Annotated in this window: 66 protein-coding genes (1 of these 66 cut by a window edge); 9 read left to right on the forward strand and 57 right to left on the reverse strand. The window is 55.7% G+C overall.

The window, feature by feature from the left end:
- Nucleotides 1-90: 90 nt before the first annotated feature.
- The 9 genes from NTD86_RS05085 to nrdR all read right to left on the reverse strand — a co-directional run bounded on the left by NTD86_RS05085 (nt 91) and on the right by nrdR (nt 7071).
- Nucleotides 91-882: a cobalamin-binding protein gene (locus NTD86_RS05085; RefSeq protein WP_262201086.1), complete on the reverse strand. Its 792-nt coding sequence runs from the start codon at nt 880-882 to the stop codon at nt 91-93.
- Nucleotides 882-1499 (reverse strand): GTP cyclohydrolase II, encoded by a 618-nt coding sequence (gene ribA / locus NTD86_RS05090; protein WP_262201087.1) that lies wholly within the window; start codon nt 1497-1499, stop codon nt 882-884. The genes NTD86_RS05085 and ribA overlap by 1 nt, the downstream gene beginning before the upstream one ends.
- Nucleotides 1500-1615: 116 nt before the next feature.
- Nucleotides 1616-2578 carry a thiamine-phosphate kinase gene (gene thiL / locus NTD86_RS05095; RefSeq protein WP_262201088.1) on the reverse strand — a complete coding sequence of 321 codons (963 nt, stop codon included), beginning with the start codon at nt 2576-2578 and terminating at the stop codon, nt 1616-1618.
- 15 nt (nt 2579-2593) lie between these two features.
- On the reverse strand, nt 2594-3094 hold the full coding sequence (gene nusB / locus NTD86_RS05100; RefSeq protein ID WP_262201089.1) for a transcription antitermination factor NusB: 501 nt from the start codon (nt 3092-3094) through the stop codon (nt 2594-2596).
- Nucleotides 3091-3567: a 6,7-dimethyl-8-ribityllumazine synthase gene (ribE, locus tag NTD86_RS05105; RefSeq protein WP_262201091.1), complete on the reverse strand. Its 477-nt coding sequence runs from the start codon at nt 3565-3567 to the stop codon at nt 3091-3093. The genes nusB and ribE overlap by 4 nt, the downstream gene beginning before the upstream one ends.
- 92 nt (nt 3568-3659) lie before the next feature.
- The gene (gene ribBA / locus NTD86_RS05110) at nt 3660-4751 is read right to left on the reverse strand and encodes a bifunctional 3,4-dihydroxy-2-butanone-4-phosphate synthase/GTP cyclohydrolase II (RefSeq protein WP_262201092.1); all 1092 of its coding nucleotides are present in this window, start codon (nt 4749-4751) and stop codon (nt 3660-3662) included.
- A gap of 16 nt (nt 4752-4767) precedes the next feature.
- Nucleotides 4768-5430, reverse strand: coding sequence for a riboflavin synthase (locus tag NTD86_RS05115; RefSeq protein WP_048367769.1), 663 nt, complete (start codon nt 5428-5430; stop codon nt 4768-4770).
- 46 nt (nt 5431-5476) lie between these two features.
- Nucleotides 5477-6610, reverse strand: a complete 1134-nt coding sequence (gene ribD, locus NTD86_RS05120) for a bifunctional diaminohydroxyphosphoribosylaminopyrimidine deaminase/5-amino-6-(5-phosphoribosylamino)uracil reductase RibD (protein WP_262201093.1) — start codon at nt 6608-6610, stop codon at nt 5477-5479.
- On the reverse strand, nt 6607-7071 hold the full coding sequence (gene nrdR / locus NTD86_RS05125; RefSeq protein WP_262201125.1) for a transcriptional regulator NrdR: 465 nt from the start codon (nt 7069-7071) through the stop codon (nt 6607-6609). Before nrdR ends, ribD begins: the two co-directional genes overlap by 4 nt.
- A gap of 139 nt (nt 7072-7210) precedes the next feature.
- Between nrdR and NTD86_RS05130 the strand changes: the two genes are divergently transcribed.
- The 3 genes from NTD86_RS05130 to NTD86_RS05140 are packed head-to-tail and all read left to right on the forward strand — an operon-like array spanning nt 7211 to nt 9253.
- Nucleotides 7211-7660, forward strand: coding sequence for a YbaY family lipoprotein (locus tag NTD86_RS05130; RefSeq protein ID WP_262201094.1), 450 nt, complete (start codon nt 7211-7213; stop codon nt 7658-7660).
- Nucleotides 7657-8346: a class I SAM-dependent methyltransferase gene (locus tag NTD86_RS05135; RefSeq protein WP_262201095.1), complete on the forward strand. Its 690-nt coding sequence runs from the start codon at nt 7657-7659 to the stop codon at nt 8344-8346. Before NTD86_RS05130 ends, NTD86_RS05135 begins: the two co-directional genes overlap by 4 nt.
- 31 nt (nt 8347-8377) lie before the next feature.
- The gene (locus NTD86_RS05140; RefSeq protein WP_262201096.1) at nt 8378-9253 is read left to right on the forward strand and encodes a thioredoxin family protein; all 876 of its coding nucleotides are present in this window, start codon (nt 8378-8380) and stop codon (nt 9251-9253) included.
- A gap of 39 nt (nt 9254-9292) precedes the next feature.
- Here NTD86_RS05140 and NTD86_RS05145 read toward each other — a convergent pair whose 3' ends face one another.
- Nucleotides 9293-9634 (reverse strand): hypothetical protein, encoded by a 342-nt coding sequence (locus NTD86_RS05145; RefSeq protein WP_262201097.1) that lies wholly within the window; start codon nt 9632-9634, stop codon nt 9293-9295.
- 132 nt (nt 9635-9766) lie between these two features.
- Here NTD86_RS05145 and NTD86_RS05150 point away from each other — a divergent pair, with 132 nt between their 5' ends.
- The 5 genes from NTD86_RS05150 (at nt 9767) to NTD86_RS05170 (ending at nt 13769) form a co-directional block, all read left to right on the forward strand.
- Nucleotides 9767-10327 carry a DUF2796 domain-containing protein gene (locus NTD86_RS05150; protein ID WP_262201098.1) on the forward strand — a complete coding sequence of 187 codons (561 nt, stop codon included), beginning with the start codon at nt 9767-9769 and terminating at the stop codon, nt 10325-10327.
- Nucleotides 10328-10436: 109 nt separating this feature from the next.
- Nucleotides 10437-11147 (forward strand): ABC transporter ATP-binding protein, encoded by a 711-nt coding sequence (locus NTD86_RS05155; RefSeq protein WP_262201099.1) that lies wholly within the window; start codon nt 10437-10439, stop codon nt 11145-11147.
- 1 nt (nt 11148) lies between these two features.
- Entirely contained in the window at nt 11149-12414 is a 1266-nt protein-coding gene (locus NTD86_RS05160) for an ABC transporter permease (protein WP_262201100.1), read from the forward strand.
- 10 nt (nt 12415-12424) lie between these two features.
- Nucleotides 12425-12949: a DUF3299 domain-containing protein gene (locus NTD86_RS05165; protein WP_262201101.1), complete on the forward strand. Its 525-nt coding sequence runs from the start codon at nt 12425-12427 to the stop codon at nt 12947-12949.
- 121 nt (nt 12950-13070) lie between these two features.
- Nucleotides 13071-13769 (forward strand): OmpW/AlkL family protein, encoded by a 699-nt coding sequence (locus NTD86_RS05170; protein WP_262201102.1) that lies wholly within the window; start codon nt 13071-13073, stop codon nt 13767-13769.
- Nucleotides 13770-13860: 91 nt separating this feature from the next.
- Here the strand turns inward: NTD86_RS05170 and NTD86_RS05175 are convergent, their stop codons facing one another.
- The 5 genes from NTD86_RS05175 to NTD86_RS05195 form a co-directional block, all read right to left on the reverse strand.
- Nucleotides 13861-14790 (reverse strand): NAD-dependent epimerase/dehydratase family protein, encoded by a 930-nt coding sequence (locus NTD86_RS05175; protein ID WP_262201103.1) that lies wholly within the window; start codon nt 14788-14790, stop codon nt 13861-13863.
- Nucleotides 14783-15667, reverse strand: a complete 885-nt coding sequence (locus tag NTD86_RS05180; RefSeq protein WP_262201104.1) for an NAD(P)-dependent oxidoreductase — start codon at nt 15665-15667, stop codon at nt 14783-14785. The genes NTD86_RS05175 and NTD86_RS05180 overlap by 8 nt, the downstream gene beginning before the upstream one ends.
- A 145-nt stretch (nt 15668-15812) precedes the next feature.
- Complete coding sequence (locus tag NTD86_RS05185) at nt 15813-17927, reverse strand: mechanosensitive ion channel family protein (protein WP_262201105.1); 2115 nt, start codon at nt 17925-17927, stop codon at nt 15813-15815.
- Nucleotides 17928-18200: 273 nt separating this feature from the next.
- The gene (locus NTD86_RS05190; RefSeq protein ID WP_262201106.1) at nt 18201-18716 is read right to left on the reverse strand and encodes a single-stranded DNA-binding protein; all 516 of its coding nucleotides are present in this window, start codon (nt 18714-18716) and stop codon (nt 18201-18203) included.
- A 9-nt stretch (nt 18717-18725) separates the two neighbouring features.
- On the reverse strand, nt 18726-20117 hold the full coding sequence (locus NTD86_RS05195; RefSeq protein WP_262201107.1) for an MFS transporter: 1392 nt from the start codon (nt 20115-20117) through the stop codon (nt 18726-18728).
- Between the two features lie 226 nt (nt 20118-20343).
- On the opposite strand from NTD86_RS05195, the gene uvrA reads away from it, so the two are divergent.
- A complete protein-coding gene (gene uvrA / locus NTD86_RS05200) occupies nt 20344-23178 on the forward strand; it encodes an excinuclease ABC subunit UvrA (RefSeq protein WP_262201108.1) in 2835 nt (944 codons plus the stop codon).
- Between the two features lie 130 nt (nt 23179-23308).
- Here the strand turns inward: uvrA and bfr are convergent, their stop codons facing one another.
- The 42 genes from bfr to secE all read right to left on the reverse strand — a co-directional run.
- The gene (gene bfr / locus NTD86_RS05205; protein WP_048373825.1) at nt 23309-23773 is read right to left on the reverse strand and encodes a bacterioferritin; all 465 of its coding nucleotides are present in this window, start codon (nt 23771-23773) and stop codon (nt 23309-23311) included.
- 155 nt (nt 23774-23928) lie between these two features.
- Entirely contained in the window at nt 23929-25377 is a 1449-nt protein-coding gene (locus NTD86_RS05210; protein ID WP_262201109.1) for a catalase, read from the reverse strand.
- Nucleotides 25378-25550: 173 nt separating this feature from the next.
- Nucleotides 25551-25937: a 50S ribosomal protein L17 gene (rplQ, locus tag NTD86_RS05215; RefSeq protein WP_047277870.1), complete on the reverse strand. Its 387-nt coding sequence runs from the start codon at nt 25935-25937 to the stop codon at nt 25551-25553.
- Nucleotides 25938-25979: 42 nt separating this feature from the next.
- Nucleotides 25980-26981 (reverse strand): DNA-directed RNA polymerase subunit alpha, encoded by a 1002-nt coding sequence (locus NTD86_RS05220; RefSeq protein ID WP_003176403.1) that lies wholly within the window; start codon nt 26979-26981, stop codon nt 25980-25982.
- Nucleotides 26982-27003: 22 nt separating this feature from the next.
- Nucleotides 27004-27624 (reverse strand): 30S ribosomal protein S4, encoded by a 621-nt coding sequence (gene rpsD, locus NTD86_RS05225; RefSeq protein ID WP_003444359.1) that lies wholly within the window; start codon nt 27622-27624, stop codon nt 27004-27006.
- An 18-nt stretch (nt 27625-27642) separates the two neighbouring features.
- On the reverse strand, nt 27643-28032 hold the full coding sequence (rpsK, locus tag NTD86_RS05230; protein ID WP_002555466.1) for a 30S ribosomal protein S11: 390 nt from the start codon (nt 28030-28032) through the stop codon (nt 27643-27645).
- Nucleotides 28033-28062: 30 nt separating this feature from the next.
- Nucleotides 28063-28419 carry a 30S ribosomal protein S13 gene (gene rpsM, locus NTD86_RS05235; RefSeq protein WP_019409909.1) on the reverse strand — a complete coding sequence of 119 codons (357 nt, stop codon included), beginning with the start codon at nt 28417-28419 and terminating at the stop codon, nt 28063-28065.
- Between the two features lie 129 nt (nt 28420-28548).
- Nucleotides 28549-28665, reverse strand: coding sequence for a 50S ribosomal protein L36 (gene rpmJ / locus NTD86_RS05240; RefSeq protein WP_002555468.1), 117 nt, complete (start codon nt 28663-28665; stop codon nt 28549-28551).
- A gap of 28 nt (nt 28666-28693) precedes the next feature.
- Nucleotides 28694-30022, reverse strand: a complete 1329-nt coding sequence (gene secY, locus NTD86_RS05245) for a preprotein translocase subunit SecY (protein ID WP_003444361.1) — start codon at nt 30020-30022, stop codon at nt 28694-28696.
- Nucleotides 30023-30460: a 50S ribosomal protein L15 gene (rplO, locus tag NTD86_RS05250; RefSeq protein ID WP_003176407.1), complete on the reverse strand. Its 438-nt coding sequence runs from the start codon at nt 30458-30460 to the stop codon at nt 30023-30025.
- Between the two features lie 3 nt (nt 30461-30463).
- The gene (gene rpmD, locus NTD86_RS05255; protein WP_003176408.1) at nt 30464-30640 is read right to left on the reverse strand and encodes a 50S ribosomal protein L30; all 177 of its coding nucleotides are present in this window, start codon (nt 30638-30640) and stop codon (nt 30464-30466) included.
- Nucleotides 30641-30642: 2 nt separating this feature from the next.
- Entirely contained in the window at nt 30643-31143 is a 501-nt protein-coding gene (gene rpsE, locus NTD86_RS05260; protein WP_262201110.1) for a 30S ribosomal protein S5, read from the reverse strand.
- Between the two features lie 3 nt (nt 31144-31146).
- Nucleotides 31147-31497, reverse strand: coding sequence for a 50S ribosomal protein L18 (gene rplR / locus NTD86_RS05265; protein WP_003444364.1), 351 nt, complete (start codon nt 31495-31497; stop codon nt 31147-31149).
- Nucleotides 31498-31507: 10 nt separating this feature from the next.
- Nucleotides 31508-32041 (reverse strand): 50S ribosomal protein L6, encoded by a 534-nt coding sequence (rplF, locus tag NTD86_RS05270; protein ID WP_262201111.1) that lies wholly within the window; start codon nt 32039-32041, stop codon nt 31508-31510.
- 13 nt (nt 32042-32054) lie between these two features.
- Complete coding sequence (gene rpsH / locus NTD86_RS05275; protein ID WP_262201112.1) at nt 32055-32447, reverse strand: 30S ribosomal protein S8; 393 nt, start codon at nt 32445-32447, stop codon at nt 32055-32057.
- Between the two features lie 213 nt (nt 32448-32660).
- Complete coding sequence (rpsN, locus tag NTD86_RS05280) at nt 32661-32966, reverse strand: 30S ribosomal protein S14 (RefSeq protein ID WP_262201113.1); 306 nt, start codon at nt 32964-32966, stop codon at nt 32661-32663.
- 13 nt (nt 32967-32979) lie between these two features.
- Nucleotides 32980-33519, reverse strand: a complete 540-nt coding sequence (rplE, locus tag NTD86_RS05285; RefSeq protein ID WP_003186044.1) for a 50S ribosomal protein L5 — start codon at nt 33517-33519, stop codon at nt 32980-32982.
- Between the two features lie 22 nt (nt 33520-33541).
- Complete coding sequence (gene rplX, locus NTD86_RS05290) at nt 33542-33856, reverse strand: 50S ribosomal protein L24 (protein ID WP_262201114.1); 315 nt, start codon at nt 33854-33856, stop codon at nt 33542-33544.
- 11 nt (nt 33857-33867) lie between these two features.
- The gene (gene rplN / locus NTD86_RS05295) at nt 33868-34236 is read right to left on the reverse strand and encodes a 50S ribosomal protein L14 (RefSeq protein WP_008089810.1); all 369 of its coding nucleotides are present in this window, start codon (nt 34234-34236) and stop codon (nt 33868-33870) included.
- A 23-nt stretch (nt 34237-34259) separates the two neighbouring features.
- On the reverse strand, nt 34260-34526 hold the full coding sequence (gene rpsQ / locus NTD86_RS05300) for a 30S ribosomal protein S17 (protein WP_003176419.1): 267 nt from the start codon (nt 34524-34526) through the stop codon (nt 34260-34262).
- A 2-nt stretch (nt 34527-34528) separates the two neighbouring features.
- On the reverse strand, nt 34529-34720 hold the full coding sequence (gene rpmC / locus NTD86_RS05305; protein ID WP_003444371.1) for a 50S ribosomal protein L29: 192 nt from the start codon (nt 34718-34720) through the stop codon (nt 34529-34531).
- Nucleotides 34720-35133, reverse strand: a complete 414-nt coding sequence (rplP, locus tag NTD86_RS05310; RefSeq protein ID WP_019409905.1) for a 50S ribosomal protein L16 — start codon at nt 35131-35133, stop codon at nt 34720-34722. Before rplP ends, rpmC begins: the two co-directional genes overlap by 1 nt.
- Before the next feature lie 12 nt (nt 35134-35145).
- A complete protein-coding gene (rpsC, locus tag NTD86_RS05315; protein ID WP_003176422.1) occupies nt 35146-35832 on the reverse strand; it encodes a 30S ribosomal protein S3 in 687 nt (228 codons plus the stop codon).
- 13 nt (nt 35833-35845) lie between these two features.
- Nucleotides 35846-36178 carry a 50S ribosomal protein L22 gene (gene rplV / locus NTD86_RS05320; RefSeq protein WP_003444373.1) on the reverse strand — a complete coding sequence of 111 codons (333 nt, stop codon included), beginning with the start codon at nt 36176-36178 and terminating at the stop codon, nt 35846-35848.
- 13 nt (nt 36179-36191) lie between these two features.
- Nucleotides 36192-36467 (reverse strand): 30S ribosomal protein S19, encoded by a 276-nt coding sequence (gene rpsS, locus NTD86_RS05325; RefSeq protein ID WP_003232420.1) that lies wholly within the window; start codon nt 36465-36467, stop codon nt 36192-36194.
- A gap of 16 nt (nt 36468-36483) precedes the next feature.
- Nucleotides 36484-37308 carry a 50S ribosomal protein L2 gene (rplB, locus tag NTD86_RS05330; RefSeq protein WP_262201115.1) on the reverse strand — a complete coding sequence of 275 codons (825 nt, stop codon included), beginning with the start codon at nt 37306-37308 and terminating at the stop codon, nt 36484-36486.
- Between the two features lie 14 nt (nt 37309-37322).
- Entirely contained in the window at nt 37323-37622 is a 300-nt protein-coding gene (rplW, locus tag NTD86_RS05335; RefSeq protein WP_002555488.1) for a 50S ribosomal protein L23, read from the reverse strand.
- Entirely contained in the window at nt 37619-38221 is a 603-nt protein-coding gene (rplD, locus tag NTD86_RS05340) for a 50S ribosomal protein L4 (protein WP_048373846.1), read from the reverse strand. Before rplD ends, rplW begins: the two co-directional genes overlap by 4 nt.
- A gap of 12 nt (nt 38222-38233) precedes the next feature.
- Nucleotides 38234-38869, reverse strand: coding sequence for a 50S ribosomal protein L3 (gene rplC / locus NTD86_RS05345; RefSeq protein WP_025262053.1), 636 nt, complete (start codon nt 38867-38869; stop codon nt 38234-38236).
- A gap of 81 nt (nt 38870-38950) precedes the next feature.
- Nucleotides 38951-39262 carry a 30S ribosomal protein S10 gene (rpsJ, locus tag NTD86_RS05350; protein ID WP_003186070.1) on the reverse strand — a complete coding sequence of 104 codons (312 nt, stop codon included), beginning with the start codon at nt 39260-39262 and terminating at the stop codon, nt 38951-38953.
- Nucleotides 39263-39405: 143 nt separating this feature from the next.
- Entirely contained in the window at nt 39406-40599 is a 1194-nt protein-coding gene (tuf, locus tag NTD86_RS05355) for an elongation factor Tu (protein ID WP_262201116.1), read from the reverse strand.
- A 35-nt stretch (nt 40600-40634) separates the two neighbouring features.
- A complete protein-coding gene (fusA, locus tag NTD86_RS05360; protein ID WP_262201117.1) occupies nt 40635-42737 on the reverse strand; it encodes an elongation factor G in 2103 nt (700 codons plus the stop codon).
- Between the two features lie 30 nt (nt 42738-42767).
- The gene (gene rpsG, locus NTD86_RS05365) at nt 42768-43238 is read right to left on the reverse strand and encodes a 30S ribosomal protein S7 (protein ID WP_019409900.1); all 471 of its coding nucleotides are present in this window, start codon (nt 43236-43238) and stop codon (nt 42768-42770) included.
- Nucleotides 43239-43361: 123 nt separating this feature from the next.
- Nucleotides 43362-43733: a 30S ribosomal protein S12 gene (rpsL, locus tag NTD86_RS05370; RefSeq protein WP_002555494.1), complete on the reverse strand. Its 372-nt coding sequence runs from the start codon at nt 43731-43733 to the stop codon at nt 43362-43364.
- A 216-nt stretch (nt 43734-43949) separates the two neighbouring features.
- Nucleotides 43950-48149, reverse strand: coding sequence for a DNA-directed RNA polymerase subunit beta' (gene rpoC, locus NTD86_RS05375; protein WP_262201118.1), 4200 nt, complete (start codon nt 48147-48149; stop codon nt 43950-43952).
- Between the two features lie 64 nt (nt 48150-48213).
- Nucleotides 48214-52287 carry a DNA-directed RNA polymerase subunit beta gene (gene rpoB, locus NTD86_RS05380; protein WP_262201119.1) on the reverse strand — a complete coding sequence of 1358 codons (4074 nt, stop codon included), beginning with the start codon at nt 52285-52287 and terminating at the stop codon, nt 48214-48216.
- Nucleotides 52288-52505: 218 nt separating this feature from the next.
- Nucleotides 52506-52871: a 50S ribosomal protein L7/L12 gene (rplL, locus tag NTD86_RS05385; RefSeq protein WP_262201120.1), complete on the reverse strand. Its 366-nt coding sequence runs from the start codon at nt 52869-52871 to the stop codon at nt 52506-52508.
- 80 nt (nt 52872-52951) lie between these two features.
- Complete coding sequence (rplJ, locus tag NTD86_RS05390; RefSeq protein ID WP_003444392.1) at nt 52952-53452, reverse strand: 50S ribosomal protein L10; 501 nt, start codon at nt 53450-53452, stop codon at nt 52952-52954.
- Nucleotides 53453-53647: 195 nt separating this feature from the next.
- On the reverse strand, nt 53648-54343 hold the full coding sequence (gene rplA / locus NTD86_RS05395) for a 50S ribosomal protein L1 (protein ID WP_262201121.1): 696 nt from the start codon (nt 54341-54343) through the stop codon (nt 53648-53650).
- A complete protein-coding gene (gene rplK / locus NTD86_RS05400) occupies nt 54343-54774 on the reverse strand; it encodes a 50S ribosomal protein L11 (protein ID WP_008008888.1) in 432 nt (143 codons plus the stop codon). The genes rplA and rplK overlap by 1 nt, the downstream gene beginning before the upstream one ends.
- 120 nt (nt 54775-54894) lie before the next feature.
- Nucleotides 54895-55428, reverse strand: a complete 534-nt coding sequence (nusG, locus tag NTD86_RS05405; protein WP_026014126.1) for a transcription termination/antitermination protein NusG — start codon at nt 55426-55428, stop codon at nt 54895-54897.
- Between the two features lie 9 nt (nt 55429-55437).
- Nucleotides 55438-55573 carry the end of a preprotein translocase subunit SecE gene (gene secE, locus NTD86_RS05410; RefSeq protein WP_016779165.1) on the reverse strand. The gene runs 233 nt beyond the window's last position, so 136 of the gene's 369 nt are visible here — the last part of the coding sequence; its start codon lies off the right edge, out of view; the stop codon is at nt 55438-55440.

The raw sequence follows: 55573 nt of genomic DNA on the forward strand, positions 1-55573 counted from the left end.
ACCCCCCCCGGGTTGGGTTTGGGGGGGGGGGGGGTTTTTTTTTTTTTTAAAAAAAAAAACCCCCCCCCCCCCCCCCCGCTCCTACAGGGATCAGGGGGCGATCTGCTCGCACAGTTTGGCTGTCGCTTCCAACATCTGCCCGCTCGGGCGTTCCAGACCTTTATCACTCAACAGCACTAAACACCCGTGTTTGACTGCATCCAGTTGCGGCCAGGCTTTCCAGGCGTCAAGTTGCGCCTGGGTGCTGGCGATGATCACTTGTGGATTTCGCTGCAACACTGACTCTATGCTGACCTGCGGGGCCGGGAGTTTGAGGTCGGCAAACACGTTGCTCGCCCCACACACCGCCAATGCGTCATTGATGATTTGCCCTGCGCCCAAGGTGTATAACGGCTGATCCCACACTTGGTAAAACACCCGCAACGGCTGGTCCCGATGATAGCGAGTGCGCATTTCGGACAGACGCGCGCGCAATTGACCGGTCAATTCCTGCCCACGCACCGCACGCCCCAAGACGACAGCAAGGGCCTGGATCTGGTCAAACAGTTGATCGAGTGTTTGGGGCTCTGCGGTGTAGGTCGGGATGTTGAAGCGGCGCAGTTGCTCGCTTTGAGCAACGCCCACGCTGCCAGGCCAGAGCAGGATCAGGTCGGGTTGCAGACTGAGTAAACGTTCAATGTTTAATTGGCCATAGCCGCCGATGGAGGGCACAGCGGCCAGCTCGGGCAGTGGCTCGCCGCCGTCCAGACGACCGACCAACAGGTCGGTGGCCCCCAGCTCTACCATGATTTCGGACAGCGAAGGCGCCAGGCTGATCACTCGGCTGGCGCCCAGGCAGGGTAAACCCACGGCCAGCAATGCAATTGCCAGCCAGAAACGCATCACGCCGGGTCTGTCTCGCCTTGGTGCTGATTGCCCATCATGTGCCCGAGTTTATTGGCCTTGGTCGCCAGGTACAGCTTGTTGTGCGGATTGTGCCCGGTGTGCAACGGCACGCGCTCAGCCACAGTGATGCCCATGTCGGTCAAGGCTTTGACCTTGCGCGGGTTGTTGGTCATCAGGCGCAGCGCATTAACGCCCAAGTGCTCCAGCATCGGCAGGCAGATGGCGTAATCGCGCTGATCCGCTGCAAAGCCCAGACGCTCGTTGGCTTCGACGGTGTCGGCGCCGCCATCTTGCAGTTCGTAGGCACGCACTTTGTTCAGCAGGCCGATCCCACGCCCTTCCTGGCGCAGGTACAACAGCACGCCTCGCCCTTCACGGGCAATGGCCTGCAGAGCAGCTTCAAGTTGCGAGCCACAGTCACAGCGCTGGCTGAACAGGGCATCGCCGGTCAGGCATTCCGAGTGCACCCGGCCCAATACCGGAGCGCCATCCGCCACGTCGCCCAGACTGAGCACAACGTGTTCACGACCCGTGGCCTGCTCCAGAAAGCCATGCATGGTGAATTCGGCAAAAGGGGTTGGGAGCTTGCAAGCAGCAACGAAAACGACGGGCACCGTGTGCTCCTGATCAGTTTGAGGACTGGAAATTCGCAGAGGCGGCATTGTAACAGGAGGTTCCTACAGACGCTTAGGCTGAATTATCGGAGATAAAGATCAAAAAGTTAGATAGCTCAGCTCGCGTGAAAGTGCTGATAGCCACGCTGGCTGGGAGTGATGTCCCGGCCTTGCTCATCGACCAGGCAAACGCCTTGCCCTTCGACGACGCGCCCGATGACATGCACCGGCCAGCCATCGGCGAGCAAGGTCGGCAACTCAACGGCTGGCAGGGTAAAAGCCAACACGTAATCATCGCCACCGCTTAATGCCGCTTGTTGCGCTCCCGCTTCTCCCAGGAACTCTTGCAAGGCCAACGACATCGGCAGGCGATCATTTTCTATCTGCAAGCCTACGTTGGACGCCAGCGCAATGTGCCCGCAGTCCGCAAGCAGGCCGTCTGAAATGTCCAATGCCGAGGTCGCTTTGCCGCGCAGGGCCTGGCCCAACGCCAGTTGTGGTTGGGGTGACCAGTAATGCGCCAGCAATGGCTCGGCTATAGCCGGTGCGGCGCTGCGTTGGCCGAGGACCAAGGGCAAGGCGCCCGCGGCATTGCCTAACTCGCCACCGACACACAGCAAGTCCCCAGGACGCGCCCCGCTGCGGCTCAAAGCCTGCCCATTGGGCACGCGCCCAAATACGGTCAGGGTCAAGCACAGAGGCCCGCGTGTGGTGTCGCCCCCGATCAGCCGCAAATCACAGCCCTGGGCCATAAGGTTCAAGCCGCGTGCAAACGCAGCCAGCCAGTCGGCTTCAACCGTGGGCAATGTGAGGGCCAGGGTAAACGCGAGGGGGGTAGCGCCCATGGCTGCCAGATCGCTGGTGGCCACTGCCAGTGCACGCTGGCCGAGCAAGAAAGGGTCGCAGGGATCTGCGAAATGCACCCCGGTGACCAGGGTGTCAGTGGAAATCGCCAGCTGTTCCCCGTAGGGAACATCCAGCAAGGCGCAGTCGTCGCCAATGCCTAAAGCAACACCCACGCCGCCTTGCGCACACGGCGCGGCAGCGAAGAAGTTGCGGATCAGCTCAAACTCGCCCATGGCCAACAGCGCTGATTAGCGCTTGAACGCCTTGACTTCAGCTTCACGCAGGCGTGGTGCCAGTTTGTCCAGAACGCCATTGACGAACTTGTGGCCGTCAGTGGAGCCGTAGACTTTTGCCAGTTCGATACCTTCGTTGATCACAACGCGGTAAGGCACATCGACACGCTTGATCAGTTCCCAGGTAGACAGGCGCAGAACCGCCAGTTCAACCGGGTCCAGCTCATCAATGGTGATGTCCAGGCATGGCGCCAGGGCAGCATCGATCTCGGTACGATTGGCCGGTACGCCGTGCAGGATTTCGCGGAAGTAAGCGCCGTCAACGTCAGTGAAGTCGTTGTCCACGCGAAACTGGGCTTCGATCTCGTTCAGCGGCTGCTTGGCCATGTGCCACTGATACAGCGCTTGCGTCGCGAGTTGACGCGCGTCACGACGTTTGGCGCTCTTGGAGGGCTTGCCAGCATCCGCAGGTTTAGGATCGCGCGGGTTGAAACGATCGCTTTCGTCGGAAATCACTTGGCCTCCAACGCTGCCAGCAGGCTGACCATTTCCAGGGCGGACAGGGCTGCTTCAGCGCCTTTGTTGCCGGCCTTGGTGCCGGAACGCTCAATGGCCTGCTCGATCGAGTCAACGGTCAGCACACCGAATGCAACCGGTACGCCGAACTGCATGGACACTTGAGCCAGACCTTTGGTGCACTCGCCAGCCACGTATTCGAAGTGCGGAGTACCACCACGAATGACTGCGCCCAGGGCGATGATGGCGGCGAATTCGTTGCGCTGGGCAACTTTTTGCGCAACCAGCGGGATTTCGAACGCACCCGGTGCACGGATGATGGTGATGTCGCTTTCGCTCACACCGTGGCGAACCAGGGCATCAACAGCACCACTCACCAGGCTTTCGACGACGAAGCTGTTGAAACGGCCAACGACGAGTGCGTAGCGACCTTTGGGGGCGATGAAGGTACCTTCGATGGTCTTCAGGGTCATTCGGTATGTCTCGTATTAAAGAGCCAGAACGCACTTGCGTGCGTTCTTTGAGGATATTGGGCCACGAATGGTCGACTGGAAATGTCCGGTCATTATTCGGAGGGCACGTATTCTACAACTTCCAGATCGAAACCGGATATGGCATTGAACTTCATTGGTGAACTCATGAGGCGCATTTTGCGCACGCCGAGGTCACGCAGGATTTGCGAACCGGCACCGACGATGCTGTAGGTGGTCGGCTTTTTCACTGGCGCGGCATCGGCGGTTTCACGAATATGCGCCAGCAAAACATCGCCGTCCAACGGGTGACCCAACAGCAGCACCACGCCGCTACCGGCCTCTGCTACCGCGCTCATGGCCGCGCGCAAGCTCCAGCGGCCGGGCTGCTTGACCAGCAACAGGTCACGCAGCGGGTCCATGTTATGCACCCGTACCAGCGTCGGCTCTTCTGCGCAGATCTTGCCCAGGGTCAGTGCCATGTGCACGTCGCCTTCGACAGAATCACGATAGGTCACCAGGTTGAATTGGCCCAGCTCGCTGTCCAGTGGCTGCTCGGCAATCCGCTGAACGGTACGTTCGTGGATCATCCGATAGTGGATCAGGTCAGCGATGGTGCCGATCTTGATGTTGTGTTCAGCCGCAAACGCTTCCAGCTCAGGGCGACGCGCCATGGTGCCGTCGTCGTTCATCACTTCGCAGATCACGCCGCTTGGTTCGAAACCGGCCATGCGCGCCAGGTCGCACGCCGCTTCGGTGTGGCCAGCACGGGCCAGCGTACCGCCCGCCTGGGCCATCAGCGGGAAAATGTGGCCAGGGCTGACGATGTCTTCGGCCTTGGCGTCTTTGGCCGCGGCGGCTTGTACCGTACGGGCACGGTCGGCGGCCGAGATGCCGGTGGTCACGCCGGTGGCGGCTTCAATCGACACGGTGAACTTGGTGCCAAAGCCGGAGCCATTGCGCGGCGCCATCAATGGCAACTTGAGCGTTTCGCAGCGCTCACGGCTCATCGGCATGCAGATAAGGCCACGGGCGAAACGCGCCATGAAGTTGATGTGCTCAGCCTGGCAGCACTCGGCGGCCATGATCAGGTCGCCTTCGTTTTCGCGGTCTTCGTCATCCATGAGGATGACCATCTTGCCTTGGCGGATGTCTTCAACCAGTTCTTCGATGCTGTTGAGCGCCACGCGGCACCCCCTTAATTCAGGATTTTAGGTAGCCGTTGGCGGCCAGAAAACTTTCGCTGATGCCACCCGAGGTCGGCTCGGCAGCTTTTTCACCCAGCAGCAGACGCTCGAGGTAGCGCGCCAGCAAGTCGACTTCAAGGTTGACCCGGCGGCCCGGACGATAGTCGTCCATGATGGTTTCGCTCAGGGTGTGCGGAATGATGGTCAGGGAGAACTCGGCGCCATTGACCGAGTTGACCGTCAGGCTGGTGCCGTCGACGGTGATCGAGCCCTTGTGGGCGATGTACTTGGCCAGTTCTTTGGGAGCACGGATGCGAAATTCGATAGCGCGGGCGTTTTCCTCGCGGGAAATCACTTCACCCACACCGTCGACGTGACCGCTGACCAAGTGGCCGCCAAGACGCGTGGTCGGGGTCAGGGCCTTTTCCAGGTTGACCCGGCTGCCGCTTTTCAGGTCATTGAACGCGGTGCAATCGAGGGTTTCGCGGCTGACGTCAGCCATAAAGCCGTTGCCTGGCAACTCAACTGCGGTCAGGCACACGCCATTGATCGCGATGCTGTCGCCGAGTTTGACGTCGCTCAGGTCGAGCTTGCCGGTCTCTACATAAACCCGCACATCGCCGCCTTTTGGGGTCAGTGCGCGGATATTGCCAATGGATTCGATAATGCCGGTAAACATGGGTGTTCCCCTTGAGAACAGAACCTGCGTAAACGGAGGCTGAGAATTATACGCTCGCGGGCGACACAGGGATCGCTGTGACTCGCCAGTCATCGCCGACCGCGCGCATTTCAGTGATTTTGAGCAACGGCGCTTCACTCATATGGGTCAACGGCAACTCCAGCAATGGTCGTGCGGTAGACCCCAAGAACTTGGCGGCGATGAAAATCTGGTACTCATCGACCAGGCCTTGCTCGGCAAATGCACCTGCCAGGCGCGGGCCGGCTTCCACCAGGACTTCGTTGACGCCACGCGCGGCCAGTGCCACCAGCAACTTGCGTAAGTCCACCTGGCCGTTGGCACCGTGGATAACCAGGCACTCGGGGCCTGTGCGGTATTGCTCGGCCGGCGGGACGCAGGTGGCAACCAGCGCCGGGCCGGCCTTGAAAAACGGCGCATCCAGCGGCACGCGCAAACGCCCGTCGATCAACACCCGCAACGGCGGACGGCTAAGCGCCAGCGCCGTCAGTTCGGGGTCCAGACCCAGCTCAGGCCCGCGCACGGTGAGGCGTGCGCCATCGGCCAGCACGGTGTCGGCACCGGTCAGCACTACACTGGCTTCGGCGCGCAGGCGCTGCACCGCAGAGCGTGCAGCCGGGCCGGTGATCCATTGGCTTTCGCCGTTGGCCATTGCGGTGCGGCCGTCCAGGCTCATGGCCATTTTGACCCGCACAAACGGCAGGCCGTGTTCCATACGCTTGAGGAAGCCGGGATTGAGCGCCCGCGCTTCTTGTTCGAGCACGCCGCTGCGCACGTCTACGCCCGCATCAGCGAGCCGCTTGAGCCCACGCCCGGCGACTTCCGGGTTGGGGTCTTGCATGGCCGCAACCACACGGGCGATGCCTGCGTGCAGTAAACCATCGGCACACGGCGGCGTGCGCCCGTGATGACTGCACGGCTCGAGCGTAACGTAGGCCGTGGCGCCACGGGCCAATGCGCCAGCAGCGCGCAAGGCGTGAACTTCGGCATGGGGCTCGCCCGTGCGCTCGTGCCAGCCCTCGCCCACAATCTGCCCGTCGCGCACGATCACGCAACCGACACGCGGATTAGGGTGAGTGGTGTACAGCCCTTTGCGCGCCAGTTCGATAGCGCGCGCCATGTAATGGGCGTCTAGAACAGCTTGTTCGGCGGTCAACGTCATTGTTTGGAAGGCTCACGGGCGAGTCGATCGATCTCTTCACGGAACTCGTTGAGGTCCTGGAAGCGTCGATAGACAGAGGCGAATCGGATATAGGCCACTTCGTCGAGCTTTTGCAGCTCGGTCATGACCAGCTCACCGACGACCAGCGATTTGACTTCGCGTTCGCCGGTGGCGCGCAGCTTGCTTTTGATATGGGCCAGCGCCGCTTCAAGGCGCTCGACACTGACCGGGCGCTTTTCCAGGGCCCGCTGCATACCGGCGCGCAGTTTCTCTTCGTCAAAAGGCTGACGACTGCCGTCTTGCTTGATTAGTCGCGGTAACACCAACTCGGCTGTTTCAAAGGTGGTGAAACGCTCACCACAGGCCAGGCATTCACGCCGGCGGCGCACCTGATCGCCCTCGGCGACCAGACGCGAGTCGATGACTTTAGTGTCGTTGGCACCGCAGAATGGACAGTGCATGGTGGCGGCAACAAAAAATGGGAGGGCCATGGTAGCGCATCCCACTGGCAAGACAAGCCATAGGCTTTACGGTATACAGTCCGCCGACTACCTTTTTACACAATTTTTGACGTCGACTGACCTGCCGCTGGAGCCTTTCATGTCACTACGAACGTGTGTTTTGCTGTGTTTCGTCAGTTTGCTGGCCGCTTGCAGCAGTGGGCCCTCTAAAACGCAACAAACTCAGGTGCTGGCCCAGCCAGAAACCGATGCACCGGTAGACCTGGGGCCCCTGCCGGCTTATCAGCGTGAACTGAGTGGCGTACTGACCGGAGCACCGCAAGGCGCGGAAGTCGAACTGGCGATGCTGATTGTTGACGAGCGCGGGCGCCCACAAGGGTTGCTGGCCAGCAGCAAGATCATCGGCAATAACCAACCACTGCCCTTCAAGTTGCGCTTTAACCCCGACGTTTTCCCCAACACGCAACGGGTAGAGTTGCGCGGTCGCGCCAGCCAATCCGGACAATTGATCCTGCACTTGCCCACTCGCATCATCGGCCAACCGTCAACGCAAAATGTGGGCACCCTGGCCTTTGTCCCCGCGCCATGAATACGCCGCTCGACCTGCAACAGGCCTTAAGCGCATTGCTCGGCGATGCGCGACTGGTGATTACCGACTTGCCTGACACTTCACTCAAGCTTTGGCTGATTGACGCGCAGAACATGGACCGGGAGTTCACCCCGGAAGAAACCCGGCGGATTCTTTACGAGCCTCCGTACTGGGCCTTTTGCTGGGCAAGCGGGCTGGCCTTGGCACGCTACCTGGCCCTGCAGCCGCAGTGGGTGCAAGGCAAGCGTGTGCTGGATTTTGGCGCAGGCTCGGGCGTTGCGGCGATCGCAGCGGCCAAGGCGGGTGCGCTGGAAGTGGTCGCCTGCGATCTCGACCCGCTGGCGCTGGCGGCCTGCCAGGCGAATGCCGAGCTCAACGACGTGCAACTGCGTTACTCCAGCGACTTCTTTGCCGAAGCGGACCGCTTCGACCTGGTGCTGGTGGCGGATGTACTTTACGACCGCGAGAACCTGCCGCTGCTGGATCAGTTTTTGACACGCGGCCAACACACACTGGTCGCTGACTCCCGTGTGCGAGACTTCCGGCACCCGCTGTACCAACAATTGGACAGTCTCAAGGCGTTGACCCTGCCGGATCTGGCTGAGCCCCACGAGTTTCGCAATGTGAGCCTGTATCACGCGCAACGCGAGCGCCCGGCTTTCAGCCCGGCGGTGCAGCCTTTATAGTTGCCTTCATTTACCTGTTTCGAGAGACATGATGAATCAGCCTACGCCTTCTTATAGCTTCGACGTGACCGCTGCCGATTTTCAGAAGCAGGTTGTCGATGCTTCTTTCGAGCAACCGGTGCTGGTGGATTTTTGGGCCGAGTGGTGCGCACCGTGCAAGGTGATCCTGCCGATCCTTGAGAAAATCACCGAGAGTTATCAGGGCGAGTTGTTGCTGGCCAAGGTCAACTGCGACGTAGAGCACGCACTGGTTCAGCACTTCGGTATCCAAAACCTGCCTATCGTGGTGCTGTTTAAAGACGGCAAGCCGGTAGAGCACTTCCAGGAAGCCTTGCCCGAGTCCGCCGTTCGTGCCCTGCTTGAGCCGCACGTTGTGCTGCCCGCCCCGGCCGAGGCAGATCCCCTGGAACAGGCTCAGGCGCTGTTTGCCGAAAGCCGTTTTGCCGATGCTGAAGCGCTGCTGAAAACCATCCTGACCGAGGACAACACCAACGCCAGGGCGCTGATTCTGTATGGTCGCTGCCTGGCTGAACGCAACGAGCTGACCGAAGCCCAGGCCGTGCTGGACGCGGTAAAAAGCGATGAACACAAAGCCGAACTGGCCGGTGCCAAGGCACAGCTGACGTTCCTGCGCCAGGCGGCTGAATTGCCGGACGTGGCTGATCTGAAAACCCGCGTGGCGCAAAACCCGCAGGACGATGAGGCTGCGTATCAACTGGCGATTCAACAATTGTCACGCCAGCAATACGAAGCCGCCCTGGATGGCCTGCTGAAGCTGTTTACCCGCAACCGCAGCTTCAATGAAGGCATCACTCACAAGACCCTGCTTCAAGTGTTCGACCTGTTGGGCAATGACCATCCGCTGGTGACAACTTACCGTCGCAAGCTGTTTGCGGCGCTGTACTAACACTACCAGCCGCTCCTGCCCAGGAGCGGCTGTGCGGTATCAGTCGATCCAGCTGTAGAGCGGTGAGTCGCTACCGCTGACAACTTTGACCTGGCTGCTATGACGCAGACGCACCAGCAGGCGTTTGCCTGCGCCGGTGCTGCCGGTCAACGCTTCGAGCTGGCTCAACAGCTCCGGCCCACTGATTTGCCCCGCCTTGCGTAGCAGGTCTTTTGTGGTCTCCCACAAAGCATCATCCTGATTGGCGGGCTTGGTGGGCGTCGGCACAGCAGGCGCTTCGCTGACCTGCAAGTTCGCACCCAGCCTCGCCCAGTCGCCTTCATCCAGCTCTATCGTCAGGTCCACTGGCCAGTCACCAAACGTTCCGCGAATTCGCACCATCGCCCTTCTCCTCAATTTTCATGAAAGCATGCTCCCACGCTGCTTGCACAACGCCAAGCACACGGGCAAAATCCTGATTTGTTTGTTATAAGATTACATAACATTTAATTTCATTTATGTTGGAGTCGTGCTATGCGTCGTTTGCTTCTTGCTTTGCCGTTTGCTCTGTTGCCGCTGGCCATGGCTCACGCCGCCGACGAACATGACCATGAACACGGCAGCCTGGGTGCCCACGAGCATGGTGTAGGTGCGTTGAATGTGGCACTGGACGGCCAGACCCTGGAGCTGGACCTCGACAGCCCGGCCATGAACCTGGTGGGTTTCGAGCACAGCCCAAGCACGGATGCCGAGAAGGCCAAGGTCGACTCCGTACGGACCCAGCTGGAAAACCCGCTGGCCCTGTTTAACCTGCCTAAAACGGCTGAATGCGCCGTTGAATCGCAAGACGTGGATAGCCCCTTGTTCGAAGCCGCCCCTGAAGAGGCCGCCGGAACCACCACTCAACACGGCCACAGCGATATAGAAGCGCACTACGAGTTCACATGTGCCAAACCTGAGGCGCTGAAAGCCCTGGATCTGACCCAGTTCTTCAAGACATTCCCCGGCACCCACAAGATCAAGACACAACTGATCGGCGGCAGCGGGCAGCAAGGCAGCGAACTGACGCCTAAATCGCCAAGCCTGAAGTTTTAAGCACGACCTTAGGGGGCTGGCGCCTTCGCAGTCTTGTTCAAGATCAGTCGATCGCTAGGCAAGCTCGCCCCTTAACCCCTCACTCAACACCAGGCGTTCGCTCCTCCCCATGACCCAAGCACTTATCGAACTCAGCGACCTGAGTTTCAGTTGGCCCGGGCAACCGGTACTGCTGGATATTCCAGCATTCCGTCTCGAGCCCGGCGAAACGCTATTTCTGAAAGGCCCCAGCGGCAGCGGCAAAACCACATTGCTGGGGTTACTGGGCGGCGTGCAAAAGGCCAGTCACGGAACGATTCGTCTGCTGGGGCAAGAGCTGAGCGATTTAGGCTCGGGCGCACGCGATCGGTTCCGGGTTGATCACACGGGGTATATTTTTCAGCAGTTCAACCTCCTGCCGTTTTTGTCCGTGCGCGAGAACGTTGAACTGCCCTGTCACTTTTCCAGGCTACGCGCCAGCCGCGCCGTGCAACGCCATGGCAGCGTCGGTAAGGCCGCGCAGACGCTGCTCGCCCATCTGGGCCTCAAAGACCCGGCGCTGTTGGAGCGCCGCGCCGACGCCTTGTCCATCGGCCAGCAACAGCGCGTGGCCGCCGCCCGCGCGCTGATTGGTCAACCCGAGCTGGTGATTGCCGATGAGCCCACTTCAGCCCTCGACGCGGATGCGCGCGAAGCCTTTATCCAGTTGCTGTTTGCCGAGTGCCGGGAGGCCGGCGCCAGCTTGCTGTTTGTAAGCCACGACCAAAGCCTGGCCACGCTCTTCGACCGCAATCTGTCGTTGTCTGAACTTAATCGCGCCGCCACATCGGCAGAGGTCTGAGATGTATTTGCTTCGCCTAGCCTTGGCCAGTCTGGCCAACCGACGCTTTACTGCGATCCTGACCGCGTTCGCTATCGCACTGTCGGTGTGCCTGCTGCTGGCGGTCGAGCGCGTGCGCACTGAAGCCCGCGCCAGCTTTGCCAGCACCATCAGCGGCACCGACCTGATCGTCGGCGCGCGTTCTGGCTCGGTCAATCTGCTGCTGTATTCGGTGTTTCGCATCGGCAATGCCACCAACAATATTCGCTGGGACAGCTTCGAGCATTTCGCCAGCAACCCGAAGGTGAAATGGGCGATCCCGATGTCACTGGGGGACTCGCACCGGGGGTATCGCGTGATGGGTACCAGCGAAGCGTACTTTGAGCATTATCAATACGGGCATCGGCAAAACCTTGAGTTTGCTAGCGGTCGCGCATTCCAGACCGATCCATTTGAAGTGGTACTCGGCGCAGAAGTAGCCGAAGCACTGCATTACAAACTGGGTGACAAACTCGTACTGGCCCACGGCGTGGCCGCGATCAGCCTGGTCAAACACGACGACAAGCCCTTCACGGTGGTCGGCATTCTCAAGCGCACGGGCACGCCGGTGGACCGCACGCTGCATATCAGCCTCGGCGGTATGGAAGCGATCCATATCGACTGGCACAACGGAGTGCCCGCCCAGGGCGCCGCACGCATCACTGCCGATCAGGCGCGCAACATGGACCTGACCCCGCAGGCCATCACGGCGTTCATGCTGGGCCTGAACAGCAAGATTTCGACCTTTGCCTTACAACGCGAAATCAATGAGTTCCGTGGCGAGCCGATGATGGCTATTTTGCCGGGGGTGGCATTGCAGGAACTCTGGAGCTTGATGAGCACTGCTGAAAAGGCGCTGTTTGTGGTGTCGCTGTTCGTGGTGCTGACCGGTTTGATTGGGATGCTGACGGCCATTTTGACCAGTCTCAATGAACGCCGTCGCGAGATGGCCATTCTGCGCTCGGTGGGTGCGCGACCTTGGCATATCGCGACCTTGCTGGTGTTCGAAGCCCTGGCCCTGGCCTTGGCGGGCGTGGTGGCGGGTGTTGGCTTGCTGTACGTGTGCATTGCTTTGGCTCAAGGCTATGTGCAATCGAATTACGGAATCTATTTGCCGCTGGCCTGGCCAAGCGAATATGAATGGACACTGCTCGGCGGTATTCTGGCCGCGGCCCTGGTGATGGGGTGTGTGCCCGCATGGCGCGCCTACCGACAATCGCTGGCCGACGGTCTGTCCATTCGTTTATGAGCTTGTGTTGATGAATATAGCTGCGATATCTCGTGTTTTGTTGACGCTGCTCGTGTTGGCAAGCACGCCAATATGGGCGGCCGAGCCGAAAGAACTGACGTGGTCAGAGATGATTCCGGCCGATGCGCCGCCAGAAGTCCCCAATATGACGCCGCTACATGACTTGTCTCAAATCGGCGACATGGAATCCGCCCCCGCCGCCAAGCAAGACTTGCCCAACGCGCCAGTGGTCTCGGAACTCAATGGGCAATTGATCCGTTTACCCGGGTACATCGTGCCGCTGGAGGTCAGCGAAGAAGGCCGCACCACTGATTTTCTGCTGGTGCCGTACTATGGCGCGTGCATCCATGTGCCGCCGCCTCCCTCCAACCAGATCGTGCATGTCACCAGCAAAGTCGGGGTACTGGTCGACGAGCTGTATCAGCCGTACTGGATCGTTGGCCAAATGCAGGTCAAACCCAGCACCAGCGAATTGGCAGACGCGGGTTATCAAATGGACGCACAAAAGATCGTGGTCTACGAATTACCTGACTGACCCATCATTCCTTCACGAATTTTTCTCGACTTCACCTTTTCATTGAGCTGGGTCAACGGAATGGACACGGCTGCTCATTACCATTGGTTATATAAATTTCAAATATCCCAATGGAGCTCCCATGCAAAAGTCCCTGCTCAGCGCTGCCGCCCTTGCGCTCACCGTTGTAGCACCGCTGGCCCACGCGCATTCCGAGGGTGACATCATCCTGCGCGCCGGTGCCATTACCGTGAACCCGAAGGCCGACAGCTCCCACGTCAAAGTGGACCGCGGATCGTTGGGGGGTACCAATCTGGGCGGTAAGGCGACCATGGACAGCGATACCCAATTGGGCCTGAACTTTGCCTACATGATCACGGACCACGTAGGCATCGAACTGCTGGCCGCCACACCGTTCGAGCATGACGTCAAACTCAAGAACACTGCGCTGCCGCAAGCCAACGGCAAACTCGGCAGCCTCAAGCACTTGCCGCCGACCCTGAGTGTTGTGTACTACCCGCTGGATTCCAAGTCGGCGTTCCAGCCGTACGTGGGTGCCGGTATCAACTACACCTGGATCTATGATGAACACGTCGGCAGCCGCGCGAGCGCTGAAGGTTTCGATCACTTCCGGGCCTCAAACTCTTGGGGTGTGGCCTGGCAGATCGGTGCTGACTACATGCTGACCGACAACATCATGATCAACGCCCAGGCGCGCTACATCGATATCGACACGCACGCCTACGTCAACAACAGCGCCGTGGGTGATGGCACTCGCGCCAAGGTCAACGTCGACGTTGATCCATTCGTTTACATGGTTGGCCTGGGGTATAAGTTCTAAGTGCGGGGCGCTTAGCAGCAAGCTTTTAGCTTCAAGCCACAAGAAAAAGGCGCCTTTTTAGGCGCCTTTTTTGGGTTTTTAATCAGGGCAGTTAACGCCCCAGCAATCGGGCCAGACCGACGCCCATCGGGGTGGTTTCTGCGAGTGTAAAGCGTTGCAACAAGCGGCTGTTGTCCGCACGCGAGTGACGAATATCACCAGGGCGAGCCGGACCATGGCTAATCGGTGGCAGTTCGCCTACCACTTCGCTCAAGGCTTCAAGCATTTGCATGAGGGTAGTGGCTTTGTTCAGGCCCACGTTGATGGCGCCCTCTTGAACCTCTGAAGCCTCAACCGCCTGAACCAGAATTCTCACCAGATCACCCACGTAGATAAAATCGCGGGTTTGCTCACCATCACCAAAAATGGTGATCGGCAGGCCTTTTTCAGCGCGCTCGCTGAAAATACTGATCACGCCTGAGTAGGGTGAAGACGGATCTTGGCGTGGCCCGTAGACGTTGAAGAATCGGAAAATAACCGGCTCCAGAGCATGCTGGCGGCGGTAGAAGTCCAGATAGTACTCACTGGCCAGCTTGTCCGAAGCATACGGTGTCAGCGGCGCTTTGGGCGTGTCTTCAACAATCGATTCGCCCTCACCATTGTTGCCATATACCGCAGCGCTGGAGGCAAACACCACACGCTTGACGCCTGCTTCACGCATGGCCTCACAAACGTTGAGCGTACCAATAAAGTTGCTCTGATGAGTGCTCACCGGATCATCTACCGAGGCTTGAACCGACGCCACGGCCGCCAAGTGAACGACTGCACTGCAGCCTGCCATCACGCGCTTGACCAACGCGGCATCGGCGACGTTGCCTACGATCAGCTCGACGTTAGGGTTATCAAGCGGCAGATTGCTGCGCTTGCCGGTGGACAAGTCGTCAAGGATACGTACTGCATAGCCTTTATCCAGCAAACCATCGACCAGATTGGAGCCGATAAAACCGGCACCGCCTGTGATTAGAACGGGTGTATTAACCATGACGATAAAACCTGTCTAGTAAACCCGGAAGCCCCGCACGCCAGGCGCGCGGCTTGATCCCGAAGGTATGAAGAATTTTCTTGCAGGCCAACACCGCATGCTGGGGCTCTTCGGCCGCATCAGGGCATGCTGCGTGAGCCTGAGGCGTGGGTGCTTGGATAGCCAACGGATGCAAATGCCGGGCTTCATCCAGAATGGCCTGCCCCAGCGCCAGCGGCGTTGTGGCCTCATGCCCTGCGTAGTGGTAAGTCCCCCACAATGGCGCTGCACAATCGAGTTGCTTGAGTACGGAGATGATGACGCGTGCAGCGTCATCAACCGGTGTGGGGTTGCCACGTCGATCATCGGCCATCAGTAACTCGCCTGACTTTTCAGCTTTGGCGAGAAACCGCCCCAAACTGCCATCAGGGCTGTCATCCAGCAACCAGCCAAAACGCAACAGGACATGTTGCGGGCAAATGGCCCGTACACTTTGCTCAATGCGCCACAACGCCTGCCCGCGCAACCCCAGCGGTACAGGTTCATCCTTTTCACTGTAGGCAGTGGCCCGCGAACCATCGAACACACGATAGCTGGAAGGCTGCAACAAGGTGATGTTGTGGTGTTGACACAGTTCGGCGAGGCGCTCGACAGCGCGCTCCTGCTCGGCAAGGCGGGTTTCACTCACGTTCTGCGCCTGGAACCAGTCGAAGTAGTACGCAAGGTTGATGACGGCATCCGGACGGGTCTCATCCAGCAGTTGCGTCAGGCTCGCAGCGTCCCAGCCGTCTTGCGGCGGACGCGGGGCGAGGAAATTGATGTCTTCCTCGGCACCCAGACGAATCAGCGCCTGCCCGAGAGCATTTCCGCCGCCCAATAACATAAGGCGCATTCGCATAGAGTGTGCAAGCTCAGTCTATTCAAAACGGTGATATATACCAGAAAACCAACCGTGCAAGCTGCTGGCCATGATCAAGACCACAGCATTTTGCGGGTTTCTGTGCGTGTCGTCACTGACAAAGTGCAGAGCAGGTTATTTGCCATCACTGCACCGGAGGCGGCATGTCGGGCAGCACCAGTGCAGAGCGCTGCGGTTCGGCCGCCGGTTGAACGGTGTGCTCCGGGTTGCGGGCAGGTATCAAAAAGCCCTGTGGATAATGTTGTGCAAAATGTACATCCGCGGACTTATCCACCAATTTCTTGAGTCGATCGTTAAACGCCCTCGCAACAGAGCCCTGCGCACCGGACATGGTTTTGAACTGGGCAGTAATCGTTACCCCGTCCAGATTCATGCTGTCGATCCCATAAACGCTCAGCGGCCCTTGCAAGCTGAGACTGAGCAACGGATCGTCGCTGATCTGCCGACCGGCCTCGCAAATCAAGTCCGTAGCCTTGTCCATATCGCTGTCGTAGGTGAACTGAACTGCGAAATAAGCGTAGGCAAACTGCCGGGAATGGTTGACCACCGCTTTGATCTGACCAAAAGGCACCGAGTGCACATAACCGCGCGAATCACGCAGGCGCAAGGTGCGAATGGTCAGCCCCTCGACCGTGCCGGCATGGCTGGAGTCGACTTCCACCCAATCACCGACCGAAATAGTGTCTTCAATGAGGATGAACAGCCCAGTGATGACGTCCTGAACCAGTTGCTGCGAACCAAAACCGATCGCCAGGCCAATGACCCCAGCGCCCGCCAGGAACGGCGTCACGTTGACGCCCAGGTTGGCCATTGTGGAGATGGTGAAAATCACCACCAGCACCACTTTTATCGCATTGCGCAGCAATGGCAGGATTGTTTTGATGCGAGTGCTCGGGGCATGTGTACCGCGCCGAGAGGCCGGTGGCTCCAGGACTTGCTGGATCGCCGTATCCATTACCACCCAGGCCAGCCATGTCACCAGGAAAATCAGCAGGATATGCCCAAGTGAATCACTGATGACTTGCCCCGTTTGGCTATCGGAGGCAAACGCCAACACCGAAAAACCCCAGATTTGCGCCAGCATTTCGATGAAGGCCACCGCCAGCGCGATACGCAGCAAGACGTACACCACCATCAGCAAACGTACTTTATACGCACCGTCTGAACGTAACAGCGTGGTGAATGAGTGGTGCATGAGCGTGCTCAAAAACACAGTCGCTATCAGCAGCCCAGATGTCAGCAATGCACTGCGCAGGGCGCGCCCGCTGTCCTCACCGATGCCCACCAGGTTAAGCGCAGAAACCAGCAGCATCAGGAGAATGGGCAAATACCAGAGCACCGAGAAAATCCGCAGGGACTCTTGCAGCGCTGGCTGGCCCAAACGTTGGGCCAAGGCGCGATCACGGATCAGGTGAGCCACCGGTCGACGCAACTTGATCGTAAGAAAGGCGAACACGGCACATGCAATCAAGCCACAGAGTATCGATAGATAACTGGCGACATTGGCGCCGATCACAAGCCCGACATGAGGTGTGTCCATGCCATCGCTCAAAGCTGCAAAAAAACCAATGGTGAATAACGAGCGCACAGAATGCTGACGGATAATCCGTACAGCCGCCCGCTTGTGGCCGGTGTCCAGCATTGCAATCAATGACAGCACCAGCGCCGCGCAAAATACACCGCTGCTTGCGGCGTAGGCCAGACAAATTCCCAGCGCACGGCCAATGGAGTCTGGCAACAAATGGCTGCCAAACACGATCAGTACCAACGACAGCATCGCGGGCAACAGGTAGACCACCCCGGCCCCTAAAAGTCTTTGGACTCGCGGCCTGGACTCAATCGCATGAATTTTGCTCACAGACCGGACCAGCAATTTGCCCGCGAGTATCAGCCCGGCAAAAACGCCTGCCCAGATGACCAGCAACAGAAAAAAGTCGCCTACGCCATTAGTTCCAGGCTGATCGGCAAGCTTTTCGGCCAGTGCCCCGACTTCAGTCATCGCCCGTTCAGACCGCAGACGCCAGATATCCAGCAAATGCTTGCTCAGACCCAACTGGTTTTGGACGTCATCGATACTGGAACCCAATGCCCCTAGCAAACCACCATGCACCAACACCGGCGGTTTACCATCGGTCTCTTCGGCCTTGATGACTGATGACAATGTCGGGGCGGCTTGCACCGTACCAACACCTGCCAGTAACAGGATGAGCAACAAGATGGCTGTTTTGAGAGTGGACAAAATTGCAGGCTCCTCCTGAGCGTCTGTGGTGAGCAGCTCGAATACGACAACCCGAGTCTGGGAATGGCCTCAACGACACTTGCTTCGCTACAGCGTAGCCAATTGACAGGGAGGCTCGACAACTTCATCAAAAACCTTGTGTGACCTCATGCGACAGTCACGATCCAGACTTAATGTTTACCCGTACGAACCAAAAGCTTGGCAAACAAAAGGCCCGGCGCTGGGAGAGCGGCGGGCCTTTTGTGATTCAGAGCAGATAACCCGAGGGTTTGCTTAGAACGGAATATCGTCGTCGAAGCTGTCGAAGTCAGCGGCTGGCTGTGGGGCCTGCTGTTGCGGTGCAGGACGCGACTGTTGTTGCTGCGGCGCGGGGCGCTGAGCTTGCTGGCGCGGGGCAGATTGCTGGTAGTTGTTCCCGCCGCCCTGGTTCTGCTGGTCACCCTGAGGACGGCCACCCAGCAGTTGCATGGTGCCTTGCATGTCGACCACGATTTCAGTGGTGTAACGCTTGATACCGTCCTTTTCCCACTCGCGGGTTTGCAGCTTGCCCTCGATGTACACCTGCGAACCCTTGCGCAGGTATTCGCCAGCGATTTCGGCAACCTTGCCGAACATCGATACACGGTGCCATTCAGTCTTTTCGACTTTCTGACCGGTTTGCTTGTCGGTCCACTGTTCGCTGGTTGCCAGACTCAGGTTGGTCACGGCATTACCGTTAGGCAAGTAGCGAACTTCGGGATCCTGGCCGCATGTGCCGACCAATATAACTTTGTTAACCCCACGGGCCATAACGTTCTCCTAGGCTTCGCGCGCCGGCGCCGGGTTAACCAACTGCTCGAGTGTCGCGCGATCCAATAGTTTGGTATCCAATTTGATATAAATCGCAGACTCTTCAGCCACGATCACTGCATCTGTAACGCCCTTAACAGCCTTTAAACGCTCAGCCAGACCTGCTTCGCGCAGCGCCTCAGGTGTTAACGGCAGGCGCAGGCTTGTCACGTAAGGTGGTTCGCGCATGGTAACAGCAAAGGCCAGCCAGAGTGCAGCCAGACCTGCGCATCCAAGGAACACTGCCGACAGACCACCATGCTGGAAAAACCAGCCGCCGAGTATGCCACCCAGTGCCGACCCCAGGAATTGGCTGGTGGAATAAACCCCCATCGCCGTCCCTTTACCGCCCGCCGGTGACACCTTGCTGATCAATGAAGGCAATGAAGCCTCCAGCAAGTTAAATGCGGTGAAGAACACAACAGTGCCGATCACCAACATTCGCAAACTATCACCGAACTGCCAAAAGAATAGCTCAGTCAGCATCAATGTACTGACGGCACCGAGCAAAACTCGTTTCATTTTGCGTTTCTTTTCGCCGTAGATGATGAACGGGATCATGGCGAAGAAAGAAATCAGCAGCGCAGTCAGGTATACCCACCAATGCTGCTCCTTGGGTAGCCCGCCTTTCTCAACGAACGCCAGCGGCAAGGCAATGAAGCTGGACATCAACATGGCATGTAATACAAAGATGCCCAGGTCCAGACGCAGCAGATCAGGGTGACGCAGCGTCGGTATCAAGGCTTGCTTGGCCACGCCGGACTCACGGTGCTGCAAGGTATCGGTAGACTGCGGCACCATAAATTTGATGATCACGATACCCAGCAGCGCCATGGCGCCCGTTGCCAGAAACAATCCGGACAAGCCGAAGGCGCGGGTCAGCAGTGGGCCGACAACCATGGCTACAGCAAACGACAGGCCGATGGTCATGCCGATCATGGCCATGGCCTTGGTGCGGTGCTGTTCGCGGGTAAGGTCTGAGAGCAGCGCCATCACTGCCGCCGAAATGGCCCCGGCACCTTGCAGGACGCGCCCGGCAATAACCCCCCAAATCGAGTCGGAGTGAGCGGCCAATACGCTGCCCAAGGCAAATACGACCAACCCGAGGTAGATAACCGGACGCCGGCCAATCCGATCAGAAATGATCCCGAACGGGATCTGAAAAAGAGCCTGGGTAAGTCCGTAAGCGCCTATCGCCAATCCAATCAGCGCAGGTGTAGCACCTGCCAGGTCCATTCCATAGGTCGCTAAAACCGGCAATACCATAAACATGCCAAGCATACGGAACGCAAACACAAGTGCCAGACCGCTGGCTGCACGCTTCTCGCCGCCACTCATGCGTTCGCTTTGGGGATCTTGCATGGAAAAACCTCATGTGAACCGGCGGCGATTCTACCAGTCCCATCGAGTAACAGCACACACACGAGCGGGGCGCGACGCTTTGTCACGTAAAAGTTAAGAAACGCCAGCAGCTCACTACGATATGTCAGCAGCCTCTAATGACAGACCGCCATTAAAGGGCCTGCACACTTTTCACGCAGATACGTATACTCAGTCGTTTACGTTATGCCCGCCAAGCGAGGCCGCAGTGGACAAGATCCTGATACGTGGGGCACGAACCCACAACCTGAAGAACATCGACCTGACCCTGCCAAGGGACAAACTGATCGTCATCACCGGACTGTCTGGCTCCGGCAAATCATCTCTGGCCTTTGACACTCTGTATGCCGAAGGCCAACGGCGTTACGTCGAGTCTTTATCGGCTTATGCACGCCAGTTCCTGTCGATGATGGAAAAGCCTGACGTCGATACCATCGAAGGCTTGTCACCCGCCATATCGATCGAACAGAAATCGACGTCACACAACCCGCGCTCCACAGTCGGTACAATTACCGAGATTTATGACTACCTGCGTTTGCTTTACGCACGTGTCGGTATTCCGCGCTGCCCAGACCATGACATTCCGCTGGAAGCCCAGACTGTCAGCCAAATGGTTGACTTGGTGTTGGCTCAGCCCGAAGGCAGCAAGTTGATGCTGTTGGCGCCGGTGATTCGCGAGCGCAAGGGCGAGCACCTTTCGGTATTTGAGGAGTTGCGTGCTCAAGGCTTTGTGCGCGCCCGTGTGGACGGCAAGCTCTGTGAACTGGATGAGCTGCCTAAACTCGACAAGCAGAAAAAACACACCATCGATGTGGTGGTTGATCGCTTTAAAGTACGCGCAGACCTGCAGCAACGTCTGGCCGAGTCCTTCGAAACGGCTCTGAAGCTGGCCGATGGTATTGCACTGGTCGCGCCGATGGACGATGAACCAGGTGAAGAGATCATCTTCTCTGCACGCTTCGCCTGTCCGATCTGTGGCCATGCCATCAGTGAACTCGAGCCCAAGCTGTTTTCCTTTAACAACCCGGCTGGCGCTTGCCCGACCTGCGACGGCTTGGGGGTGAAACAGTTCTTTGACATCAAGCGTTTGGTCAACGGAGAGCTGACGCTGGCCGAGGGCGCCATTCGTGGCTGGGACAGACGAAACGTCTATTACTTCCAGATGCTCGGGGCGCTGGCCAAGCATTACGATTTCAGCCTTGAAGTACCGTTCAATGAACTGCCGGCAGATAAGCAGAAAGTCATTTTGTACGGCAGTGGCACCCAGAACGTGGATTTCCGCTATCTGAATGACCGCGGCGACATCGTTAAGCGTGCGCACCCGTTTGAAGGGATTGTGCCGAACCTTGAGCGCCGCTATCGGGAAACCGAGTCAGCCACGGTGCGTGAAGAGCTGGCCAAGTTTCTCAGCACGCAGTCTTGTCCCGATTGCCGCGGCACTCGCCTGCGCCGAGAAGCACGTCACGTTTGGGTAGGTGAAAAAAACCTACCGGCGGTGACGAATCTACCCATTGGTGATGCGACGGAATATTTCAGTACGCTGAGCCTGACCGGTCGTCGAGGCGAAATCGCTGACAAGATTCTCAAGGAAATCCGCGAGCGCCTGCAGTTTTTGGTGAATGTGGGCCTCGACTATCTGTCGCTGGACCGCAGTGCCGATACGCTGTCGGGTGGTGAGGCGCAGCGGATTCGCCTGGCCAGCCAGATTGGCGCCGGCCTGGTGGGGGTGTTGTACATCCTCGACGAGCCCTCCATTGGCTTGCACCAACGCGATAATGATCGCCTGCTCGGCACACTCAAGCACCTACGCGATATTGGTAACACGGTGATTGTGGTTGAGCACGACGAAGACGCAATTCGTCTGGCAGATTACGTGGTGGATATCGGCCCAGGTGCTGGGGTGCATGGTGGGCATATCGTGGCTGAGGGGACGCCTGCCGAAGTGATGGCACACCCTGACTCGCTCACCGGCAAATACCTTTCTGGCCGGGTGAAAATTGAAGTCCCCGCCAAACGCACGCCGCGCAACAAGAAGCTGACACTGTCGCTCAAGGGCGCACGCGGCAACAACTTGCGCAATGTAGACCTTGAGATTCCGATTGGTCTTCTGACATGTGTGACGGGCGTGTCGGGCTCGGGTAAGTCGACGCTGATCAACAACACTCTGTATCCGCTCAGCGCCATGGCACTCAATGGTGCAACTACGCTGGAAGCGGCCGCCCACGACAGCATCAAAGGGCTGGAGCACCTGGATAAAGTCGTGGATATCGACCAAAGCCCGATTGGCCGTACACCGCGCTCCAATCCGGCAACCTACACCGGCCTTTTCACGCCGATCCGCGAGTTGTTTTCGGGCGTGCCAGAGTCTCGATCCCGCGGCTACGGCCCAGGACGTTTCTCTTTCAACGTGAAAGGCGGGCGCTGCGAAGCGTGTCAGGGCGATGGACTTATCAAGGTAGAAATGCACTTTCTGCCGGACATCTACGTGCCGTGCGATGTGTGCAAGAGCAAGCGCTATAACCGCGAAACCCTTGAGATCAAGTACAAGGGCAAGAGCATCCATGAAGTGCTGGAGATGACGATCGAAGAAGCGCGTGAGTTCTTTGATGCAGTCCCTGCACTGGCGCGTAAGCTGCAAACGTTAATGGACGTAGGCTTGTCGTACATCAAGCTCGGCCAGTCCGCCACGACGCTGTCTGGCGGCGAGGCGCAGCGGGTCAAGCTGTCCCGCGAGCTGTCCAAGCGCGATACCGGCAAAACGCTGTACATCCTTGATGAGCCGACAACCGGCCTACACTTTGCGGACATCAAGCAATTGCTTGAAGTACTGCACAGGCTGCGCGACCACGGCAACACGGTGGTGGTCATTGAGCACAACCTGGATGTGATCAAAACCGCAGATTGGCTGGTGGATCTTGGCCCAGAAGGTGGCTCGAAAGGTGGGCAGATTATTGCGACCGGCACGCCGGAAGCCGTAGCGGAGATGAAGCAGTCTCACACCGGCTTTTATCTGAAGCCATTGCTTATTCGCGACAAAGCTTAAATAGCTGTATGAAAAAGCCCCTGTCATCGAGATGATGGCAGGGGCTTTTTCGTTGGGGCGCTTTTTGTAGACGATGAACCTGGTTGCGGCAGATGTGCGAGCACGTCGGTGCCTACAAATTACCAGCGAATCAGAACTGAGACTGAAGGTAGTTCTGCAATCCGATGGACTTGATCAGACCCAGCTGTTTTTCGAGCCAGTAGGTGTGATCTTCTTCGGTATCGGCCAACTGAATACGTAGAATATCGCGGCTCACGTAGTCTTTGTGCAGTTCACACAACTCGATGCCTTTGCACAATGCAGCGCGCACTTTGTACTCGAGGCGCAAATCTGCGGCGAGCATCTCTGGCACAGTGGTACCGACGTCCAGATCGTCTGGACGCATGCGTGGCGTACCTTCGAGCATGAGAATCCGGCGCATCAATGCATCAGCGTGTTGTGCCTCTTCTTCCATCTCGTGGTTGATACGCTCGTACAACTTGGTGAAGCCCCAGTCCTCGTACATACGGGAATGGACAAAATATTGGTCACGTGCAGCCAGCTCGCCGGTTAACAACGTGTTGAGGTAATCGATTACGTCCGGGTGCCCTAGCATCGCCCCACATCTCCCTGCTTGAAAGGCTGTAGTTTGAACCAAGCTGACCGAGAGGTCACGGCTCAATCGCAATAAAAACGCTAATCTGCGCAGAAAACACGCTTAAATAACGCAAAAACCGCCCATTTGAGGGCGGTTCTGCTTCTCACTTAGACTTACTTCACCGTTACACCCAGTGCTTTGGCGACACCTTCACCGTAGGCAGGGTCTGCTTTGTAGAAGTGCTGCAACTGACGCTGAACAACGTCCTCTGTAACCCCTTCCATCGCACCGGCAATATTATTGATGAGCAGGTTTTTTTGATCTTCGTTCATCAAGCGGAACAGCGCACCGGCGTAGCTGTAGTAGTCAGTGTCCTCGCGGTGATCGTAACGGTCGGCTGCGCCACTGAGGGCCAATGGCGGTTCAGCGTACTGGGGAGCTTGCTTAGGCGCGTCAGCGTAGCTGTTAGGCTCGTAGTTAGGCGCAGCTCCCCCGTTGTTGCCATAGGCCATGGAACCGTCGCGCTGATAGTTGTGCGCAGGCACACGCGGGGCGTTGATGGGCAAGTGCTGGTGGTTGGTGCCTACACGGTAGCGGTGCGCATCCGCGTAAGCGAATACACGGCCTTGCAGCATGCGATCAGGGGACAGACCGACACCCGGAATCATGTTGCTAGGGCCAAACGCCGCCTGTTCAACTTCGGCAAAGTAGTTGAGCGGGTTGCGATTGAGCTCAAGTTCGCCGATCTCGATCAGCGGGAACTCTTTTTGCGACCAGGTTTTGGTGACATCGAATGGGTTATCGCGATGCGACGCTGCTTGGGCCTCGGTCATGATTTGGATGCACACACGCCATTTTGGGTAATCCCCACGCTCAATGGCTTCGAACAGATCGCGCTGAGCGTAGTCAGGATCAGTACCTGCCAGGCGTGCGGCTTCTTCTGGCGGCAAGTTCTTGATGCCTTGCTTGGTTTTGTAATGCCATTTGACCCAATGACGTTCACCAGCCGCATTGATCAGGCTGTAGGTGTGACTGCCAAAACCGTGCATATGACGATAGCCATCGGGAATGCCGCGGTCCGAGAACAGGATGGTGACCTGGTGCAGCGACTCCGGTGAATGCGACCAGAAATCCCACTTCATCTGCGCACTTTTCAGGTTGCTTTGTGGCAGGCGCTTTTGGGTGTGGATAAAGTCTGGGAATTTAAGCGGGTCGCGTATGAAGAAGACCGGTGTGTTGTTGCCTACGATGTCCCAGTTGCCTTCTTCTGTGTAGAACTTGAGGGCAAAACCACGCGGATCACGCTCGGTGTCAGCCGAACCACGCTCACCGCCTACTGTTGAGAAGCGCAAGAAGATCGGAGTTTGTTTGCCGACAGAATCAAACAGCTTGGCACTGCTGTATTGGCTGATGTCGCGGGTCAAGGTGAATGTGCCATGGGCTGCAGAACCCTTCGCGTGAACGCGACGCTCAGGAATATTTTCGCGGTTGAAGTGCGCGAGCTTTTCAATCAGATGAAAATCATCGAGCAACAACGGGCCACGAGGCCCAGCCGAGCGAGAGTTCTGGTTATCAGCAACAGGTGCGCCACTGGCAGTCGTAAGCGTTTTGGTCTGACTCATGCTAATCCTTCCTCAATCAGTCTTTGTGTTGCCGGCTAATCGGCTGAGGAAGAGTATTGACCACTAACTCCACACGGGCAAATGCATTAAACAAAGATTCATAATAGATAAAACTAATTGATCGACAACAAAAAACCGGACACTAGGCCCGGTTTTTTGTAGAGACTGACGTCTTACTCAGCGGATACAGCTTCACCGCCAACTGGACGATCAACCAACTCGACGTACGCCATAGGCGCGTTGTCGCCAGCGCGGAAACCGCACTTGAGGATGCGCAGGTAGCCACCCTCACGAGTTGCATAACGCTTGCCCAGATCGTTGAACAGCTTGCCAACGATTGCTTTCGAACGAGTACGGTCGAAAGCCAGACGGCGGTTAGCAACAGAATCGTTCTTGGCCAGAGTAATCAGCGGCTCAGCAACGCGACGCAGTTCTTTGGCTTTCGGCAGAGTCGTTTTGATCAGCTCGTGCTCGAACAGCGACACTGCCATGTTTTGAAACATAGCCTTGCGGTGCGAGCTAGTGCGGCTCAGGTGACGACCACTTTTACGATGACGCATGGTTCATTCCTTACCAAACACAACGTTCGGTGATTACGACGATCAGGCAGTCGCCTTGTCGTCCTTCTTAAGACTTGCAGGCGGCCAGTTGTCGAGGCGCATGCCGAGGGACAGACCACGGGAGGCCAGAACGTCCTTGATTTCAGTCAAGGATTTCTTGCCCAGGTTCGGAGTCTTCAACAGTTCTACTTCGGTGCGCTGAATCAGGTCACCGATGTAGTAAATGTTCTCCGCCTTAAGGCAGTTGGCCGAACGCACGGTCAGTTCCAGATCGTCAACCGGACGAAGCAGGATCGGATCGATCTCGTCTTCCTGTTCGATAACCACTGGCTCGCTGTCACCTTTGAGGTCGACGAATGCAGCCAACTGCTGTTGCAGGATGGTTGCAGCACGACGAATGGCCTCTTCAGGATCCAGTGTACCGTTGGTCTCCAGATCAATTACCAACTTGTCCAGGTTAGTACGCTGCTCGACACGGGCGTTTTCCACCACGTATGCGATACGGCGAACCGGGCTGAACGAAGAGTCGAGCTGCAAGCGACCGATGCTGCGGCTTTCGTCTTCATCGCTCTGACGCGAGTCGGCTGGTTCATAACCACGACCACGAGCTACGGTGAGCTTCATGTTCAAGGCGCCGTTAGACGCCAGGTTGGCGATTACGTGATCGGGATTAACGATCTCGACATCATGATCCAGCTGAATATCGGCAGCGGTAACCACCCCCGAACCCTTCTTCGACAAGGTCAGCGTAACTTCGTCACGGCCGTGCAGCTTGATAGCCAGACCTTTAAGGTTCAACAGGATTTCAATTACGTCTTCCTGTACACCTTCGATGGCGCTGTACTCGTGGAGCACACCATCAATCTCGGCCTCGACTACTGCACAGCCTGGCATTGAGGACAACAGGATGCGGCGCAGCGCGTTGCCCAGGGTGTGGCCAAAACCACGCTCGAGAGGCTCGAGAGTGATTTTAGCGCGGGTTGGACTGACAACCTGCACATCAATGTGGCGGGGTGTCAGGAACTCATTTACCGAAATCTGCATGGATGCACCTATTTTCTAGCCCTTACTTGGAGTAGAGCTCGACAATCAGGCTTTCGTTGATGTCGGCGGACAGATCACTGCGAGCTGGAACGTTCTTGAAAACGCCCGACTTCTTCTCAGTGTCTACTTCTACCCATTCTACGCGGCCACGTTGGGCACACAGATCGAGAGCTTGGACAATGCGAAGCTGGTTCTTTGCTTTCTCGCGGATAGCGACCACGTCACCAGCACGAACCTGGTAGGACGGAACGTTAACGGTTTGACCGTTTACGCTGATCGACTTGTGCGATACCAACTGACGAGATTCGGCACGAGTAGAGCCGAAACCCATACGGTATACGACGTTATCCAGGCGGCATTCGAGCAGTTGCAGCAGGTTTTCGCCAGTTGCACCTTTTTTGCCAGCAGCTTGTTTGTAGTAGCCGCTGAACTGACGCTCGAGAACACCGTAGATACGACGAACCTTCTGCTTTTCACGCAGTTGGGTGCCGTAGTCGGATTGGCGACCGCGGCGCTGGCCGTGGATGCCTGGAGCAGCTTCAATATTGCACTTCGATTCGATAGCGCGCACACCACTCTTCAGGAAGAGATCTGTGCCTTCACGACGTGCCAGTTTGCATTTTGGACCAATGTAACGAGCCATTCTTTACAGTCTCCTGGATTACACGCGGCGCTTCTTCGGCGGACGGCACCCGTTGTGCGGGATTGGCGTCACGTCGGTGATGCTGGCGATCTTATAGCCACAGCCGTTCAAAGCACGGACAGCGGACTCACGACCTGGACCTGGACCTTTAACGTTAACGTCAAGGTTTTTCAGGCCATATTCCAGCGCAGCTTGACCAGCACGCTCAGCAGCTACTTGAGCAGCGAACGGGGTGGACTTGCGAGAACCGCGGAAACCCGAACCACCGGAGGTAGCCCAAGAAAGAGCGTTACCCTGACGGTCGGTGATGGTCACGATAGTGTTGTTGAAAGACGCGTGGATGTGGGCGATGCCATCAACCACTGTCTTTTTTACTTTTTTACGAGGACGAGCAGCAGGTTTTGCCATGACTAAATTCCTGTCGATTCGCTGGTGCGATTACTTGCGGATCGGCTTACGCGGACCTTTGCGAGTACGCGCGTTGGTCTTGGTACGCTGACCGCGCACTGGAAGACCACGACGATGGCGCAGACCGCGGTAGCAGCCCAGGTCCATCAAGCGTTTGATTTTCATGTTGACTTCACGACGCAGGTCACCTTCAGTGGTGAACTTTGCCACTTCGCCACGCAGCAACTCAATCTGCTCGTCGCTCAGATCCTTGATCTTAGCGGCTGGGTTTACACCAGCATCCACACAGATCTTCTGTGCAGTAGTGCGACCAACACCATAGATGTAGGTCAGCGAGATAACAGTGTGCTTGTTATCTGGAATGTTAACGCCTGCAATACGGGCCATTCAGTGGGACTCCAATTGACAGCTACCTACGCCCCGGAAGCCAAGAAATAGGGCGCGAGATAATATCGCTGTAATAACAAATAATCAACCCAGCAGCGCACTAGCTGCTGGGCTTCAAACAGATCACACTCAGCCTTGGCGCTGTTTGTGACGTGGTTCCGCGCTGCAAATTACCCGAACAACACCTTCGCGGCGAATAATCTTGCAGTTACGGCACAGCTTTTTCACCGATGCACGAACTTTCATCACCAACTCCTCTAACCTTATGGGAACTTCAGCGCAGCATTCCGCTGCCGTAGCCCTTCAGGTTGGCTTTCTTCATCAGGGATTCGTACTGGTGCGAAACGAGGTGCGATTGTACTTGCGACATAAAGTCCATAACAACCACGACCACGATCAGCAACGAGGTCCCGCCAAGGTAGAACGGAACGTTTGCCGCAACCACCAAGAACTGGGGCAACAGACATACGGCCGTCATATAGAGAGCACCGAACAGAGTCAAACGAGTCAAAACGCCATCAATATAGCGTGCAGACTGCTCACCTGGACGGATACCCGGAATAAAGGCACCGGACTTCTTCAGGTTTTCCGCTACGTCTTTCGGATTGAACATCAACGCCGTATAGAAGAAGCAGAAGAAAATAATCCCTGCACTAAACAGCAGAATATTCAACGGCTGACCAGGAGCGATCGACTGCGAGATGTCCTGCAACCAGCCCATACCTTCAGACTGACCGAACCAGGCACCCAGCGAAGCCGGGAACAGCAAAATGCTGCTCGCAAAAATAGCCGGAATAACGCCGGCCATATTCACTTTCAACGGTAAGTGGCTAGTCTGCGCAGCAAACACCTTGCGGCCCTGCTGACGCTTTGCGTAGTGAACAGCAATACGACGCTGACCACGCTCAATGAACACCACGAAACCGATAATCGCTACTGCCAGCAAACCGATAGCAACCAGGGCGAAAATATTGATATCGCCCTGACGCGCAGACTCAAACGACTGCCCAATTGCTCTCGGAAGACCGGCGACGATACCCGAAAAAATCAACATCGAGATACCGTTGCCAACACCACGCTCAGTAATCTGCTCACCCAGCCACATCATGAACATTGCACCCGCCACAAAAGTGGTTACTGCAACGAAATGGAAGCCTAGATCACCAGTGAACGCTACGCCCTGCCCTGCCAGACCAATGGACATGCCAATGGCCTGGACGAGAGCGAGAGCGACAGTGAGGTAGCGGGTGTACTGGCTAATCTTGCGACGACCAGCTTCACCTTCCTTCTTCAACTGCTCCAGCTGCGGGCTAACAGCGGACATAAGCTGCATGATGATCGATGCCGAAATGTACGGCATGATCCCCAGCGCAAAAATACTCATCCGCTCCAGCGCACCGCCGGAAAACATGTTGAACAAGCTAAGAATGGTCCCCTCATTCTGTCGAAACAGGTCCGCCAGCCGGTCAGGGTTAATGCCTGGAACTGGAATGTGTGCGCCTATTCGGTAGACGATAATCGCCAGGAATAGAAAACGCAGACGAGCCCAGAGCTCGGACAACCCGCCTTTGCTGAGCGCTGAGAGAGCACCTTGCTTAGCCATTTATTCCTCGAACTTGCCGCCAGCTGCTTCGATAGCCGAACGCGCACCTTTGGTGGCGCCGATTCCCTTGCCGATTGTGACAGCGCGAGTAACTTCGCCGGACAGCATGATTTTCACACGCTGAACGTTGACGTTAATCACGTTGGCATCTTTCAGGGTCTGCACAGTAACGATATCGCCTTCCACTTTAGCCAGCTCGGACAGACGCACTTCTGCGCGATCCATAGCTTTCAGGGAAACGAAACCGAACTTAGGCAGACGACGATGCAGCGGCTGTTGACCGCCTTCAAAGCCTGGAGCAATTGTGCCACCGGAGCGGGAAGTTTGACCTTTGTGACCACGGCCACCAGTCTTACCCAAACCACTACCGATACCACGGCCCGGACGATGCTTTTCGCGACGGGAACCCGGCGCTGGACTCAGATCATTGAGTTTCATCGATTAACCCTCGACACGCAGCATGTAGTAAGCCTTGTTGATCATCCCGCGATTCTCGGGAGTATCCTGGACTTCTACAGTGTGACCGATGCGACGCAGACCCAAACCCTTAACGCACAGTTTGTGGTTAGGGATGCGGCCGGTCATGCTTTTGATCAGCGTAACTTTTACGGTAGCCATGATCAGAAGATCTCCTTGACGCTTTTGCCACGCTTAGCAGCGATGGACTCAGGAGATTGCATAGCTTTCAAACCTTTGAAAGTGGCGTGAACCACGTTTACCGGGTTAGTCGAGCCGTAGCACTTAGCCAGAACGTTCTGAACGCCAGCAACTTCGAGGACAGCACGCATTGCGCCGCCAGCGATGATACCGGTACCTTCAGATGCAGGCTGCATGTACACCTTCGAAGCGCCGTGAGCGGACTTCATTGCGTATTGCAGAGTAGTGCCGTCCAGGTCAACTTGAATCATGTTGCGGCGAGCAGCTTCCATTGCCTTCTGGATCGCAGCAGGCACTTCACGTGACTTGCCACGGCCGAAGCCAACACGCCCTTTACCATCACCAACCACGGTCAACGCGGTGAAAGTGAAGATACGGCCGCCTTTAACGGTTTTGGCTACGCGGTTAACTTGAACCAGCTTCTCAATGTAGCCTTCGTCGCGCTTTTGGTCGTTATTTGACATAACTTAGAACTCCAGCCCAGCTTCACGAGCAGCCTCAGCCAGCGCTTTAACGCGGCCGTGGTACTTGAAGCCAGAGCGGTCGAAAGCCACCTGCGAGACGCCAGCGGCTTTAGCACGCGTAGCGACCAGCTGGCCAACCTTTGTGGCCGCGTCGATGTTGCCAGTGGCAGCATCACGCAGTTCTTTGTCCAAAGTCGAGGCGCTTGCCAGGACTTTGCTGCCGTCGGCCGAGATGACCTGGGCATAGATGTGCTGCGAAGAGCGGAACACGCAGAGACGCACGACTTCGAGTTCGTGCATTTTCAGACGTGCTTTGCGAGCGCGACGCAGTCGAGTAACTTTTTTGTCGGTCATTTGCTAGGCCCTACTTCTTCTTGGCTTCTTTACGGCGGACGACTTCGTCCGCGTAACGCACACCTTTACCTTTGTAAGGCTCTGGTGGACGGAAGTCGCGGATCTCAGCGGCCACTTGACCTACCAGCTGCTTGTCGATGCCCTTGATCAGGATATCGGTCTGGCTAGGGGTCTCAGCGGTGATGCCTTCCGGCAGTTCGTAATCCACTGGGTGCGAGAAGCCAAGAGCCAGGTTCAGCACTGTGCCTTTTGCTTGCGCTTTGTAACCAACACCGACCAGCTGGAGCTTACGCTCGAAGCCTTGGCTTACGCCTTGGACCATGTTGTTTACCAACGCACGAGTGGTACCAGCCATTGCGCGAGTTTGTTGATCGCCATTGCGAGCAGCGAAACGCAGCTCACCAGCTTCTTCAACGATTTCAACCGACGAATGGATGTTCAGTTCTAGAGTACCCTTGGCACCCTTCACCGAAAGCTGTTGGCCGGAGAATTTTACTTCAACACCAGCTGGCAGCTTAACGGGGTTCTTAGCGACGCGTGACATGCTTATCCCCCCCTTAGAACACTGTGCAAAGAACTTCGCCGCCGACACCGGCAGCGCGCGCAGCACGATCCGTCATCACACCTTTGTTGGTGGAGACGATGGACACACCGAGGCCGCCGCGAACTTTTGGCAGTTCATCGGAGGACTTGTACTGGCGCAGACCTGGACGGCTAACGCGCTTCACTTCTTCGATAACCGGACGGCCTTCGAAGTACTTCAGCTCGATAGACAGCAGTGGCTTGATTTCGCTGCTGATCTGAAAATCCGCGATGTAACCTTCGTCCTTAAGAACTTTAGCTACAGCCACCTTCAACGTGGAAGACGGCATGCTTACGACAGACTTTTCAGCCATCTGGGCATTACGGATTCGAGTTAGCATGTCCGCTAACGGGTCCTGCATACTCATGGGCTAGACGCTCCTGATACAAAAAGAATTAGCCTTGCGGCTACAACTGTCACCGAGTGGCTCTGCGCTTAAAAAAGCACAGGCTCTGGCGAGCCGGTCATTCTAGACACACGCCAGAAATGAATCAAGCCCCAATAGGGGCTTGATTCATTTCCAAGGTTACCGGCTGTCAGGATCCTATGACCCCGACAGCGATAACTTTGTCTAGACGCCTTACCAGCTAGCTTTAACCAGACCTGGTACGTCACCGCGCATAGCAGCTTCACGCAATTTGTTACGGCCCAGGCCGAACTTGCGGTAAACACCATGCGGACGACCAGTCAGGCGGCAGCGGTTACGCATGCGCGAAGCGCTTGCGTCACGTGGCTGCTTCTGCAGAGCGATTTGAGCTTCCCAACGTGCTTCTGGACTTGCGTTCAGATCAACGATGATAGCTTTCAGCTCAGCACGCTTCTTGGCGAACTTGGCAACCGTGCGCTGACGTTTCAGCTCGCGGTTTTTCATGCTCATCTTGGCCATGGTCCTACTCCAATCAGTTGCGGAACGGGAATTTGAAAGCACGCAGCAATGCGCGACCTTCATCATCCGTCCGAGCAGTAGTGGTCAGGGTGATGTCCAGACCGCGAAGAGCATCGATTTTGTCGTAGTCAATTTCCGGGAAAATGATCTGCTCTTTAACGCCCATGCTGTAGTTGCCACGACCATCGAAGGACTTGGCATTCAGGCCGCGGAAGTCGCGAACCCGAGGCAGGGAGATCGACAGCAGACGATCCAGGAATTCGTACATACGCTCACGGCGCAGAGTTACTTTGACGCCGATCGGCCAGCCTTCGCGAACTTTAAAGCCTGCGATGGATTTGCGAGCGTAGGTCACAACAACTTTTTGACCTGTGATTTTTTCCAAATCAGCTACTGCGTGCTCGATGACTTTTTTGTCGCCGATCGCTTCGCCCAGACCCATGTTCAGGGTGATTTTGGTAACGCGCGGAACTTCCATCACGTTCGAAAGCTTAAGTTCTTCCTTAAGTTTCGGAGCGATTTCCTTCCGGTAAATCTCTTTTAGTCGTGCCATGGTCTCATCTACCTAGCAGTGTTCAAGCATCAACCGCTTTTTGGGTCGACTTGAAGACACGAATTTTCTTGCCGTCTTCTACTTTGAAACCAACGCGGTCAGCCTTGTTGGTTTCGCCGTTGAAAATGGCGACGTTAGAAGCATCCAGTGGAGCTTCCTTTTCGACGATACCGCCTTGCACGCCCGACATCGGGTTAGGCTTGGTATGACGCTTGACCAGGTTCAGGCCACCGACAACCAGACGGTTGTCAGCCAGAACCTTAAGCACCTTACCGCGCTTACCTTTGTCTTTGCCGGCGATCACGATGATCTCGTCGTCACGACGAATCTTTTGCATGTCGGATCTCCTTACAGCACTTCTGGGGCGAGCGAGACGATCTTCATGAACTTCTCAGTACGAAGTTCACGGGTCACTGGCCCAAAGATACGGGTGCCGATAGGCTCTTGCTTGGTGTTCAGAAGAACAGCAGCGTTGCCATCAAAGCGGATAATGGAGCCATCTGCACGGCGAACACCGTGACGAGTGCGGACTACAACAGCAGTCATCACTTGGCCTTTTTTCACTTTACCGCGAGGAATTGCTTCCTTGACAGTAACTTTGATGATGTCACCGATACCAGCGTAACGACGATGGGAGCCACCCAGCACCTTGATGCACATAACACGGCGTGCGCCGCTGTTATCGGCCACATCGAGCATGGATTGAGTCTGAATCATATAATTTCTCCGACCCCTAGTCCTTAGACTTCCACAGCGCGTTCGAGAACATCAACCAGAGCCCAAGACTTAGTCTTGGCCAGCGGACGAGTTTCACGAATAGTGACTTTGTCGCCGATGTGGCACTGATTGGTTTCGTCGTGCGCGTGCAGCTTAGTCGAACGCTTAACGTATTTACCGTAGATCGGGTGCTTAACGCGACGTTCGATCAGAACGGTGATGGTCTTGTCCATCTTGTCGCTGACAACACGGCCAGTCAGCGTACGGACAGTTTTTTCGGCTTCAGCCATGATTACTTACCTGCCTGCTGTTTGAGCACAGTCTTCACGCGAGCGATGTCACGCTTAACTTGCGAGAGCAGATGCGACTGCCCCAACTGGCCAGTTGCTTTCTGCATGCGCAGATTGAACTGGTCGCGCAGCAAGCCGAGCAGTTGCTCGTTCAGCTGCTGTGCGGATTTTTCACGAAGTTCATTCGCTTTCATCACATCACCGTCCGTTTAACAAAGGAGGTGGCGAGCGGCAGCTTTGCAGCAGCCAGGGCGAAAGCCTCACGCGCCAGCTCTTCAGAAACACCCTCGATTTCATACAGGACTTTGCCTGGCTGAATCTGGGCTACCCAGTACTCGACGTTACCCTTACCTTTACCCATCCGAACTTCGAGTGGCTTTTTGGAAATAGGCTTGTCCGGGAATACACGGATCCAGATCTTGCCGCCACGTTTAACGTGACGGGTCAGAGCACGACGCGCTGATTCGATCTGACGAGCGGTGAGGCGACCACGAGCAACAGACTTCAGCGCATACTCGCCGAAGCTGACTTTGCTACCGCGCAATGCCAAGCCACGGTTGTGGCCAGTCATTTGCTTGCGGAACTTCGTACGCTTAGGTTGTAACATTTGGCGTACCCCTTACTTAGCAGCTTTTTTACGAGGCGCTGGTGCTTGTGGCTTCAGCTCTTCTTGGCGACCACCAATTACTTCGCCTTTGAAGATCCAAACCTTTACACCGATCACACCGTAAGTGGTGTGAGCTTCGTAGTTGGCATAGTCGATGTCGGCACGCAGGGTGTGCAGTGGCACACGACCTTCGCGATACCATTCAGTACGTGCAATTTCAGCACCGCCGAGACGACCGCTCACTTGGATTTTGATGCCTTTGGCACCAATGCGCATAGCGTTCTGTACAGCGCGCTTCATCGCGCGACGGAACATTACACGACGCTCCAGCTGCTGAGCTACGCTCTGCGCAACCAGCATACCGTCGAGTTCCGGCTTGCGGATCTCTTCGATATTGATGTGCACAGGCACACCCATTTGCTTGGTCAGGTCCTGACGCAGCTTCTCAACATCTTCACCTTTCTTCCCGATAACGATACCTGGACGAGCGGTGTGGATGGTGATGCGTGCAGTTTGGGCCGGACGATGGATATCGATACGGCTTACGGACGCGCTTTTTAGTTTGTCTTGGAGGTATTCACGCACCTTCAGATCAGCGAACAGGTAGTCCGCATAAGTCCGACCGTCTGCGTACCAGACGGAGGTGTGCTCCTTGACGATTCCCAGGCGAATGCCAATGGGATGTACTTTCTGACCCATCTCTTCGACTCCGTTACTTGTCAGCAACCTTGACAGTGATATGGCAAGACCGCTTGACGATGCGATCAGCGCGGCCTTTAGCACGCGGCATGATGCGCTTCAGCGAACGCCCTTCGTTGACGAAAACGGTGGCGACTTTAAGGTCGTCAACGTCTGCGCCTTCGTTATGCTCGGCGTTGGCTACGGCCGACTCCAGCACTTTCTTGATGATCTCGGCGGCTTTCTTGTTGCTGAAAGCCAACAGGTTGAGCGCTTCGCCCACCTTCTTCCCGCGGATCTGGTCGGCGACCAAGCGGGCTTTCTGGGCGGAGATTCGAGCGCCCGACAACTTAGCGGCTACTTCCATCGTTCCTTACCCCTTAACGCTTGGCTTTCTTGTCAGCCACGTGCCCACGATAAGTGCGGGTACCGGCAAACTCGCCCAGTTTATGGCCAACCATGTCTTCGTTCACGAGAACTGGAACATGCAGACGACCGTTATGCACAGCGATGGTCAGACCGACCATTTGTGGCAGGATCATCGAACGACGCGACCAGGTTTTCACCGGCTTGCGATCGTTCTTTTCCGCCGCCACTTCGATCTTCTTCAGTAGGTGAAGATCAATAAAAGGACCTTTTTTCAGAGAACGTGGCACTGTCGTATCCCTCTATTTACTTGCGACGACGGACGATCATTTTGTCGGTACGCTTATTACCACGAGTCTTCGCGCCCTTAGTCGGGAAGCCCCATGGCGATACCGGATGACGACCACCAGAGGTACGACCTTCACCACCACCATGTGGGTGGTCAACCGGGTTCATGGCAACACCACGAACGGTTGGGCGAACGCCACGCCAGCGTTTGGCACCAGCTTTACCCAGCGAACGCAGGCTGTGCTCGGAGTTCGAGACTTCACCCAGCGTTGCACGGCATTCAGCCAATACTTTGCGCATTTCACCAGAGCGCAGACGCAGGGTCACATAGACACCTTCGCGAGCTACCAGCTGAGCCGAAGCACCAGCGGAACGTGCGATTTGCGCGCCTTTACCCGGCTTCAGTTCGATGCCGTGTACGGTGCTACCTACTGGAATGCTGCGCAGTTGCAGCGAGTTACCTGGCTTGATCGGAGCCAAAGCACCCGAGATCAGCTGGTCACCAGCACTCACGCCTTTAGGGGCGATGATGTAACGGCGTTCGCCGTCTGCGTACAACATAAGAGCAATGTGAGCAGTACGGTTTGGATCGTATTCGATGCGCTCAACAGTGGCTGGGATGCCATCTTTGTCGTTGCGACGGAAGTCGACCAAACGGTAGTGCTGCTTATGACCACCACCGACGTGACGCGTGGTAATGCGGCCATTATTGTTACGACCACCAGACTTCGATTTTTTCTCGAGCAGCGGTGCGTGAGGAGCGCCTTTATGCAGCTCCTGGTTGACCACCTTGACCACATGACGGCGGCCAGGGGAAGTCGGTTTGCATTTAACGATTGCCATGATGCACCCCTTCCTTACTCAGCACTGCTGCTGAAATCGAGATCTTGGCCTGGCTGAAGGGAGATAACTGCCTTCTTCCAGTCATTACGCTTGCCCAAGCCGCGAGCGGTGCGCTTGCTCTTACCCAGAACGTTCAGGGTAGTAACACGCTCAACTTTCACGCTGAACAGGCTTTCGACGGCCTTCTTGATTTCCAGCTTGGTTGCGTCAGTAGCAACCTTGAAAACGAACTGGCCTTTCTTGTCTGCCAGAACCGTAGCCTTTTCGGAAACGTGCGGGCCAAGCAGAACTTTAAATACGCGTTCCTGGTTCATCCCAGCAGCTCCTCGAATTTCTTCACGGCCGACACGGTGATCAACACCTTGTCGTATGCGATCAGACTAACTGGATCGGAACCTTGTACGTCACGTACATCAACGTGCGGGAGGTTACGAGCAGCCAGGTACAGGTTCTGATCAACAACTTCGGACACGATCAGGACATCAGTCAGACCCATGCCATTCAGTTTGTTCAGCAGATCTTTGGTTTTTGGCGCTTCTACAGCGAAGTCCTGAACCACGACCAGACGATCAGTACGCACCAGTTCAGCAAGGATGGAGCGCAGTGCTGCGCGGTACATCTTCTTGTTGAGCTTCTGAGAGTGATCTTGTGGACGAGCTGCGAAAGTGGTACCGCCGCCACGCCAGATTGGGCTACGGATAGTACCGGCACGAGCACGGCCAGTACCTTTCTGACGCCAAGGGCGCTTACCGCCACCACGGACATCAGAACGGGTCTTTTGCTGTTTGCTACCTTGACGGCCGCCGGCCATGTAGGCCACGACTGCTTGGTGAACCAGCGTCTCGTTGAATTCGCCGCCGAAAGTCAGTTCGGAAACTTCGATCGCTTGAGCGTCATTTACGTTTAATTGCATGTCAGCTTCCCCTTAACCGCGAGCCTTGGCCGCTGGACGTACAACCAGGTTGCCGCCAGTAGCGCCAGGAACAGCACCCTTGACCAACAACAGATTGCGTTCAGCGTCGACGCGCACTACTTCGAGGGACTGCACGGTCACGCGCTCAGCGCCCATATGACCGGACATTTTCTTGCCCTTGAATACACGACCAGGAGTCTGGCACTGGCCAATAGAGCCCGGGACGCGGTGGGAAACGGAGTTACCGTGAGTGTTATCTTGGCCACGGAAATTCCAACGCTTGATCGTACCCTGGAAGCCTTTACCTTTGGACTGACCGGTTACATCAACCAGTTGACCAGCAGCGAAGATCTCAGCGTTGATCAGATCGCCTGCTTTGTATTCGCCTTCTTCAAGACGGAATTCCAGCACAGTACGACCAGCAGCAACGTTTGCCTTGGCGAAGTGACCCGCCTGAGCAGCTGTTACACGCGAAGCGCGACGCTCGCCGACAGTGACTTGCACTGCACGATAGCCATCGGTTTCTTCAGTTTTGAACTGGGTGACGCGATTCGGCTCGATCTCAATGACCGTGACCGGAATGGAGACACCTTCTTCGGTGAAAATACGGGTCATACCGCATTTACGACCGACTACACCAATAGTCATGTTGTAAACCTCATGAGTGTACGGGGCTTTCACCCGCTATGGCCGCCCATTTCAGAGCGTTACACGACTAAGACCCGAGTCTTAGCCGAGGCTGATCTGCACTTCCACACCGGCCGCAAGATCAAGCTTCATAAGTGCATCAACGGTTTTATCCGTTGGCTGGACGATGTCCAGAACGCGCTTATGAGTGCGGATCTCGTACTGGTCACGCGCGTCTTTGTTGACGTGCGGGGAGACCAGAACGGTGAACCGCTCTTTACGGGTAGGCAGTGGAATTGGACCACGCACTTGAGCACCAGTACGTTTCGCGGTTTCCACGATTTCCTGGGTTGATTGGTCGATCAGGCGATGGTCAAAAGCCTTCAACCTGATACGGATTTGCTGATTTTGCATTGGATTTCAGACTCCAGATTGCTGTTCCCACCGAGCGCAATACGCCCGTTAAAAGGAGGCGCAATTCTATAGACGACCCCACTAGGTGTCAACTCAATAAAAAAAGCCCCCGCTAAGCGGGGGCTTTTTCATGCAATCATCGATTACTCGATGATTTTGGCTACGACGCCAGCGCCGACGGTACGACCGCCTTCACGGATAGCGAAACGCAGACCATCTTCCATTGCGATGGTTTTGATCAGGGTAACAGTCATTTGAATGTTGTCACCTGGCATAACCATTTCAACGCCTTCTGGCAGTTCGCAGTTACCAGTCACGTCAGTAGTACGGAAGTAGAACTGTGGACGGTAGCCTTTGAAGAAAGGAGTATGACGACCACCTTCTTCTTTGCTCAGAACGTAAACTTCTGCGGTGAACTTGGTGTGAGGCTTAACAGTACCTGGCTTAACCAGAACCTGACCACGCTCAACGTCGTCACGCTTAGTACCACGCAGCAGAACGCCGCAGTTCTCGCCAGCACGACCTTCGTCGAGCAGTTTGCGGAACATTTCAACGCCGGTGCAAGTGGTAGCAGTGGTGTCACGGAGACCAACGATTTCCAGCGGGTCTTGTACGCGAACGATACCGCGCTCGATACGACCAGTCACAACAGTACCGCGACCAGAGATCGAGAATACGTCTTCGATTGGCATCAGGAACGGCTTGTCAGTCAGACGTACTGGCTCTGGGATGTAGCTGTCCAGAGTTTCAACCAGTTTACGAACGGCAGTGGTGCCCATTTCGTTGTCGTCCAGACCTTCCAGAGCCATACGAGCAGAACCGATGATGATTGGAGTGTCATCACCTGGGAAGTCGTAAGTGCTCAGCAGATCGCGCACTTCCATCTCAACCAGTTCCAGCAGCTCAGCGTCGTCTACCAGGTCAGCCTTGTTCAGGAAAACCACGATGTACGGAACGCCTACCTGACGGGACAGCAGGATGTGCTCACGGGTTTGTGGCATCGGGCCATCAGCAGCCGAACATACCAGGATCGCGCCGTCCATCTGGGCAGCACCAGTGATCATGTTCTTCACGTAGTCAGCGTGACCTGGGCAGTCAACGTGAGCGTAGTGACGAATAGTCGAGTTGTACTCAACGTGCGCAGTGTTGATGGTGATACCACGAGCTTTTTCTTCTGGCGCGCTGTCGATCTTGTCGAAGTCAACACGAGCAGAACCGAAAACTTCGGAGCAAACACGCGTCAGAGCTGCAGTCAGTGTGGTTTTACCATGGTCAACGTGACCGATGGTGCCAACGTTGACGTGCGGTAGGGAACGATCAAATTTTTCTTTAGCCACGACAATTAACTCCTTGCCTAAAGGACTGAACTAAATCAGCCTTGTTTTTTAGTAACAGCATCGACGATGTGCGACGGCGCTGTATCGTATTTTTTGAATTCCATAGAGTAGCTTGCGCGACCCTGAGACATGGAACGAACGTCGGTCGCATAACCAAACATTTCACCCAACGGAACCTCGGCACGAATTACTTTGCCGGAAACCGTATCTTCCATACCCTGGATCATGCCGCGACGACGGTTCAGGTCGCCCATCACGTCACCCATATAGTCTTCAGGTGTAACAACCTCTACCGCCATGATCGGCTCAAGCAGCTCACCGCCACCTTTGGTAGCCAGTTGCTTGGTCGCCATGGAAGCAGCCACCTTAAACGCCATCTCGTTGGAGTCGACGTCGTGGTAAGAACCATCAAACACGGTAGCCTTCAGGCCGATCAGCGGATAGCCGGCAACAACACCGTTCTTCATCTGCTCTTCGATACCCTTCTGGATAGCCGGGATGTATTCCTTAGGAACCACACCACCTACCACTTCGTTCACGAACTGCAGACCTTCCTGACCTTCGTCAGCAGGTGCAAAACGGATCCAGCAGTGACCAAACTGGCCACGACCGCCGGACTGACGAACGAACTTGCCTTCGATCTCACAGTTCTTCGTGATGCGCTCACGATAGGAAACCTGAGGCTTACCGATGTTGGCTTCGACGTTGAACTCACGCTTCATCCGGTCAACCAGGATGTCGAGGTGCAATTCGCCCATACCAGAGATGATCGTTTGACCAGTCTCTTCATCAGTTTTAACGCGGAAAGACGGGTCTTCCTGAGCCAGCTTGCCCAGTGCGATACCCATTTTTTCCTGGTCATCCTTGGTTTTAGGCTCAACAGCAACCGAAATAACCGGCTCCGGGAAGTCCATGCGAACCAGGATGATTGGCTTGTCAGCGTTGCACAAGGTTTCACCAGTGGTGACGTCCTTCATGCCGATCAAGGCCGCGATGTCACCAGCGCGTACTTCCTTGATCTCTTCGCGGGCGTTAGCGTGCATTTGCACCATACGACCCACGCGCTCTTTCTTGCCTTTAACCGAGTTGATTACGCCGTCACCGGAGTTCAATACGCCCGAGTAAACGCGGACGAAGGTCAAAGTACCCACGAATGGGTCAGTTGCGATCTTGAACGCCAAAGCCGAGAACGGTTCTGCGTCGTCTGCATGACGCTCCAGCTCGACAGTCTCGTCATCAGGGTCAGTACCCTTGATGGCAGGAATGTCTACCGGGGCTGGCAGGTAGTCGATCACGGCGTCGAGAACCAGGGGAACACCCTTGTTCTTGAAGGAAGAACCGCAAACAGCCAAAACGATTTCGCCGGCGATAGTACGCTGACGCAGAGCCGCTTTGATTTCCGGGATGGTGAGTTCTTCACCTTCCAGGTACTTGTTCATCAGCTCTTCGCTGGCTTCGGCCGCAGCCTCAACCATGTTGCTGCGCCACTCTTCAGCCAACTCTTGCAGTTCTGCAGGAATAGCTTCGCGACGAGCAGTCATACCTTTGTCAGCATCGCTCCAGTAAACCGCTTCCATGGTCATCAGATCGATCTGACCCTGGAAGTTGTCTTCGGAACCGATAGCCAACTGGATAGGCACCGGAGTGTGACCCAGACGAGTTTTGATCTGACCGATCACGCGCAGGAAGTTCGCGCCAGCACGGTCCATCTTGTTAACGTAAACAAGACGTGGAACGCCGTACTTGTTGGCTTGACGCCATACGGTTTCGGACTGAGGCTCAACACCCGAGGTGCCGCAGAACACAACAACCGCACCATCGAGCACACGCAGGGAACGTTCAACTTCAATAGTGAAGTCTACGTGACCCGGGGTATCGATTACGTTGAAGCGGTAGTTATCGTACTGCTTGTTGGAACCCTGCCAAAAAGTAGTGATCGCAGCAGAAGTAATGGTAATACCACGCTCCTGCTCCTGCACCATCCAGTCCGTGGTCGCGGCGCCATCATGCACCTCGCCCATCTTGTGACTTTTGCCAGTGTAAAAAAGTACCCGCTCAGTAGTCGTGGTTTTACCCGCGTCCACGTGTGCACAGATACCAATGTTACGGTAGCGGTTAATCGGTGTAGTACGAGCCATAAAGCCCTCGCAAAGTGAATAGCGCTGAAATTAGAAGCGGTAGTGCGAGAAAGCTTTGTTAGCTTCAGCCATACGGTGCACGTCTTCACGCTTCTTAACTGCTGCGCCCTTGCCTTCAGCAGCGTCCAGCAGTTCGCCAGCCAAGCGCAAAGCCATAGACTTTTCGCCACGCTTACGCGCAAAGTCTACCAACCAGCGCATTGCCAAAGCGTTACGACGGGAAGGACGAACTTCGACCGGAACCTGGTAAGTAGCACCGCCTACACGGCGCGACTTCACTTCGACCAGCGGAGCGATGGCGTCGAGTGCTTTCTCGAAGAGTTCCAGGGGATCGCCGTTCTTACGTTCTTTAACCTTTTCCAGCGCGCCATAAACGATACGCTCGGCAACGGCTTTCTTACCGCTTTCCATCACGTGGTTCATGAACTTGGCCAGGATTTGGCTTCCGTATTTTGGATCGTCAAGCACTTCGCGCTTGGCTGCTACGCGTCTTCTTGGCATGGATAAGCCCTCAAACGGTCTTCAGGTTAGCTCGGGACCATTACATCCTGAGGATGCACGCCCGACCTTACTCTTATCGACTCAGAAAAAAAGAAATCTGCATTATTTACCAACTACCGAAAACTATTTCGGCTTCTTGGTACCGTACTTCGAACGACCTTGGTTACGACCTTTAACGCCGGAAGTATCCAAAGAGCCGCGAACGGTGTGATAACGAACACCTGGCAAGTCTTTTACACGACCGCCACGAATCAGTACCACGCTGTGCTCTTGCAGGTTGTGACCTTCACCACCGATGTACGAGGAAACCTCGAAACCGTTGGTCAGGCGCACACGGCATACTTTACGCAGTGCCGAGTTAGGTTTTTTCGGCGTAGTTGTATACACACGGGTGCATACGCCACGACGTTGCGGGCAGTTTTGCAGCGCAGGCACGTCGGATTTCTCGACGATACGCTTACGCGGCTGACGTACCAGCTGGTTGATAGTTGCCATCTACTAGCTCCACTGTTGTCTTGCGACGCTATTGTCTTACAAGAAAAGCAAAATGGCGGGAACGAATCCCCGCCAAATTTAGGGGTACAAGAGTCTAAAGAGGATCCTGCCCCCAGTCAAGGCAAGGCCCCGACCTTCCCACCCACCAAAGCTCGACTAAATGTCTCGATTCGATGAACGGAAAGGTCAGGGCCTACCCTTCATTTATCGCAGAACTCAGTTACCGCTTGAGTTCAGCGCCTCGGTCAGTGCTGCTTCCACTTCACTGGCGCTCACGCGCAATGGCTTGTCTGCATCACGGCGGCGCTTGCGCTCGCTGTGGTAGGCCAAACCAGTACCTGCCGGGATCAGACGACCCACGACAACGTTTTCTTTCAGGCCGCGCAGGTAATCGCGCTTGCCGGTTACCGCAGCTTCGGTCAGTACGCGGGTAGTCTCTTGGAAAGAGGCCGCGGAGATGAACGACTCGGTAGACAGCGACGCCTTGGTGATACCCAACAGAACGCGAGTGAACTTAGACACAAACTTGTCTTCGTTACCCAGGCGCTCGTTCTCGACCAGTACCTGCGTCAGCTCCATCTGGTCGCCCTTGATGAACGAAGAATCGCCAGATTCGGAAATTTCAACTTTACGCAGCATCTGACGCAAGATGGTCTCGATGTGCTTGTCGTTGATCTTCACGCCTTGCAGACGGTAAACGTCTTGAATCTCGTTAACGATGTACTTGGCCAGCGCACTCACACCCAGCAGACGCAGGATATCGTGTGGATCGCTAGGACCGTCAGAGATAACTTCGCCGCGGTTCACTTGTTCGCCTTCGAAGACGTTCAGGTGACGCCACTTTGGAATCAGCTCTTCGTACGGGTCGCTACCGTCGTTCGGGGTAATAACCAGACGACGCTTGCCTTTGGTCTCTTTACCGAATGCAATGGTGCCACTGACTTCAGCCAAGATGGAGGCTTCTTTCGGACGACGCGCTTCGAACAAGTCAGCAACGCGTGGCAGACCACCGGTGATGTCTCGAGTTTTCGAAGTTTCTTGCGGAATACGAGCGATTACATCACCGATCGCGATTTCCGCACCATCCGCTACACCTACCAATGCGTTTGCCGGCAGGAAATACTGAGCCGGTACGTCAGTACCAGGCAGCAACAGATCCTTACCATCAACACCTACCATCTTAACGGCCGGGCGGATTTCCTTACCGGCAGCTGGACGGTCTTTGACATCAAGCACTTCGATGTTGGTCATACCGGTCAATTCGTCGGTCTGACGCTTGATCGTGATGCCTTCTTCCATGCCTACATAGGTCACGGTACCTTTCATTTCGGTAACGATTGGGTGAGTGTGCGGGTCCCACTTGGCTACGATCGAGCCAGCGTCAACCTTGTCACCTTCTTTAACCGAAATTACCGCACCGTAAGGCAGCTTGTAGCGCTCACGCTCACGACCGAAGTCATCAGCGATTGCCAGCTCACCCGAACGCGATACCGCTACCAGGCAGCCATCTACACGCTCAACGTGCTTGAGGTTGTGCAGACGGACAGTACCGCCATTCTTGACCTGGACGCTATCAGCAGCCGAGGTCCGGCTTGCCGCACCACCGATGTGGAACGTACGCATTGTCAGCTGGGTACCCGGCTCACCGATCGACTGCGCAGCGATTACGCCGACAGCTTCACCGATGTTCACCAGATGACCACGAGCCAGATCGCGACCGTAGCATTTAGCGCAAATACCGAAACGGGTTTCACAGCTGATTGGCGAGCGAACGATTACTTCGTCGATGCTGTTGAGCTCGATGAACTCAACCCACTTCTCGTCAACCAGAGTGCCTGCCGGCACAATAACTTCATCCGTACCTGGCTTGAAGACGTCACGGGCGATAACACGACCCAATACACGCTCACCCAGCGGCTCTACTACGTCACCGCCTTCAATGTGCGGAGTCATCAACAAGCCGTGCTCGGTGCCGCAGTCGACTTCAGTTACTACCAAGTCTTGCGCTACGTCTACCAGACGACGCGTCAAGTAACCGGAGTTAGCTGTTTTCAAGGCGGTATCCGCCAGACCTTTACGAGCACCGTGAGTCGAGATGAAGTACTGAAGTACGCTCAGACCTTCACGGAAGTTTGCAGTAATAGGCGTTTCGATGATGGAGCCGTCTGGCTTAGCCATCAGACCACGCATACCAGCCAGCTGACGAATCTGCGCAGCAGAGCCCCGAGCGCCAGAGTCGGCCATCATGTACATGGAGTTGAACGACTCTTGCTCAACTTCCTTGCCGTGACGGTCAACAACCTTCTCTTTCGAGAGGTTCGACATCATTGCCTTGGACACTTCATCGTTAGCTTTCGACCAAAGGTCGATTACTTTGTTGTACTTCTCGCCCTGTGTTACCAGGCCCGAGGCGTACTGGCTTTCGATTTCTTTCACTTCGTCGGTAGCAGCACCGATGATGCGAGCTTTTTCGTCCGGGATAACGAAGTCGTTAACACCGATAGAAACGCCCGAAATAGTCGAATAAGCAAAACCGGTGTACATCAACTGGTCAGCGAAGATCACAGTCTCTTTCAAACCAACCACGCGATAGCACTGGTTGATCAGCTTGGAGATTGCCTTTTTCTTCATTGGCAAGTTGACGACGTCGTACGACAGACCTTTTGGAACAACCTGGAACAACAGCGCACGACCGACAGTTGTATCGACAATGCGGGTGTTGGTCACGCTGCCGCCATCACGATCGTTGACGGTTTCGGTGATCCGCACTTTGACCTTGGCGTGCAGTGCGGCTTCGCCTGCACGGAACACACGGTCAACTTCCTGCAGATCGGCGAACACACGACCTTCGCCCTTGGCGTTGATCGCTTCACGGGTCATGTAATACAGACCCAATACAACGTCCTGCGAAGGAACGATGATTGGCTCACCGTTAGCTGGCGACAGAATGTTGTTAGTCGACATCATCAACGCACGCGCTTCCAACTGGGCTTCCAGTGTCAGCGGTACGTGTACAGCCATTTGGTCGCCGTCAAAGTCGGCGTTGTACGCAGCACAAACCAGAGGGTGCAGCTGAATGGCTTTACCTTCGATCAGTACCGGTTCAAATGCCTGGATACCCAGACGGTGAAGCGTCGGCGCACGGTTGAGGAGGACCGGGTGTTCGCGAATAACTTCGGCGAGAACGTCCCACACCTCTGGCAGCTCGCGCTCAACCATTTTCTTGGCTGCTTTGATGGTGGTTGCGAGACCACGCATTTCAAGCTTGCCGAAAATGAACGGCTTGAACAGCTCGAGAGCCATTTTCTTAGGCAGACCGCACTGATGCAGACGCAGGGTCGGACCTACGGTAATTACCGAACGACCCGAATAGTCAACACGCTTACCGAGCAAGTTCTGACGGAAACGACCTTGCTTACCCTTGATCATGTCAGCCAAGGATTTCAGAGGGCGCTTGTTCGAACCGGTGATAGCACGGCCACGGCGACCGTTATCCAGCAAGGCGTCGACAGCTTCTTGCAACATACGCTTTTCGTTACGCACGATGATGTCCGGAGCGGACAGATCAAGCAGACGCTTCAAGCGGTTGTTACGGTTAATTACTCGACGATACAGATCGTTAAGATCGGAAGTCGCGAATCGACCGCCATCCAGCGGAACCAACGGACGCAGATCTGGCGGCAGAACCGGCAGAACAGTCAGAACCATCCACTCAGGCAGGTTGCCGGAGCCCAGGAAGGCTTCCATCAGCTTCAAGCGTTTGGACAGCTTTTTGATTTTGGTTTCGGAGTTGGTTTGCGGAATTTCTTCACGCAGGCGGCCAATCTCGTGCTCCAGGTCGATAGCGTGCAACAGCTCACGGACAGCCTCGGCACCCATACGGGCATCGAAGTCGTCGCCGAACTCTTCCAGCGCTTCGAAATACTGCTCATCGTTCAGCAACTGACCTTTTTCAAGAGTGGTCATGCCTGGATCGATAACAACATAGCTCTCGAAGTAGAGAACACGTTCGATATCACGCAGAGTCATGTCCATCAGCAAGCCGATACGGGACGGCAGCGACTTCAGGAACCAGATGTGCGCAACTGGCGAAGCCAGTTCAATGTGAGCCATACGCTCACGACGGACCTTGGCCAGTGCAACTTCAACGCCGCACTTCTCACAGATCACACCGCGATGTTTCAAGCGCTTGTACTTACCGCACAGGCACTCGTAATCCTTTACGGGGCCAAATATTTTGGCGCAGAAAAGGCCGTCACGCTCAGGCTTGAACGTACGGTAGTTGATGGTTTCCGGCTTCTTAACTTCACCGAACGACCACGAACGGATCATCTCAGGCGATGCCAATCCAATACGGATGGCGTCGAACTCTTCGACTTGACCCTGGTTTTTCAGCAAATTCAGTAGGTCTTTCAAGGCCTTTCCTCCTGGCGGAGCAGAGAGCGAGCAATCAGGCCCCGCTCTCGATTCGCGTCACGTGTTATTCGGTTTCCAGATCGATATCGATGCCGAGGGAACGAATTTCTTTGATCAACACGTTGAAGGACTCGGGCATACCCGGCTCCATACGGTGATCGCCGTCCACGATGTTTTTGTACATCTTGGTACGACCGTTCACATCGTCCGACTTCACTGTGAGCATTTCTTGCAGAGTGTATGCCGCGCCGTAGGCTTCCAGCGCCCAGACCTCCATCTCCCCGAAACGCTGACCACCGAACTGCGCCTTACCACCCAACGGCTGCTGGGTAACCAGGCTGTAAGAACCAGTAGAACGCGCGTGCATCTTGTCGTCTACCAAGTGGTTCAGCTTCAGCATATACATGTAGCCAACGGTAACCGGACGTTCGAACTTGTTGCCGGTACGACCATCGGTCAGCACCATCTGGCCGCTGTCTGGCAGATCTGCCAAACGAAGCATGGCCTTGATTTCGCTTTCCTTGGCACCGTCGAACACCGGGGTAGCCATTGGTACACCGCCACGAAGGTTTTTCGCCAGATCAAGGATTTCCTGATCGGAGAAATCATCCAGGCTTTCTTGACGACCGCCAATTTCGTTGTAGATCTCGTGCAGGAAGGTACGCAGCTCAGCAACCTTGCGCTGTTCTTCGATCATGCGGTTGATCTTCTCACCCAAACCTTTCGCAGCAAGGCCCAGGTGGGTTTCGAGGATCTGACCAACGTTCATACGCGAAGGTACGCCCAACGGGTTGAGGACTACATCGACCGGAGTGCCATTGGCATCGTACGGCATGTCTTCAACCGGCATGATCACAGAGACCACACCTTTGTTACCGTGACGACCCGCCATCTTGTCACCCGGCTGGATGCGACGGCGGATTGCCAAGTACACCTTGACGATTTTCAGTACGCCCGGAGCGAGGTCATCGCCTTGCTGCAGTTTGCGCTTCTTGTCTTCGAACTTGTCGTCCAGCAGACGACGGCGATCGATGATGTAAGCCTGAGCTTTTTCCAACTGCTCGTTCAGAGCGTCTTCAGCCATGCGCAGTTTGAACCACTGACCATGCTCAAGACCGTCCAGGACTTCATTGGTGATTTCCTGGCCTTTCTTCAGGCCTGCACCGCCCTCGGCCACATGGCCAACCAAGGCAGAACGCAAACGTTCGAAGGTAGCGCCTTCAACGATACGGAACTCTTCGTTCAGATCCTTGCGGATCTCGTCCAGCTGAGTCTTCTCGATAGACAAGGCACGAGCATCACGCTCTACACCATCGCGAGTGAAGACCTGTACGTCGATGACAGTACCTTTGGTACCAGTTGGCACACGCAGGGAGGTGTCTTTAACGTCGCTGGCTTTTTCACCGAAGATTGCACGCAACAGTTTTTCTTCTGGAGTCAGCTGTGTCTCGCCTTTCGGAGTGACCTTGCCTACCAGAATGTCGCCTGGACCAACTTCGGCGCCGACGTAAACAATACCGGCTTCGTCCAGTTTGTTCAGTGCAGCTTCACCTACGTTAGGGATGTCTGCAGTGATTTCCTCTGGGCCAAGCTTGGTGTCACGAGCCACACAGGTCAATTCCTGAATGTGGATCGTGGTGAAACGGTCTTCTTGAACAACGCGCTCCGACAGGCAGATGGAGTCTTCGAAGTTGAAGCCGTTCCATGCCATGAAGGCAATACGCATGTTCTGACCCAGAGCCAGTTCACCCATGTCGGTGGACGGACCATCGGCCATGATGTCGCTGCGCTGAACCCGATCACCTTTGCGAACCAGCGGACGCTGGTTGATGCAGGTGTTCTGGTTGGAGCGGGTGTACTTGGTCAGGTTGTAGATATCAACACCAGCTTCGCCGGTCTCGACTTCATCATCAGCAACACGAACCACAATACGGCTTGCATCCACGGAATCGATAACGCCACCACGACGAGCCACGACGCAAACGCCGGAGTCACGCGCTACGTTACGCTCCATGCCAGTACCTACCAGCGGCTTGTCAGCGCGCAGCGTTGGTACAGCTTGACGCTGCATGTTCGAACCCATCAACGCACGGTTGGCGTCGTCGTGCTCGAGGAACGGAATCAACGACGCAGCAACCGATACAACCTGTTTCGGCGACACGTCCATCAAGGTCACGTCTTCCGGCGCCTTAACGGTAAATTCGTTCAAGTGACGAACAGCTACCAGCTCATCCACCAGGACTTTCTGGTCGTTCATGGTGGCCGAAGCCTGAGCGATCACGTGATCCGCTTCTTCGATAGCAGACAGGAACACGATCTCGTCGGTCACTACGCCTTCTTTCACAACGCGGTACGGGCTTTCAAGGAAACCGTACTGGTTGGTGCGAGCGTAAGCAGCCAAGGAGTTGATCAGACCAATGTTCGGACCTTCAGGCGTTTCGATCGGGCAAACACGACCGTAGTGGGTCGGGTGTACGTCACGTACTTCAAAGCCTGCACGCTCACGCGTCAAACCGCCCGGGCCCAGAGCCGAAACACGGCGCTTGTGGGTAATCTCGGACAGTGGGTTGTTCTGGTCCATGAACTGAGACAGCTGGCTGGAACCGAAGAACTCTTTAACCGCCGCAGCCACTGGCTTGGCGTTGATCAAGTCCTGCGGCATCAGACCTTCGCTTTCTGCCATCGACAGACGCTCTTTAACCGCACGCTCAACACGTACCAGACCAACGCGGAACTGGTTTTCAGCCATCTCGCCAACGCAACGAACACGACGGTTACCCAGGTGGTCAATGTCGTCGACGATGCCTTTACCGTTACGGATGTCGACCAGCGTCTTCAAGACGGCAACGATGTCTTCTTTGCACAACACGCCCGAACCTTCGATCTCGGTGCGACCGATACGACGGTTGAACTTCATCCGGCCGACCGCAGACAGGTCATAACGCTCAGGGCTGAAGAACAGGTTGTTGAACAGGGTCTCAGCAGCATCCTTGGTTGGAGGCTCGCCAGGACGCATCATGCGATAGATCTCTACCAGCGCTTCCAATTGGTTGCTGGTGGAGTCAATTTTCAGAGTGTCGGAAATGAACGGACCACAATCGATGTCGTTGGTGTACAACGTTTCGATGCGGACAACCTGACTCTTGGCAACTTTTGCCAGGATTTCAGTTGTCAGTTCAGTGTTGCACTCTGCAATGATTTCACCAGTTGCCGGATGCACGATAGCCTTGGCCGTTGTGCGACCCAGGACATAGTCCAGAGGCATAACGAGCTCTTTGACACCGGCTTTTTCCAACTGGTTGATGTGACGAGCTGTAATACGACGACCTTGCTCGACGATCACCTTGCCTTTGTCATCAGTGATATCGATGACCGCAATTTCACCGCGCAGGCGCTGAGGTACCAGTTCCAGGCTGATGCTTTCGCCTTGAACGTGGAAAACGTTAGTGGTGTAGAACGCTTCCAGTACTTGCTCAGTGGTGTAGCCCAGCGCGCGCAGCAATACGGACGCAGGCAGCTTGCGACGACGGTCGATACGTACGAACACGCAGTCTTTAGGATCGAACTCGAAGTCCAACCACGAACCACGGTAAGGAATGATACGCGCGGAATACAGCAGCTTACCGGAGCTGTGCGTCTTACCGCGGTCGTGGTCAAAGAACACGCCCGGGGAACGGTGCAGCTGGGAAACAATTACACGCTCGGTACCGTTGATTACGAAGGTACCGTTTTCAGTCATCAGGGGGATTTCACCCATGTAGACTTCTTGCTCTTTGATGTCCTTGATCGCTTTGTTCGACGATTCTTTGTCGAAAATGATCAAACGAACCTTCACCCGCAAAGGTACGGCGTAAGTTACACCGCGCAACACGCATTCTTTGACATCAAATGCCGGTTCGCCCAAGCGATAACCGACATACTCCAGCGCAGCATTGCCGGAGTAGCTGATGATCGGGAAAACGGATTTGAAGGCCGCATGCAGGCCCACGTCGCGGAACTGATCTTTAGTCGCTCCCGCCTGCAAGAATTCACGATACGAATCCAGCTGGATTGCCAAGAGATACGGCACATCCATGACGTCCGGCAACTTGCTAAAGTCCTTGCGGATACGTTTTTTCTCAGTATATGAGTAAGCCATCAGCGTTCCCCAGCTTGGTCACCTGCTTGTTTGGCCTCTCCCGACGGGAGCAGCCAGAAAATCGTGCAAACCCCTTGGTTTGCTCCACCGCACAGGGTGGTTACAGCTCGTTATGGCGCCAACCCAGTCGGCTGCCAAGAACGGAAAAAGGCCGGTGGCAAGAGCCACCAGCCATCAGCCTCAGCTTAACGCTTGGGCTGGAGACGCAAGGTCGATGCTTACTTCAGCTCGACTTTAGCGCCTGCTTCTTCCAGAGCAGCTTTGGCTTTGTCAGCTGCGTCTTTAGCAACAGCTTCCAGAACCAGTGCTGGAGCGCCGTCAACTACTGCCTTGGCTTCTTTCAGGCCCAGACCAGTCAGCTCACGAACAGCCTTGATCACGTTAACTTTCTTCTCGCCAGCTTCAACCAGCATGACGTTGAATTCAGTTTGCTCTTCAACGACAGCAGCGGCAACAGCAGGACCAGCGGAAGCAGCAGCAGCGGACACGCCGAACTTCTCTTCCATTGCCTTGATCAGCTCAACGATTTCCAGAACGGATTTCTCGCCGATTGCTTCGATGATTTGCTCGTTAGTCAGAGACATGACTATAAATTCCTGTATTGGGGTGACAGCCTATGCGGCCATCGAAATAAACAATAAACGCTGAAAGGAGTCGCTGAGCCTTAAGCTGCAGCTGCTTCTTTCTGGTCGCGAAGTGCCGCCAGAGTACGAGCCAATTTGCTGGTAGCGCCTTGAATCACGCTCATCAGCTGAGAAATTGCTTCGTCACGGGTCGGCAGGCTTGCCAGTACGTCGATCTGATTAGCTGCGAGGAACTTGCCCTCGAACGCAGCTGCCTTGATCTCGAACTTATCCTGACCTTTAGCGAACTCTTTGAACAAACGGGCAGCAGCGCCTGGATGCTCATTGGAGAATGCGATCAAGGTCGGGCCAGTGAACACGTCGTTGAGGACACTGTATTCAGTGTCAGCAACAGCGCGCTTGAGCAGGGTGTTACGTACAACACGTACGTAAACGCCAGCTTCACGAGCCTCTTTACGGAGTCCGGTCATAGCGCCTACTGTCACGCCGCGGGCATCAGCCACAACAGCAGACAGGGCAACTTTGGCAGCCTCGTTGACTTCAGCGACGATGGCCTTCTTGTCTTCGAGTTTAATTGCCACGGGTTTAACTCCTGCTTGTTACCGTTTCATCTGACCTGAGTCGGATGTCGTTTTGGTGTCTGATTCGGTAAGGAACCGGGAGCACCATCTGCGTAGGCTTGTGGTTTAAGACTTGCGTCGCCTACGGTCTTGGATAGCCCCCGCCAGGCAGGGACCCCAATTTTTCATTGGCGCAGCATGCTGCGCCAACATGTCTTACGCGTTCAAAGAACCTTGGTCGATGACCAGGCCTGGCCCCATAGTGGTGCTCAGAGTAACGCGCTTAACATAAATACCTTTCGACGAAGCTGGCTTGATACGCTTCAGATCAGCGATCAGGGCTTCGACGTTTTCCTTCAGTTGAACAGCGTCGAAACCGACCTTGCCAACGGAAGTGTGGATAATACCGTTTTTGTCGGTGCGATAACGAACCTGACCAGCTTTAGCATTTTTAACGGCGCTAGCTACGTCTGGAGTTACTGTACCAACTTTAGGGTTAGGCATCAGACCACGTGGACCGAGGATCTGACCCAACTGACCTACAACACGCATTGCGTCCGGGGATGCAATCACTACGTCGTAGTTCAGGTCGCCGCCTTTCATTTCGGCAGCCAAGTCGTCCATACCAACGCGGTCAGCACCTGCAGCCAGAGCAGCCTCAGCAGCCGGGCCTTGGGTGAACACAGCTACACGTACAGTCTTACCAGTACCGTGTGGCAGCACAGTGGCGCTACGAACGACCTGGTCAGATTTACGTGGGTCAACGCCCAAGTTAACAGCGATGTCAAAAGACTCGTTGAATTTTACAGTCGACAGCTCAGCCAACAGAGCAGCAGCGTCTACGAAGTTGTAAGACTTGCCAGCTTCAATTTTGCCAGCGATTGCCTTTTGACGCTTGGTCAGCTTAGCCATTACACACCCTCCACGTTAAGGCCCATGCTACGAGCAGAACCGGCGATGGTACGCACGGCTGCTTCCATATCAGCTGCAGTCAGATCCGCGTTTTTGGTTTTCGCGATTTCTTCCAGCTGAGCACGGGTAACAGTGCCAACCTTAACGGTGTTTGGACGAGCGGAACCGCTAGTCAGACCAGCAGCCTTCTTCAGCAGAACCGAAGCAGGGGTCGACTTGGTTTCGAAGGTGAAGCTACGGTCGCTGTATACAGTGATGATCACTGGAGTCGGCAGGCCTGGCTCAATACCCTGAGTACGGGCGTTGAAAGCTTTGCAGAATTCCATGATATTCACACCATGCTGACCCAGAGCTGGACCAACAGGTGGGCTTGGGTTGGCCTGTGCGGCCTTCACTTGCAGCTTGATGTAAGCGGTAATTTTCTTGGCCATGAGGCACTCCAATTACGGGTTCAGACGCCTAAATTAAAAGGCTCCCCGGTTACTTGCGTGTTTATCCCAGTGACGACAAAACCCCACGACCGAAGCCGTGGGGTTGGGATTCGTGTTCAGCTAGACCTTTTCGACCTGGCTAAACTCCAGCTCCACCGGAGTGGAACGTCCGAAAATGAGCACAGCCACCTGGATGCGACTCTTTTCGTAGTTAACTTCTTCGACCGTGCCATTAAAGTCTGCAAACGGGCCGTCGGTGACACGAACGACTTCACCCGGCTCGAACAGGGTCTTCGGCTTCGGCTTGTCGCTGCCATCAGCGACGCGACGCAGAATTGCTTCTGCCTCTTTATCTGTAATCGGCGCAGGCTTGTCAGCGGTACCACCGATGAAACCCATGACGCGAGGGGTATCCTTGACCAAGTGCCAAGTACCTTCGCTCATGTCCATCTGGACGAGTACATAACCAGGGAAGAATTTACGCTCGCTTTTGCGTTTCTGGCCATTACGCATTTCAACCACTTCTTCAGTGGGAACCAGAATTTCGCCGAAGCCATCTTCCATGCCTGCCAGCTTAATACGCTCGATCAGAGAGCGCATAACATGCTTTTCGTAACCCGAATAAGCATGCACTACGTACCAACGCTTAGCCACGGGACACCCTTAGCCAACAATCAAGGAAACGAGCCAGCCGAGCAGGGAATCCAAACCCCACAACAGCAACGCCATAACAAGAACAACAGCCACCACGATCAACGTGGTCTGCGTAGTTTCTTGGCGAGTTGGCCATACGACTTTA

Source organism: Pseudomonas sp. 7P_10.2_Bac1 (genome assembly GCF_025465935.1).
In the GTDB taxonomy this organism is placed as follows: Bacteria; Pseudomonadota; Gammaproteobacteria; order Pseudomonadales; family Pseudomonadaceae; genus Aquipseudomonas.

Excerpts from the sequence above, each read along its gene's own strand:
- NTD86_RS05085 (WP_262201086.1), bottom strand. The coding sequence starts at position 882 with ATGCGTTTCTGGCTGGCAATTGCATTGCTGGCCGTGGGTTTACCCTGC.
- thiL (WP_262201088.1), bottom strand. The coding sequence starts at position 2,578 with ATGGGCGAGTTTGAGCTGATCCGCAACTTCTTCGCTGCCGCGCCGTGT.
- ribE (WP_262201091.1), bottom strand. The coding sequence starts at position 3,567 with ATGACCCTGAAGACCATCGAAGGTACCTTCATCGCCCCCAAAGGTCGC.
- NTD86_RS05115 (WP_048367769.1), bottom strand. The coding sequence starts at position 5,430 with ATGTTTACCGGCATTATCGAATCCATTGGCAATATCCGCGCACTGACC.
- ribD (WP_262201093.1), bottom strand. The coding sequence starts at position 6,610 with ATGACGTTGACCGCCGAACAAGCTGTTCTAGACGCCCATTACATGGCG.
- nrdR (WP_262201125.1), bottom strand. The coding sequence starts at position 7,071 with ATGCACTGTCCATTCTGCGGTGCCAACGACACTAAAGTCATCGACTCG.
- NTD86_RS05130 (WP_262201094.1), top strand. The coding sequence starts at position 7,211 with ATGTCACTACGAACGTGTGTTTTGCTGTGTTTCGTCAGTTTGCTGGCC.
- NTD86_RS05135 (WP_262201095.1), top strand. The coding sequence starts at position 7,657 with ATGAATACGCCGCTCGACCTGCAACAGGCCTTAAGCGCATTGCTCGGC.
- NTD86_RS05140 (WP_262201096.1), top strand. The coding sequence starts at position 8,378 with ATGAATCAGCCTACGCCTTCTTATAGCTTCGACGTGACCGCTGCCGAT.
- NTD86_RS05145 (WP_262201097.1), bottom strand. The coding sequence starts at position 9,634 with ATGGTGCGAATTCGCGGAACGTTTGGTGACTGGCCAGTGGACCTGACG.
- NTD86_RS05150 (WP_262201098.1), top strand. The coding sequence starts at position 9,767 with ATGCGTCGTTTGCTTCTTGCTTTGCCGTTTGCTCTGTTGCCGCTGGCC.
- NTD86_RS05155 (WP_262201099.1), top strand. The coding sequence starts at position 10,437 with ATGACCCAAGCACTTATCGAACTCAGCGACCTGAGTTTCAGTTGGCCC.
- NTD86_RS05160 (WP_262201100.1), top strand. The coding sequence starts at position 11,149 with ATGTATTTGCTTCGCCTAGCCTTGGCCAGTCTGGCCAACCGACGCTTT.
- NTD86_RS05165 (WP_262201101.1), top strand. The coding sequence starts at position 12,425 with ATGAATATAGCTGCGATATCTCGTGTTTTGTTGACGCTGCTCGTGTTG.
- NTD86_RS05170 (WP_262201102.1), top strand. The coding sequence starts at position 13,071 with ATGCAAAAGTCCCTGCTCAGCGCTGCCGCCCTTGCGCTCACCGTTGTA.
- NTD86_RS05175 (WP_262201103.1), bottom strand. The coding sequence starts at position 14,790 with ATGGTTAATACACCCGTTCTAATCACAGGCGGTGCCGGTTTTATCGGC.
- NTD86_RS05180 (WP_262201104.1), bottom strand. The coding sequence starts at position 15,667 with ATGCGAATGCGCCTTATGTTATTGGGCGGCGGAAATGCTCTCGGGCAG.
- NTD86_RS05190 (WP_262201106.1), bottom strand. The coding sequence starts at position 18,716 with ATGGCCCGTGGGGTTAACAAAGTTATATTGGTCGGCACATGCGGCCAG.
- NTD86_RS05195 (WP_262201107.1), bottom strand. The coding sequence starts at position 20,117 with ATGCAAGATCCCCAAAGCGAACGCATGAGTGGCGGCGAGAAGCGTGCA.
- bfr (WP_048373825.1), bottom strand. The coding sequence starts at position 23,773 with ATGCTAGGGCACCCGGACGTAATCGATTACCTCAACACGTTGTTAACC.
- NTD86_RS05210 (WP_262201109.1), bottom strand. The coding sequence starts at position 25,377 with ATGAGTCAGACCAAAACGCTTACGACTGCCAGTGGCGCACCTGTTGCT.
- rplQ (WP_047277870.1), bottom strand. The coding sequence starts at position 25,937 with ATGCGTCATCGTAAAAGTGGTCGTCACCTGAGCCGCACTAGCTCGCAC.
- NTD86_RS05220 (WP_003176403.1), bottom strand. The coding sequence starts at position 26,981 with ATGCAGATTTCGGTAAATGAGTTCCTGACACCCCGCCACATTGATGTG.
- rpsD (WP_003444359.1), bottom strand. The coding sequence starts at position 27,624 with ATGGCTCGTTACATTGGTCCAAAATGCAAACTGGCACGTCGTGAAGGC.
- rpsK (WP_002555466.1), bottom strand. The coding sequence starts at position 28,032 with ATGGCAAAACCTGCTGCTCGTCCTCGTAAAAAAGTAAAAAAGACAGTG.
- rpsM (WP_019409909.1), bottom strand. The coding sequence starts at position 28,419 with ATGGCCCGTATTGCAGGCGTTAACATTCCAGATAACAAGCACACTGTT.
- rpmJ (WP_002555468.1), bottom strand. The coding sequence starts at position 28,665 with ATGAAAGTTCGTGCATCGGTGAAAAAGCTGTGCCGTAACTGCAAGATT.
- secY (WP_003444361.1), bottom strand. The coding sequence starts at position 30,022 with ATGGCTAAGCAAGGTGCTCTCTCAGCGCTCAGCAAAGGCGGGTTGTCC.
- rplO (WP_003176407.1), bottom strand. The coding sequence starts at position 30,460 with ATGAAACTCAATGATCTGAGTCCAGCGCCGGGTTCCCGTCGCGAAAAG.
- rpmD (WP_003176408.1), bottom strand. The coding sequence starts at position 30,640 with ATGGCTACCGTAAAAGTTACGCTGATCAAAAGCATGACCGGCCGCATC.
- rpsE (WP_262201110.1), bottom strand. The coding sequence starts at position 31,143 with ATGTCAAATAACGACCAAAAGCGCGACGAAGGCTACATTGAGAAGCTG.
- rplR (WP_003444364.1), bottom strand. The coding sequence starts at position 31,497 with ATGACCGACAAAAAAGTTACTCGACTGCGTCGCGCTCGCAAAGCACGT.
- rplF (WP_262201111.1), bottom strand. The coding sequence starts at position 32,041 with ATGTCACGCGTCGCTAAGAACCCCGTTAAGCTGCCAGCTGGTGTTGAA.
- rpsH (WP_262201112.1), bottom strand. The coding sequence starts at position 32,447 with ATGAGTATGCAGGACCCGTTAGCGGACATGCTAACTCGAATCCGTAAT.
- rpsN (WP_262201113.1), bottom strand. The coding sequence starts at position 32,966 with ATGGCCAAGATGAGCATGAAAAACCGCGAGCTGAAACGTCAGCGCACG.
- rplE (WP_003186044.1), bottom strand. The coding sequence starts at position 33,519 with ATGGCACGACTAAAAGAGATTTACCGGAAGGAAATCGCTCCGAAACTT.
- rplX (WP_262201114.1), bottom strand. The coding sequence starts at position 33,856 with ATGCAAAAGATTCGTCGTGACGACGAGATCATCGTGATCGCCGGCAAA.
- rplN (WP_008089810.1), bottom strand. The coding sequence starts at position 34,236 with ATGATTCAGACTCAATCCATGCTCGATGTGGCCGATAACAGCGGCGCA.
- rpsQ (WP_003176419.1), bottom strand. The coding sequence starts at position 34,526 with ATGGCTGAAGCCGAAAAAACTGTCCGTACGCTGACTGGCCGTGTTGTC.
- rpmC (WP_003444371.1), bottom strand. The coding sequence starts at position 34,720 with ATGAAAGCGAATGAACTTCGTGAAAAATCCGCACAGCAGCTGAACGAG.
- rplP (WP_019409905.1), bottom strand. The coding sequence starts at position 35,133 with ATGTTACAACCTAAGCGTACGAAGTTCCGCAAGCAAATGACTGGCCAC.
- rpsC (WP_003176422.1), bottom strand. The coding sequence starts at position 35,832 with ATGGGTCAGAAAGTACATCCCATTGGCATTCGCCTGGGAATCGTCAAG.
- rplV (WP_003444373.1), bottom strand. The coding sequence starts at position 36,178 with ATGGAAGTAGCCGCTAAGTTGTCGGGCGCTCGAATCTCCGCCCAGAAA.
- rplB (WP_262201115.1), bottom strand. The coding sequence starts at position 37,308 with ATGGCAATCGTTAAATGCAAACCGACTTCCCCTGGCCGCCGTCATGTG.
- rplW (WP_002555488.1), bottom strand. The coding sequence starts at position 37,622 with ATGAACCAGGAACGCGTATTTAAAGTTCTGCTTGGCCCGCACGTTTCC.
- rplD (WP_048373846.1), bottom strand. The coding sequence starts at position 38,221 with ATGCAATTAAACGTAAATGACGCTCAAGCGATCGAAGTTTCCGAACTG.
- rplC (WP_025262053.1), bottom strand. The coding sequence starts at position 38,869 with ATGACTATTGGTGTAGTCGGTCGTAAATGCGGTATGACCCGTATTTTC.
- rpsJ (WP_003186070.1), bottom strand. The coding sequence starts at position 39,262 with ATGCAAAATCAGCAAATCCGTATCAGGTTGAAGGCTTTTGACCATCGC.
- fusA (WP_262201117.1), bottom strand. The coding sequence starts at position 42,737 with ATGGCTCGTACTACACCGATTAACCGCTACCGTAACATTGGTATCTGT.
- rpsG (WP_019409900.1), bottom strand. The coding sequence starts at position 43,238 with ATGCCAAGAAGACGCGTAGCAGCCAAGCGCGAAGTGCTTGACGATCCA.
- rpsL (WP_002555494.1), bottom strand. The coding sequence starts at position 43,733 with ATGGCAACTATCAACCAGCTGGTACGTCAGCCGCGTAAGCGTATCGTC.
- rpoB (WP_262201119.1), bottom strand. The coding sequence starts at position 52,287 with ATGGCTTACTCATATACTGAGAAAAAACGTATCCGCAAGGACTTTAGC.
- rplL (WP_262201120.1), bottom strand. The coding sequence starts at position 52,871 with ATGTCTCTGACTAACGAGCAAATCATCGAAGCAATCGGCGAGAAATCC.
- rplA (WP_262201121.1), bottom strand. The coding sequence starts at position 54,343 with ATGGCTAAGCTGACCAAGCGTCAAAAGGCAATCGCTGGCAAAATTGAA.
- rplK (WP_008008888.1), bottom strand. The coding sequence starts at position 54,774 with ATGGCCAAGAAAATTACCGCTTACATCAAGCTGCAAGTGAAGGCCGCA.